Raw genomic sequence first — 56,794 nt, forward strand, 5'->3', positions numbered from 1 at the left:
ATTAAGGAGTAACGCATGACGAAGTCTCTCTTTCGCCAATCGTTTTTAACTGACACGTTAGATGTTCATATTGATGTTGCACCAGCGGAGCAGGTGCTTTCTAGCGGTGTAAAACTTAAACTCTATCAGCGTGGTGTATTAGAAGTAATCCCTGCGAATTATACTCAGGATACGAAGAACATCATCATCTCTTGTGGGGTTCACGGAGATGAAACCGCACCGATGGAGCTGGTGGATTCCATTATTCAAGACATAGAATCTGGGTTCCAGACGGTCGATACCCGTTGTCTGTTCATTATCGCTCACCCAGAGTCCACTCTGGCGCACACGCGATTCCTCGAAGAAAACCTCAACCGTCTGTTTGACGAAAAAGAACACAAACAGACAAAAGAGCTTGTTATCGCCGATACACTTAAGCTGCTTGTTCGAGATTTTTATCAGGATACCGACCCGACAACACGCTGGCACCTTGATTTACACTGCGCGATTAGAGGCTCGAAGCACTATACGTTTGCAGTAAGTCCTAAGACTCGTCATCCTGTGCGCAGCAAGGCATTGATCGATTTCTTGGACAGTGCACACATTGAAGCTGTGCTCCTGTCAAACTCACCATCGAGCACGTTTAGCTGGTACAGTGCCGAGAACTTTGGTGCGCAGGCTCTCACGATGGAGCTTGGACGCGTGGCTCGTATTGGTGAAAATGACCTCGATAAACTGACCGCGTTTGATTTGTCTTTACGTAATTTGATTGCGGAAACGAAGCCAGAGCACCTACCAAAACCATGCATTAAGTATCGCGTAAGTCGCACAATCGTTCGTTTGAACGAAGACTTTGACTTTATGTTCGACGATAATGTTGAAAACTTCACCTCATTTGTTCACGGCGAAGTGTTTGGTCATGATGGCGACAAACCACTAATGGCGAAGAATGAAAACGAAGCGATTGTCTTCCCGAACCGCCACGTCGCAATAGGTCAACGTGCAGCTCTGATGGTTTGTGAAGTGAAAACCCGTTTTGAAGAGGGTGAGTTGGTTTACGATTAATCCAACATTGCTTTGAGAAGTTAATTGCAATTTACCGAGGCTTAACTGTAAGGTTAAGCCTCGTTTGTTTTTATCGGCCGCTATGGATTTTCAACAACTTATCCTGAACAAGGAACGACGCTGGCAACGTAACCTGATGGTTATGTCGATCGTGCTCGCTGTACTCTCTGCCATTCACTTGATGGTCGGAGAAATTTTCCTTTCTCCTTTTCAATCCTTATCTGCATTTGAACAGAAGTTATTGGTGGACTTGCGTTTACCGAGGTTAGTGTCTGCGGCAATTATTGGTGCTGCGTTAGCGGTATCTGGCGCGACGTTACAAGTGTTGCTTGGGAACGTGTTGGCTGAACCTGGCGTGCTTGGTATCTCTGGTGGCGCAAGCTTAGCAATGGTCTTAATCATGTTCGCGTCACCTGTTCTTCCCACCCCGATTGTTTTTATGTTGGCAGCGATTGCAGGCTCGATGGTATTCACGTTTGTTTTGGTGGCGATAGCAAGGGCAATGGACCTGACGACGGCTCGATTGCTTTTGGTTGGGGTCGCATTGGGTATTTTATCGAGCGCGATTGTGACGTGGGCATTTTACTTTAGTGATGATCTCAGTTTACGCCAACTGATGTATTGGTTAATGGGTAGTATTGGCGGTGCAAGTTGGTATCAACATACCGTTACTTTGGTGATGTTACCGGTGCTCATCTGGTTATGTTGTAAAGGCAAGTCGCTTGATAAATTGATGCTGGGTGAGATTCATGCGACCCAATTGGGTGTCGATGTGCATCAAATGCGTTGGAAATTGATCCTCGCCATTTCTGTTTTGGTGGGTAGTTCAGTCGCTTTGGGTGGCATCATCAGTTTTGTTGGTTTGGTGGTGCCGCACTTGTTGCGTTTGGCTTTTGGTACGGAAAACCGTTATTTATTGCCACTTTCTGCAATATCTGGTGCTGCGTTGCTTGTATTTGCTGACATCGGCGCAAGACTGTTATTGGACTCCGCAGAGTTACCTTTAGGTGTCATGACAACATCGATTGGCGCACCTATTTTCATCTGGATGCTGGTGAAGAGTCATGATGCACGTTAAACATATGTCGGTTGGTAGTCGATTATTGCCTCTTTCTTTTGAATGCAAAGCTGGCGAAATCGTACATATCGTTGGGCCTAATGGTTCCGGTAAGAGTACTTTATTGGCTGCGATTTCTGGTACGTTAAGTCACCGAGACGGTATGAGTGGTGAAGTGTACGTTGGCAACAAAAACTTGCTTACTTTACCGTTGTCAGAGCAAGCTCATGTTCGAGGTTATTTGTGTCAGCAATCGCGCCCAGCGTTTAATGTTGATGTGTTTCAGTATCTCGCTTTATCTCTGCCAAGTGGTGCTGAGATTGCGGATATCAAAGTGCGTGATGCCGTCAATATGGTGGTGGAGCTGGTACAACTGCAAGATAAGCTTCATCGCAGTATTCAAACATTATCCGGTGGTGAGTGGCAGCGTGTCCGATTAGCAGGCGTATGTTTGCAGGTGTGGCGTACCATTAATCCTTTTTCGCAGTTTTTAATTTTGGATGAGCCAGCAGCACCGTTAGATATTGCGCAAGAGGGTCTGCTCTATCAATTGATTAACGCTATGGCGGCGCAGGGAATTGGAGTATTGGTTGCTAATCACGATCTCAATCGCACATTAAAGCACGCAGATAAAGTATTGCTGCTTAACAACGGTGTGCTGCACTCATCAGGAAGTGCCGATACTGTGCTAACGGAAGAAGCTCTCGGGGAAGTGTTCAATACTCAAGTCAAAAAGGTCATCGTAGATGAGCAACCTTATTTAATCTTTGATTAGTATTTAGGGACAATAAAAAAACGACCTACTTGAGGTCGTTTTTTTAATCGAGAAAGCCAAACTCAACGCTTATTGAGTTAACGGTTTTAGATCTGCTGGGCGGTAGTAAACAGATTTGAGTACTTTGCCTTTACGAATGGTTTTACCTTCCGATACGAAATCTTCGGCGCATTTCGCGATGATGTATTCACCTTTCTGCACCGCCATCAACTTGATGCCTTGTTCCGCGTAGAATGCTTCTGTTTCTGAGTACTCTTGCTCGTTACGGCATACTTTGCTCATGTTGCTTGAATGGACTTCATCCCAGCAAGGAATAAATTCGATACCACGGTTTACCGCAACGTTTAATAGAAGATCAATTAAGTAGCTGATCGCCAGGTTGTCTTCTACTTTGCTGTGGCCAAGATGAACGAGACGGCCCATTAATACATACACGCTGTCTACGATGGCATCTGCTTGCTCAGTTTTACAATCTGCTTCTGCTAGCTCTGTTAGCTCTTCGATCGCCAAAGAGGTGTGTAGTGTGTCTGCTTGCGTATCAAGGCTTGCAGCGTCTGCGACTGGTAAGTCGAACGTACTACGGAACTCGGTGATATCACGGTATAAGTGATCAAAAATCTCTTGGGTTAGCTTTGACAGTTGCATTCTAATTTCCATTGAATCGATTGAAGCGGCAATGATACCAAACCGCACTTTGAACCCCAAGGGCATTGCATCTAACTGGTGATAAATCTGCCTTTGGGAATGGTGGTGCTTAACGAAATAGGTAAGGGAACAGCTTTTTACGTTCTTCCTCTGAAAGGGCGGAAACACGAGCGATGTTCGTATCGGGAATGGATTCAGGATCAGGATAGTGTTTTAGTACCTTTTCCATACTCTCTTCGCGAATCAAATGGAAGATCGGGTAAGGAGAACGATTGGTTAGGTTTTCGTCGTCTTCAGGCCTTGCGCCGCCAAAACAGTAATCAGGATGGAAAGTCGCTACTTGGAAAACACCTTCCCAGTTTTGCTGCTTAATTACTCCTTCAACCCAATCTATGCAAAAGTTGTAGTCCCAGAAATCTTGTAGCATGTTGGGAACCACAACCAACGTGGTCTCAAGTTGTTCGGGTTCTGTGTTACTCAGCTCAATCAGCTGCAATAAAATATCTTCTAGAAGCGCTTCTTCTTGAGTCGCTTCACTAACAAAGATTTTGATTTGTTTATTACGTTGCGGCTTGGCAGCAAATGGACAAAGGTTGAGACCGATTACTACATCGTTGAGCCATTGATCGACCTGTTGAGTGATCGCTTCGATATCTGTGTTTTGTGTTGAACGCGTTGACATACGACTTTCTGGTTTTTATTAAAGTAGCGCAAGCATAGCAGAGTTGGTTATCCAAGTAACCAGAGAGGTATTACGCAAATGAGCGTACCTTAGCTACTCTTTAAACTCGCAGCGTCAGGTGTTTGGTCAGTATGCTTTCTTTCGGCAATGTGTTTCAAATACGCAATTGCAGCAAACATCGCTAGGTAGACTGCGCTTCCTCCCATAAGAACACTCGACCAACCACCATGTTGCCAACAATAAAGAAGTAAGAATCCTCCTAAGCTACCGCCTACGTAGTAGTGTACTAAGTAGAGCGCTGTCGCGGTGGCTTTGGCGCGAGTGGCGTTCTGACCGACCCAACCGTAGGCGAGGGTATGAGTAAAGAAGGCACCAAAACTTATCAGCAACAACCCAAATAGCATTGCAGTCAAGCTTTCAACCGCCGCAATCCACATCCCCGCCATGCTCACTATCGCGCCTAAGAACATACCGAGGATTGATGAATAACGTTTACTCCAGTGGCCTGCGCAACGAGAGGAGAAAGTCCCTCCCAAGTAACAAATAAAGATCAGTGAGGCCAACCCGACGGGCACATTGTGAGGTTCACTCACCAGACGGAAACCCATGACGGAGTAAAGGTTGACGAACAAAGCAAAGTTGAGTCCTCCTATCAGCATTGCGAACCACACGCGTTGGTTTTTAAAATGACCAATAAGCGCACGATTTTGATAGCGCAAGCTGCTTGATGACGGGGTGAAGTTGCGCTGTGTTGGCAATAAATAGTGAACGCCAATGACACCAAGAAGAGTGAACACCATCATAACTTCAATGGCGACATCAACACTGAAATTGTCCGCCAATAAGCCGCCGCTAATACGCCCTGCAATACCGCCTAATGAGTTAGCCGCAATGTACGTTCCAATTGCCATCGAGAAAGCGTGCTTGTCGAGCTCTTCTGCCATGTAAGCCACGGCGACTGCAGCAAAAGCTGCGAGCGCGACACCGATCAGTGCTCGACATACCACCAAAAACAGAAATGAGTCACCAAATAGCATCAAAGCGGAAAGGGTAGGAATCGAAAACAGACCAGCCATCATGACTGGCTTTCTTCCCACTGATTCTGACAACACAGCCATTGGAACGAGGCTAAAAGAGAGAGCGAGTGTTGAGGCCGCAAATAACCAGTTCACTTGCGTTTCTGAGATCGTGAAAATTTGAGCAAAAGTGGGCAGCATTGGCTGTAGTAGGTATAAATTTGAAAAAACCAAGAAGGAACCAAGCGCTAGCGAGAGCGTAATGCGTTTGTATTCCGGTGTGCCAAAACTGACCATGAATCCTGCCTAATGTGAGCAAATGGAGAGACTGTGATCAATCTATCAGTTCGTTATAAATTAAAAAAATATATTAAAAATATGGACACCATATATTTTTGATCTAATGGAATCGAAACAACTTAAACATTTTCTGGCGGTCGCTGAACACGGAAACATTACCCATGCGGCGAAAGCCCTGCATATTGCCCAGCCCGCATTAAGCATTTCTATCAAAAAGTTTGAGCAGTCTTTGGGCGTTACCCTATTTCGCCGTGATGATAAAAAAATCAGCTTAACGAAAGAGGGCGAAACGTTATTTGTACATGCTAAGCGGGTGATTCAACAGTTGCACGACGCGCAGCTCGCGATTGATGAGTTGAAAGGTTTAGCGAAAGGCGAAGTAAGACTAGGGACGCCATCAATGATGGGCAGTTATTTCTTTCCACGAATTGTGATGGCGTTTAAAAGCCAATTCCCTGAGTTAAAATTGACCTTGGTCGAAGCTGGAACTCAATCGATTCGTCGTATGCTGCTCAATGGTCAACTCGATATTGGTGTGATCAGTTGTGATAATGTGCCTGATGATCTAGAAACTGACCATTTGTTTACTAGCCAAATGGTCGCAGTTGTTTCACCTGAGCATGAGTTAGCCCAGCGACACGCTCTTACTTTTGATGAGTTCTTTGAACACGATTTGGTTATGTTTCAGCATGGCTATTTTCACCGCGAATTTTTGGATCAGGTGAGTGAGGAGCATGGGTTTACCATGAAGTCATCATTCGAGACCAACTTACTGCCTTTGATTTTGAGTATTGTAAAACAAGAGTTTGCGATTACCGCGTTACTGGAATTGGTGACTCAACATGAGTCGGGCGTTGTTGGCTTACCGTTTGAACCACCAGTGACGCTGGATCTGGCACTTGCTTGGCGCAAGCAGGGGTATTTATCAATAGCAGATCGAACGTTTATCGACTTTATCAAGCGCTACGTTTAAACGCAGCGCAGATTCATCGTCCGAGCACTAGTCGCCTTTGTACATCTTCTCGAAGTTCTTTGGGTTCCAGCCAATCATTACCCGATCACCAATTTTTAAAACTGGCACTGAACGAGCACCAAGCGCATCAAGTTCTTTGCGACCGCGTTGCATCTTAGCATTGCACAAACGATAGTTAATATTTTTCGAATCCAGATAACGTTGAGCATCTTTGCAGTGAGGGCATTTGTCTTTGACGTAAAGGACGACACGTTTCATTGAGTTTCTCTCCATTATCATTGGGAGGCGAAGTTTAACGGCCTTTCACAATAAATGAAAGGCGAAAGCTAAGGTGAAACTGTCCTTTATCTCAGGTATATTGAGCGCCTTTATTTTGTCATAACAGACGTTAATTCTATGCATCCGTCACTTCGATACATTCAAGGCTACCCACAAAACATCGTAGAGCAGGTGAGCTCATTGATAGCGAGTGGCAAGTTTGTTCCTTGGTTCGAAAAGCGTTATTCCGATAGGCACCAAATCAAAAGCGAAAGGGCGCTCTATGAGTACGCCATGGCAATCAAAAACCGCTACATGAAGAAAGCCGCGCCAATCAGTAAAGTTGTCTACGATAAGAAAATTCACGCGGTAAACAACGCGCTTGGTTTGCACAGTGTAATCAGTAGAAACCATGGCGGTAAGCTGAAGTCGAAAAACGAGATTCGCATTGCCAATGTATTTAAAGATGCGCCCGAGCCACTATTAAGAATGCTGGTGGTACATGAGTTGGCACATACTCGTGAGAAAAACCACGACAAGGCGTTCTATCAGTTATGTTGCTATATGGAGCCTGAGTATCACCAACTCGAATTTGATGCTCGTTTGTTTATGATTTACCTCGATTTAAAAGCGAATTTGAATGAAGAACAATAATCACAACGCGAAGCAAGCAAAGCCAAAGGCTTCAATGGCGGGTCAGAAGAAAGACGCGAATAAAGACAAGCCGAAGCGTGTTAAAGACAAAGTTGCGCGCAAATCCCCTCAGCCTGCAGGAAAGAGCGAAGTCGAGTTCATAAAAATAGCGAAGAATGGTTTGCATGAGCGTAATGTTCATCGAGGTCGTTACGATTTTAAAAAACTCGTGGAAAGTGAACCACAGTTAAAGCCATTCGTTATCAAAAATCCGAAAGGGGAAGATTCCATAAACTTCTCTGATCCTAACGCGGTTAAAATGCTCAATAAAGCATTGCTTGCTGCGTATTATGGTGTCGAGTTCTGGGACATTCCCGACACCTACCTTTGCCCACCGATTCCGGGCCGCGCTGATTACATTCACCGAGTGGCAGAACTACTTGATAGTGAAGTAAAAGGTCAGTACGCGCACCAAAAAGTGAAAGCGTTGGACATTGGCGTGGGAGCAAACTGTATTTATCCGATTGTTGGTGTAACAAAATACGGTTGGCACTATACGGGCAGCGATGTCGATCCAAAATCCATCCAATCGGCTCAAACGATCGTAGAGCACAATCGTGTTTTGAAGGGAAAAATTGCACTGGTACAGCAATACAATGATGCCAATATTTATCGAGGTATCATTCAACCGAATGATCGTTATGATGTGACGACATGTAATCCGCCATTCCACCGTTCGGCGGAAGATGCCGCTATGGGCAGCCAGCGTAAAATCGATAATCTAAAAGCAAACCAGCGCAAGAAAGGGCTAAAACCTCAAACCGCACCAGTAAAGACAAGTAAGCCTGCGTTGAATTTTGGCGGTCAAAACGCTGAATTGTGGTGTGAAGGCGGAGAAGCGGCGTTTATCCGAAAAATGGCGAATGAAAGCCAAGCTTTTGCCGCGCAGGTTTTGTGGTTTACAACACTCATATCCAAAAAAGACAACGTTCGCCCGATGCGCAAGCAGCTTGAAAAATTGGGTGTGAAAGCCATTCGTGTGGTTGAAATGAGCCAAGGACAGAAAGTGAGCCGCTTTGTAGCTTGGTCATACATGGATAAGCAACAGCGCAAAGCATGGATTGAACTAAAGTAACGTTGACCGTTTCACACTGAACAATAAAGTAGGAAGCCCGCTGATATCAGCGGGCTTCTCTTTTTGGGAGATCTAAAACTTAATGATGGGCTCACAATCTAGTGAACTGAGAGTGACAAAGGTATCTGTTTTGGCGTAGTACAAGCCACAGGTTTCACCTCTTATCTGCAACGTATATTGGTCTGGAAGATCCGTATAGCTGCCATCCAGCAGTTGATTGTTGTTACCTTTTACTCGTCCTTTTTCAATCAACAAATGCGGTGAGGATTCAAATACGTTATTTGCGATTCTAGGTGCTGGTGTCCCTTGGATTTCTGCGATCGCGTTTTGAATTTCTATGACTGTTTCCGGAGAGTTCTTTTTACTCAATGCTTCAACGGGTTCTTGTGACATAGCTTGACATCCTATCAAAGAAATTGAAGTGCCTAGGAAAAGCGCAACCCGAATCAGCATTCGTAAAAAGTTAGTTGATCTCAACATGAATTGCCTCTGTTCGTAGCGGAGAGCGAAGATCGCTTAACTCCGGAGATGAAATGTTACGCGGCATGGCGTTGAAACTTGAAGGGGATACTGGCGGACAGGTTCCTGTTTCCATGTAGTTTAGCGCCGCAGAAAGCATACCTTCAGACGGATCGCCTAATGGTTTTGTTAGGTCATCATTGACCCAGCAACCTTCCACTCTATTGTTTAAGCCTAGCTCGGTATTGATTTGGCTCTTTGGAGTAGGAATAAAACCATCAGCGAAGTCGCCAAATTTTTTCTCGTTCGCCGACTTGAACTGAATAGTGTAGTACATAGTGCCGCAGTTTTGTTCTGGTGAGAACCCATACGGTTTACCTGTGGTTGTTGAACCTATTTGGATAACCTCCACATCAATGCCGCGCAAAGCGTTGATTAGCAGTTCACTTGAGGAAGCCGTGCCTCCTGAAGTCAGCACATATACGCGCTTTTTGTTCAGTGTCGGAAGCACTTGATCCGAATATTTCTGTGCTGCCCAGTCTATTGCTAGATTCGTAAAGCGATAGATGTTATCCCCATCTTTAATGGTACGCATCACTTTGTCATTATGAATCAACTCACTGAAGACTCGGTTCTGACCAGCACCGCTTAGCATGTAGCCTACTTGCGAGGACTGAAGGACTAAGCCACCGCCGTTGTAACGTAAATCAACGACGATCTCGTCAACATTCTCTGCTGAGAGCGTACTGAACGCCTCAATAAGCGGGGCTTGAGCGCTTGGTTCAAAGGAGTTGTATTGCAGATAGCCGATCCGCATACCATTTTGTGTAATCACTTTGGCATTTTTAACTGGAGAGGTCATGACATCAGAGGCGGTAAGCGTCACGGTTTTCTCTAGACCGCCAACACTCTCAAATGTGAAGGTGTAATCTTGATTGATGTCAGGGTTAAAGAGCGTTTTATTAATAAAATCAATGTCGGACTGACTACCGGTGTTAACCACATCAATATTATTGATTTTCAGAAGCTTATCACCACGAGCAATGCCGCTTCTATCAGCTGGCGAGGCTTCTTCAGTGTAGGAAATACGAACGTCTCGAGGTTGTACGCCACGTAGGAATGCCCAGTTAAAACCAAATCCAGCAACTAAACCGGATTGCGATGATTTCATATCATCCTCATAAGGGACGGTAAAATGGAAGCGATCTTTTGGTTTACCCTTCGCGGTAGTAGCAGAGGTGACCAGCGTATTGAAGTAATCAGTAACAGTTTTGTAGTTTGCTGGATTATTATCAGGAACCTCGTCATACCATAGATACGTTTCGTTAGTAAAAGCTCTTAAAAAGAGTTTTTCGTGTAATGCAGAGCCCAATTTATCTGGATAGGCGGCATAGTTGTCATATGGGTCCAGTCCGACGCGGGGCGTTTCACATTGGTTGATAAACGTTTTCGACGGTTGGCTAAAATCATGAACTTTCCACGTTGGACCGTTTGCACTGCTAGTGGACGGAGTAGGTGATGAGCTATCACCGCCACCACCGCCACAGCCTTGTAATAATGCGAGAGTGACTGCCGTTGCTAAAGAATACTTAAATTTCACTTTTCTATGTCCTTATAAATAATAGAATTATAATTATGTGTTTTGCTTTTGTTTTTATTAGCTAGGTGAATGTATTAATTTAATTTGTTCGTCTGCAAATTTATAGTTAAATATTGTGAGGTAAATAACGTAAAAAAGTTGTCTTTTATACTTAAGCTAAATTAGTCATTACTTAAGTTTTCTGTCTATTTCAAAAGAGCTAACAAGACAATTAATAAGTGTGAAATTAAGACAAGTTCTTAGTTGACTAAGCGACGCTTGCTAAATAAAAAATCAGAATTAGATTCAGGAAACGCTTTGAATCAATAGTTTGGTAGGGATATATGATGTTATCTCGGGGGTGTTTGATTTATTTATCTGATGCTTTAACTTAATTTAGTGAGTTGAGCGACGTGCTTTAATAAGCTTCCGTCAATGTTAGGTAAATCATCAGCGAAAAATATCTGAGCACCGGGAGTGCAGCGCATTAATATATTTGTTAGTTCACCTTCATTGTTGGAAGTGTTAACTGCGTTAAGTTTCGCTAATTTATTACAAAGCTCGTCCTCTATTTGCACTTTCTGCTCTTCGGTGAGCCTAATGCGACCTATACATACGCCTGGGTTGATATCATGAGAAAGCGAATCTTGTTGAAATCGCTCTTTGAATAAGGTGTCTAATGCCGTACCTTCTTCCATAATAAATCGACGACCAGAACGGTAAAACAAGCCGTCTCCGAAGTTTTCGACATATCCTAGAATTTCCGCGATACGCAAATAGAATCGTAAGCTTGTATCAGAAAGTCCGTAAGTTTGGGCTATCTCTTGCGGTTTAATATCACGAGAAGTCAGCATATAAATAAAATCAAGTAAATAAGGATGCTCAACGAAAAGGGCGCTCTCTTCATCTGTTAGCATTTGCTCGTTTTGGTGCTGAAGCTCGTTGGCTAAGGTTGCGAGTTCGATGAGATCGGTATTCAGGTAGTTCAGATAAATAAGTACTTTATCCAAACCTAAAGCTGGATTATGTAGGTGGCGTTTAATACTAGATAAAGGGATGCCACTTTTCTCTGACAAGGAATTGTAGCAAAGCCCTTCTTCTTTAATCTTTTGTCGTAGCGCTGCAAGTAAAAACTTTGGTCCAACATTCATCCTTGAATATCACCTTATTCGTTATTCCGTTTACTGGCTGATATTTTGCCTTTCAAGCAGCAGGTTTCGAATCGCTGTGCCTGCTTCTAGAATGTGCTTTTTCAGTAGGTACTTGGCGCCTTCGATATCGCGATTTTGGCACATTTCAAACAAGCTTAAGTGCTCTTCTTCTGCCTTTTTAATGCCTGTAGTAAACAATAGCTGCATGCGTATGTATCGGTCACACTTTGTGTTCAGGTTGTAAATGACGTCCATAGTTTCAGGCATGTTGGCTGGCGCATATAGGGCTTTGTGGAACTCGTAGTTGTAGTTGCTCCATTCTTCTACTTCGTCGCCACTGTTCACTACTGACTCGAAACGTTCGCGAACTTCGCGCGCGCGTTCAAGGTCAGCGTCTGTCATATTTTGAATCGCGCGCTCTAAAATGTGGCATTCCACGACAGCGCGCAGTTCAAATAGCTCATTGATTTTCTCTGGAGATAGCTCAGTGACCGTCGCACCTTTGTGAGGTTCAAAGCTAACGAGTCCTTGTGCTTCCAATTGAACTAACGCTTCACGCACAGGAATTCGGCTAACATTAAACTCTTTTGCTAACGCATCTTGACGTAAAGGTTGACCAGTTTTTAACTCGCCCTTCAAGATCTGAGTTCGAATTGCTTCCTCAACGAGCTGAGTACGCGTTTTAAAAACAGGTTTCTGTGACATTGAAGTCTCCCGTGAAATTAATATTGTATCCAATCCATTTTACTTTAGTAGTTTATTGTTTTTCTGGCACAAACCAACTAGGAAAGAAGGTTTTGAGAAGTAGAGTGAAATAAAAGGCATCAGTTGATGCCTTTTTGAGCCATTTGGTGATTTTATTGGGACACACTGCCATCTATGGCGCGTTGAATACCCAGTGGGTTCAACACTTTTAATGAATCCGGCAATAAAGATTCTGGCAAAGCTTGATAAGCGACCGGACGCAACCAACGATGAATAGCCTCCGCACCGACAGATGTTGAGGCAGAATTGGTTGAAGCAGGATATGGTCCACCATGAACCATAGCGTAACCAACCTCGACGCCAGTTGGCCAACCGTTGAATACAATGCGTCCCGCGATTTCTTCCAAACTTGGAAGCAGTTGCTTCGCTTGTTCTTCGTCTTCAGCGGTAGTGTGAAGGGTTGCGGTGAGCGAGCCAGTCAGTGAATCACTCAGTTTCAACATGTCATCGAAATCTTCACAGATTACGATTAACGATTGAGGACCAAATATTTCTTCCTCCCATTGCGGGTTTTCACGCCAGTTTTTACTGTCCGTCACGAACAGTGCTGGTGAGACATTGGTCGCTTCTGCTTGTTCAGAACGAGTGACGTTAATGCCTGTTTCGGAAGCTCGCTTATCCACTTCGGATTCATACGTTTCTCGGATTCCTTGCGTTAGCAAAGTGGCCGTTGATTGTTGTCGAATTAACCCTTGAGCGATTTCGATAAAGGCTTGCGTTTCTGGGCTATTCAAGACAAATACAACGCCTGGTTTTGTACAAAATTGTCCACAGCCCAAAGTCATAGAAGCCACAAATTCTTCAGCCAATGATGCGTTTGCCCGTATGGCTGAAGGGAGAATAAATGTTGGATTAATCGCCCCTAGTTCGCCATAGAAGGGGATTGGCTCTGGTCTTTGCTGGGCTAGATTGAACAGCGCACGGCCACCACCGACTGAACCTGTAAACCCAACCCCTTTAATTTTTGGATGGGTAACGAGTGCTTGGCCAAGTGCACGTTTGTTACCTTGCAATAGCGTGAAGATGGCTTGCGGTAAGCACTCTTTCTCAAGTGCAGCCTCAATACACTCAGCAACAAGTTGACTGGTGCCAGGGTGGGCGGTATGGCCTTTTACAATCACAGGGCAGCCAGCAGCCAGTGCCGAAGCCGTATCACCTCCTGCAGTAGAAAATGCGAGCGGAAAATTAGACGCACCAAACACGGCGACAGGGCCAATTGCTATTTGCTGACGACGAATATCTGGTTTTGGCAGTGGTTGGCGGTTTGGGTTTGGCGTATCGAAAATTGCTTGATGGTGATTACCCGATCTCACAACCTCGGCAAATAGTCTTAATTGGCTCGCGGTACGTCCTATTTCACCGCTTAAACGTGCTTCGGGAAGGGCAGTTTCTAAATGAGCACGAGCAACGATTTCTTCACTCTTTACTTCCAATTCAGAGGCGATAGAGCAAAGTAAGCTCGCTCGCTTTGCATTACTTAGTTGGCGAAACTCACGCGCAACGCTTTGGGCGGCTGAGGCGGCTTGATTAACTTCTTGCTCTCCATGTACCGGAAACGCAATAGGTAGAGGCTCACCAGTAAAGGCGTTGACTGCGTAAAAAGTGGTTGGTTCTTGTGGGTTCATCATTCTTCCTTACTATCCTTATTACTTCACTTCAAATCCGTACGCATATGGGTCTTCATCGTCTACCCATATCGTGTTGTGACCGTATACTTGTGCCCATCCTTCAATGCTTGGCAAAATAGCCGCTTTGCCATTCACTTCGGTAATGCCTTCTATACGTCCTTGAAATAGGCTGCCGATGATACTTTCGTGAACAAAGTCTTCCCCTTGATTGAGTTTGCCTCTTGCATGCCATTGCGCCATACGTGCACTTGTTCCCGTACCACATGGCGAACGATCCAACGCTTTGTCGCCGTAAAACACAGCATTTCGGGCGGTGGCGTTTTCTTGAGTGGGCTCACCGGTCCATAGCACATGAGAAACACCGCATACTGTTGGATCTTCTGGATGTACGCATTCAACCGCTCGAGATACCGCTTCGCGAACTTTTGGTGAAAGCATCAATATTTCATCTGGAGAGTAGTGTTCAAGTCCGGCGTAGTTTTCTTGAGGATCGACGATTACGTAATAGTTTCCGCCATAAGCAACATCGACAGTGAGCTCACCTAAGCCCTCTATGTCCACGGTTACGTCTTGGTGGGCAAGGTAAGCTGGTACGTTAAATATCATCACCGACGTTACCTTGTCACCTTTTATTTGGTAGTGCACTTCGATTTGTCCTGCTGGGACATCAAGTATCAAACGTCCTTCTTTTTTGGGAGTGATAAGGCGGTTCTCGATAGCGGTAGTGACGGTTCCAATGGTGCCGTGGCCACACATTGGTAAGCAGCCACTGGTTTCAATAAACAGAATTGAAGCGTCTGCGTTATCGCTGCAAGGAGGCAAGACAACTGACCCCGACATCATTGAGTGTCCGCGAGGCTCAAACATGAGTGCCTGACGAATCCAATCATAATGCTCAAGAAAGTATTGGCGCTTTTCGCTCATGGTATTGCCTTCGAGTGGAGGCACACCGCCTGCTACCAGCCTAACTGGGTTGCCGCAGGTGTGGGCATCAATACAGAAAAAAGTTCCTTGTCTCATTTTTCGCTCCTTGCTGAAAAAATGGTTGAATTAAACAATAGTGATGTTAACGTAATGTAAAATATATTGTATACAATCTACGTTTTCAAGTGTGACTCGGAGCATATTTATGTTGGTCAAGGATGAAACTAAAAAGGAAAGGATCGCTGTGATAGGTGCGGGGATTATTGGCTTATCAATTGGCTTGAAATTGCAGCAGCAAGGTTATCAAGTCACGATTTTTGATCCCAATGGCGTGGGGAATGGATGCTCTAAGGGAAATGCAGGCCATATCGCGACTGAGCAAATCTTCCCTCTTGCAACGCCAGCGCTGCTTCCACAATTACCTAAAATGCTGCTAGATCCCAAAAGTCCGGTTTCGATCCGTTGGCAAGATATTCCAAACACAATCGGGTGGATGATTCGTTTTCTATTACAAACCAAGCCATCAGCCGCGGAGCGGGCAAAAAACGCGATTAAGAGTCTTAACGAGCGGTCAGTGGAAAGTTGGCGTGGCGTGCTTGATTCAATCGGAAAAGCGCATCTAATAAAAATGAATGGTTCATTGCTCACTTTTGAAAACGAGAAACTGTTTCAGAATTATCAAAGCACGCTTAACTCACTGGCTAAAAACGGTGTGGCGTATCAAGTTTGGACACAAGAGGAGATTCGAGAGCGGATACCTGATCTCAGCCATAAGGTTCGTGTCGGCGTCTTTTTTCCCGATACAGGTCATACGCTAGACCCCTATCAGCTCTGTGTTGAGCTAAGTGAAGCTTTTGAAGTTATTGGCGGTAAGGTTTTACAAAAAGATGTATCTGCGTTGGCGAAAAATGGCGAGGTGCTGGTTGAGTCTCAAACGTATTCATTTGACCGAATCATTGTTGCTGCTGGTGTACATTCTAAGCCTTTGATACGGCAGCTAACCGGAGTCAAAGTGCCTATTCAAGCCGAGCGTGGTTATCACCTAATGGTGGATGACAAGCGTGATGTACTGCCATTTCCTATTAGCTCTGCCGATAGAAAATTCATCATGACTCCGATGTCTGGCGGGCTACGCTTGGCAGGCACTGTTGAGTATGCCGATGTAGAATCACTACCCAATATGAAACGTTCAGAAATGCTTTTTCAGTTAGGTGATGAGATGTTTGAATCGGAGTTAAATCCACTCAAGCAAGGAGAAAAGTGGATGGGTAATCGGCCTTCAACAGTCGACTCGTTACCGGTTATTGATAGCATTTGGGATGGAAATGTATTACTGGCATTTGGCCACCAACACCTTGGATTAACTCAAGCGGCGATTACGGCAGATCTCCTTTTAGAGCTTATCGAAGGAAAGCCGACATCGATTGATCTATCACCTTTTTCATTACAACGATTCGCCTGAAAAAATTTAATATTAAATATTGTATAAAATATATTAAATGCTAATGTTAACTTAATTTTAACAAAAACTGGTGTCCAACAGCCGTACTCGGATGCCTCCAGAAAAACAACCAAAAGGAGTAATACATGTCACGAATGACCAAAGCACCATTGGCACTGTTGATTTCAGGAATGCTGTTGGGGACTTCTGCTTATGCTGAAGACAAATTGACGGTCGTATCTTGGGGTGGTGCATTCACCAAGAGCCAAGTGGAGGCATATCACAAGCCTTTCATTAAAAAAACAGGTGTTGAGATCGTATCCGAGGATTTCAGTGGCGGATTAGCCGAAATTAAAGCGCAGGTGGAAGCGAACAACGTGCGCTGGGATTTGGTGTCTCTCGACAAGCCGGACATTGTTCGTGGTTGTGCCGAAGGGTTATTAGAACCAGTGAACCCAAGTATTTTGCCTCCGGGCGCAGATGGAACACCAGCACAAGAGGATTTTATTGATGGTGCGATTCACGAGTGCGCAATCAATACCATCGTTGTGTCCACTGTATTAGCGGTGAACGAAGACGCGTTTAAAGGTAAGGCTTTGCCAAGCAAGTTGACCGATCTTTTTGACCTAAAAACTTTTCCAGGTCGACGTGCATTGCAAAAACAACCTCAGGGCAATCTTGAGTGGGCACTATTGGCTGATGGTGTAAAGCCAGAAGAGGTCTACAGCCTGCTCGAAACCGAAGCGGGGCGTGAGCGTGCTTTTGCTAAGTTGGATACGATCAAATCAGAAGTACTGTGGTGGACAACAGGTGCCCAGCCACCTCAAATGCTTGCAGACAAAGAAGTGGTGATCGCCTCGGCGTTTAACGGCCGAATCCACAATGCCCGTAAAGATGAAGGTCAACCATTTCGGATTATATGGGACCGTCAAATGGGTTACATGAATGGATGGGCGATACCTAAAGGGAGTGAGAACACAAAGCTTGCATTGGACTTTATTGCTTTTTCTTCAGGAACAAAACCATTAGCTGATCAAGCTAAGTACGTTGCCTATGGGCCTACGCGTAAGTCGTCTTCGGCGGAGGTGAACCCAGACATTTTAGCGAACCTTCCTACCGCACCTCAAAACTTCCAAACCGCCTTCCTGATTAACGATGAATGGTGGTCAGACTACGCGGATGAACTCAATGAAGAGTTCAACACCTGGCTGCTTAACTAGGCGTTAGTTTTTGTATGGGGCCGAGTTTTCATCCATAAGCGAGGTTCCGTACTTTTCCTCAACCGTATTTATGTTTTCGGAGAAATAATGAAAGTCATCGAAGCACAGCAAGTCGCGCAATGTTTAACAATGGAGTCTCTTATTGAAACGATGCGTGAAATGTACTCGCGGCCAGCAACAATACCTCAACGCCGAGTCATGCCCTTAGAAGAGGGAGAATACGAGGCGTTTGCGCTACTTCCAGCTTGGAACCAGGAGTTGATTGCGGTGAAAGCCTTTACGTATTTCCCGCATAATCCCGAGCAAGGCAAAGATACGCTTGCATCTAAGCTGCTTGTTTTCAGACGAAACGATGGTGAGCCGCTCGCACTCGTGGACGGTAAAGTTTTAACGTTTTGGCGCACCGCCGCAGCTTCTGCGTTGGCAGCGGACTATTTAGCGCGTCCCTATGCTGATCGTCTGTTGATCTTCGGAACGGGCAATCTTGCGCCTTATTTTGCGTGGGCATACGCTGCGGTTCGCCCACTTAAGCAGGTTTATATTTGGGGGCGTAACTCAGACAAAGCCGAGGCGACGGTAGATGCCATTGTGTCATCTTCAGAGTATCAGTCGCTTCCTGATGAGCGTCGGTTCCGTGTTTCAGTCGTAGAAAATGTGGACCACGTTATCAAACACGTTGACATCATCAGCTGTATTACCGCATCAGCAGAGCCTTTGTTTAATGGCGCAGACGTGCAGCCGGGCACCCATATTGATTTGGTCGGTAATCATGACTTGGATAAGCGTGAATGCGACTCCGAAGCAGTGCAACGAGCACAGGTGTATGTTGATAGCCGTATTAATGTATTAGCCGAAGCGGGCGATCTTCTCATTCCAATTCAAGAGGGCGTGTTCACGTCAGACGATATCAAAGGGGAATTACCGCAGCTTTGCGCCCAACAAATCTCAGGACGTCAAAACGATGAGGTCATTACTTTATACAAATCAGTTGGCAGTGCTTTGGCTGATTTGGCCGCTGTAAAGGCGGTGTTGTTAGAAAATGGCATAGATAGCCATGTCTGAGCATTTTCGCTCGTTCATTTAAATTGCATACAATATACATATAAGGAAAGTAGTTCATGAAAATTGATTGGAAAGGTGTTTATCCGGCGGTCAGTACGCAATTTCGTCAAGATCAGTCAATCGACTTAGACGCAACGCAAACTGTTATAGATAACCAAATTAAAGATGGTGTGAATGGCATTATCTGCTTGGGTACTGTCGGTGAGAACTGTGCGTTGTACCCGGAGGAGAAACGCCAGGTCTTGCAAGCGGCAAAAGAAGTCGTAAATGGCCGTGTGCCTTTGATTGCTGGTACAGCAGAGTCTATTACCACAGCAGCTGTTGATTACATGCAGGATGCGTACAAAATTGGTATCGATGGTTGTATGGTGATGCCTGCCATGGTTTACCGCACGTCTGAGAGCGAAACGTTCGAATATTACCGCACGCTAGCAAAAGCAACGCCAGAAATGCCAATCATGATTTATAACAACCCGGTTGCTTATGGTGTCGATGTAAACCTCGATATCATGGCGAAACTGGCTGAGTTTGAAAGTATTGTAGCTATCAAAGAGTCGACCACTGATACTCGTCGTATCACCGAGCTTTACAATAAATTTGATGACCGCTTTACCGTGTTCAGTGGTGTTGATGACATCGCTCTTGAATCATTGATGTTAGGTGCGACCGGCTGGATTTCTGGTTTAACCAACGCATTCCCAGAAGAGTCCGTTGCGATTTATAAACTGGCAAGCCAAGGTCGTTATGCTGAAGCGTTAGAGATCTACCGTTGGTTCTTACCCCTACTGCGTTTAGACACCATTCCTACGCTGGTTCAGTGCATAAAATTGGCCGAGCAAGTCTGCGGACGTGGCTCTGAACAAGTTCGTGCGCCACGCCAACTCTTACAAGGTGAAGAGCGTCAACAAGTCATTCAAATGGTTGAACACGCGTTAGAAACCCGCTTAGACCTATCCAAATACAATCTGTAATTGTGCTGTTTAGTAGAGCGTTAACTGACGCTCTACTCATTCGTAATATTCAAAAAATGAGAAGAGGGAAGTCATGAGCACGGAAAACAAGGACTATGTCAGCTTTCAACACGTTAAGAAAACCTACGATGGCACGAATTTGGTGGTGAAAGACTTCAACTTAGATATTGCTCCCGGAGAGTTTGTTACTATGTTGGGGCCGTCAGGATCGGGCAAGACCACTTGCTTGATGATGCTAGCAGGCTTTGAAACTGCGACCGGTGGAGACATTTATATTGATGGCGTTCCTGTTAATCATCTCGCGCCGCACAAGCGCGATATCGGTATGGTGTTTCAAAACTATGCGTTGTTTCCACATATGACCATTGCTGAGAATCTTGCGTTTCCTTTAAAGGTGCGAAAACTCGACAGTGACACGATTCAAAGCAAAGTTCAGAGTGTATTAGAAATGGTCGAGCTTGAGCATGTTGCGACTCGATACCCGAAGCAGTTATCAGGTGGTCAACAACAGCGTGTTGCGTTAGCGCGAGCATTAGTGTTTGAGCCTAAACTCGTGTTGATGGATGAACCACTAGGCGCGTTAGATAAGCAGCTGCGTGAGCAAATGCAGATGGAAATTAAACATTTGCATGAAAAGCTTGGCATTACCATTTTGTATGTGACGCACGATCAAGACGAAGCTCTCACTATGTCCGACCGTATTGCGGTTTTTAATCACGGCGAAGTGCAACAACTCGCGACACCAACCGAGCTTTATGAATCTCCGAGTAATACGTTTGTTGCGCAGTTTATCGGAGAAAACAACCAACTCTCAGGTTTAGTCAAAGAGTGGAACGGAAAGTATTGCCAAGTGCTCGTTGGGAAAGAGTTATTTACTGCGAAACCTGTCAGAGTCTCTGAGCAAGGGCAGAGAACAACACTTTCCATTCGACCAGAAAAGATTGTTATTCAACCAGAGAAAGCGTCTTGCGAGAACCAAGTCTCGGGCGTCCTACGAGAATTGATTTATCACGGTGATCATTATCGTCTGGTCGTCGAAGTAGAGAGCGTTGGTCACTTCATCGTTAAAGTACCTAACGATAATCGTAAACACTTGCAGTTAACGCCTGGTTCAATTTGTCGTATTGGTTGGCAAAGTGACGATTGCCATGCTCTTGATGGGACACAAACTCAAAGTAGCGAGGTAGCAGCATGAGTCGAGAGCTAACCGCATTAGATTCTGTATTGGAAATCGAACGCCAAGTTCATGAGCAAGAAACCAATCTGAAAGCGCAGTTGCAAAAGGCCGAGCGCCGAAAAAAGCTTCGCTCCATTATGCTCACAACGCCATTGGTGTGTTTTATTCTGCTTACGTTTGCTTTTCCTATCCTCGACATGCTTTATCGAAGCGTGGATAACCGAGAAATATCCCTGTCACTACCACAAACTATTCAAGCCTTAGAAAGTTGGGATTATCAAGGTCAGCCTCATCAAGAAGTCATTGAGGCATTCTCTGTTGAAGTACTTGCGCTTTATCAAAGCAAAGAGCTGCCGAAAATAGCCAACCGGATGAATATTGAAGAGTCTGGTATGCGCAGTTTACTCATGAAAACCGGCAGAAAGTTGTCTCGTTTGACGTCGCTGCCGAGCTCGGTGACACAGTTGGCTAAGCTGGATAAGCGATGGACTAATCCTAAATATTGGGCGGCGTTTAAGAATCTTAGTGGCGCATTAACATTCAGTCACTATCTTGCAGCGCTAGACTTGCAAGTGAATGAGTTTGGAGACATTGAGCCCCAACCAGAAAAACGCCAAATATACGTCGACCTTTTCTTTAAAACTTTTTGGATGTCTATTTCAATCACCTTAATTTGTTTGGTGATGGCGTACCCCGTTGCTTACCTGCTTGCCAATTTACCTGATAAGCGCGCGAACTTACTTTTAATTATTGTGCTGCTGCCATTTTGGACATCATTGTTAGTCAGAACCACGTCTTGGATTGTTCTGCTGCAAAACCAAGGGGTCATTAATGATCTCCTTATTTGGTCGGGTTTTACTTCTGAGCGAATTCAGATGATTCACAATACCTTCGGAACGGTGGTGTCTATGGTTCACATTCTGTTGCCGTTTATGATCCTGCCTCTGTATAGCGTAATGAAAGGAATTAGCCCAACTTATTTCCGTGCCGCTCGTTCTCTAGGCGCGACGCCTTTCATTGCGTTCATCAAAGTTTATATGCCGCTTACGTTACCGGGGATAGGTGCGGGGGTCTTGCTTACTTTCATTCTTTCTATTGGCTTCTACATTACGCCCGCTTTGGTTGGTGGAAGAAGCGGACAGATGATCTCCAATATGATTGCCTATCATATGCAGACATCACTGAACTGGGGGATGGCTGGCGCATTGGGTGAACTGCTTTTGTTCGTTGTACTGGTTCTGTTTTATATGTTCAACCGTGTGGTTGGCATTAACAACCTTAAGGTTGGGGGATAACCATGGCATTACCAAACTATGCATCAAAAGTAGAGCGAGTTGCTTACGCAGGTTACTTAGCTTTTTGTGGGGTGGTGCTGTTCTTTTTAATCGCTCCAATTCTGACCATCATCCCGTTATCGTTTAATGCAACGCCTTACTTTACTTTTACCGAGGGGATGTTAAACCTTGACTCGGCAGCGTATTCTACTCGCTGGTATCAAGAAATGTTTACTAGTGATCAGTGGCTGTTGGCGCTGAAAAACAGCACGTTTATTGCTTTTATGGCGACACTCGTTGCAACAGGGCTAGGAACTCTGGCGGCGTTGGGTTTAGCCAGTAGTAACTTGCCTTTTCGCAATACGATTATGGCGCTGTTGATCTCACCCATGATCGTACCAGTCATTATCTCTGCTGCTGCGATGTACTTTTTCTACACACGTCTTGGCTTATCACAAACTTATCTAGGCGTCATTTTGGCACACGCCGCGTTAGGTACGCCTTTTGTTGTCATTACCGTTACTGCGACCTTAAGCGGCTTTGATCATAGCCTGGTAAAAGCGGCGGCTAGCTTAGGAGCAAACCCTGTTTATACTTTCAGACACATTACCTTTCCGCTGATTCGTCCGGGGATGATTTCTGGCGGCTTGTTTGCCTTTGGCACATCGTTCGACGAGGTTGTGGTGGCGCTATTCCTGACTGGGGCAGAACAAAAAACCGTTCCGAGGCAGATGTGGTCAGGAATTCGAGAGCAAATTAGTCCGACCATATTGGCGGTCGCTACGTTGCTGATTTTTATGTCGGTGTGTTTGCTCGTGACATTAGAACTTTTACGTAGACGTAATGTACGCATTAGAGGCATTCAAGAATAACCAGACTTTTTCTTTGTTGGTCACTTTGCACTTTTGTTTAGGGGCACCTCAATTTTTGATCAACTGCGCCTCATTGTAGGCGCTTGTCTTTTGTGTTTATCTTCAGCGATGACTGACATATCACTCTGGTAGCTTAATGCCAGCTTGCTCGAAACGTGCCAAAGGCGACTTGTTTGATCGCTGATACCAACTAGCTGGCATGTTTGGTTTAAGTCGGGCTTTCTCTTCCTTGCTAATCACAACATAGTGCAAAAACGCATTAAGTGTGGTTACCATCACGTTAAACGTCATTTCCCCATCTTTGCTGATGGATTTCAATAACCCAACGACGGTTTCCTCAGAGACTAACGGTTCAACCACCGCCTTTTTTCGCTCTTTTATTGAGGTTGAAGCGCGCAGTCTTGCACGTGCCGTCTCCCAACAAACTTTGTTGGTTTTACTGACAAGGTTGTGCTTGTAGCAGTAGTAACTGAATAAAAAGCGTGGCAGGTTTTGCCAGCGTTCGGCTTGCACTTCTAACCAAAGGTGTTGTAGCTCAATATCAGCGTCGGTCATAAATATTATGGAAGATTATTAAAGTAGTGGCATTCTAACGTTTCATCAGCGATGCCGTCTATGATTCGGTTACTTCCCATCTTTATGTTGACACTTTGATTTTCAATGAAACAGTGACTTCTTATTACTGTAAATAGTGAGTGATTTGTCCAGTTTCTGACATTAGTGTTTGACTTGGGTAGTAGAGTGTGGGCGTTTTTTGTTTTGAAGCGTCAATATACATCATCACATACTTACGTCTTACTCTTTCTGAAATAAATACTTTTATCAAAGTAACTGTGTGATTTTCATTCAAATAGTATGTGTTTCATGGTGATGAAAATTCTGTTTATTGCGCTACAATCGAGTGTCGTTCGTAGAATGTAGCCTAATGACGAAAACCTTGCGTCTTCTATCTGGCTTTTTGTGTGCTACTTTTTAATAAGTATCTTTTGGGTGGGTTTTTATGTTTGGAGTTAAAAGAAATGCTGCTATCTCTGGCTTGTACCAAGCGAGTGAACTTAAAGCAAAGCTGTTCTCCAAGGATTTGGAAATCTTAAGACTTAGAGCTGAAACTGAGTTTAATAAAGTGCTTGATGAGCTACTAAGAATTAAAGATAACAATTCAAGGCTTCGTGAAAGTGGGCTTATTGATAAGCTTGAGCAAGAGAAGTCTAAATGGAACAGTGATCAGCTCAAAGACATCGAGCAACGTATAAGTAATGTCGAGTTCTGTATTAAGGATTGTGCTTTATATGTCAGCAACATAGAGTCCCAATTCGCTGAGGATAGCGGTTTAGGATATGGTGAACTGAGCAGTCGTTCCCTTGAAGACGAGTTGGAAACACTATCTTTTAGTAAGATCCTTAACGCATCTGCACATGAGTACTTTTATAACTCTAAAGAGTATGAAATGTACCTTGAAAACACACCAAATACCGAATTTTTGCACGCGTTAAAAGAGCAAATTACCGCACTCTTCGACCACAAAGCAGCCTAGAACCTACAAAGTATTCGCCCATTGCCCGATTCCTTCTGCAGGGGCTTTGATTCGCGAATTTTTACCGACCCACTTTGGAGTATACCTAGCCATTTAACGTGCTGGGTATACCCGTTTAACTACACGTTTCTTCTCTAGATCATCTCTATTTTTTAACAAATACGAATTTTAAAAGCTCACTCCGTGTTCCTTCTGGTACCAAAAACTGATACCGCCACATCTATTTGTTAACAAAATGTTTCTTCTTATCTTGCGAGTAGATTATATGGAGATGCTCTTGCAGTAATAAGGGCAGTGGCGATGCAAAAGACGTAATGCATCTAAGGAAAACTCAATATAGAAGAAATTAGATGGAACTGAAGACTTTGAGTGTCGCGATTGCGACAACATTAACCAGCACTGGCGTATTTGCGTTAAGCGAGCCAGTTTCTCAAGTTACAGAGCAACATGCACATTCGGCTCATACACACGGTGTTGAATCCAATCGAGTTGAATACCAACCAACCGCAACTCTCCCTATTCAGCCCTCCAAGGCAACTCGAGTACAGTCACTTGAAAGTCTTGATGAGTCGAGCACTGCTTGTGATTTGGAAGCATTGGTTACCGAAAGCAGTAACCAATTGATCGGCGAAATTTTAAGTCAGGGCGCGACGTGTGTGAACCAGCTATTCTCTGCTGAAAGTCGGATTCAAGAGTCGGTATTTAGCTCCGATCATATGTACAACATTGCGAAGCGTACTACGACATTGGCGAAGGGGTATACAGGTGGCGGGAGCGATGAACTAGAAACGTTGTTCTTATACTTACGCGCGGGTTATTACGCCGAGTTTTACAATGACAACATCTCATTTATTGAATGGGTCACACCAGCGGTGAAAGAATCCGTGGATGCGTTTGTTAATAACGCAAACTTCTATGAGAACAGCGACCGTCACGGCAAAGTGCTTAGTGAAGTCATCATCACTATGGATAGTGTGGGCTTGCAGCACGCGTACTTACCGCAAGTGACCCAGTGGCTTACACGTTGGAATGATCAATACGCCCAGCACTGGTATATGCGCAATGCGGTTAATGGTGTTTTCACTATTTTGTTTGGTGGGCAGTGGAACGAGCAATTTGTGCAAGTAATTGGTAACCAAACAGACCTTGCCAAAGCTATAGGCGATTTTGCTCTGAGGGCGTCATCAATCGGTGCTGAAGATGAGTTTATGGCCGCGAATGCGGGGCGAGAGCTCGGGCGTCTGACCAAGTATACGGGTAACGCGAGTTCTGTTGTGAAGAGTCAGCTGAGTCGAATCTTTGAACAGTATGAAATGTATGGTCGGGGTGACTCGGTTTGGCTTGCGGCGGCGGACACCGCTTCATATTACGCAGATTGTAGTGAGTTCGGAATTTGTAATTTCGAAACTGAGCTAAAAGGCTTAGTGCTATCGCAAACTTATACTTGTAGTCCAACAATTCGAATATTGTCCCAGAATATGACACAAGAGCAACACGCGGCCGCATGTTCTAAAATGGGTTACGAAGAGGGTTACTTTCATCAGTCATTAGAAACTGGTGAACAGCCAGTAAAAGATGACCACAATACTCAGCTTCAAGTCAATATCTTCGATTCAAGCACCGATTATGGTAAGTACGCAGGGCCAATTTTCGATATTAGTACTGACAATGGCGGTATGTACTTGGAGGGCGATCCTTCCCAGCCGGGGAATATTCCCAACTTTATTGCTTATGAAGCCTCTTATGCGAACGCGGATCACTTTGTCTGGAACTTAGAGCACGAATACGTGCATTACTTAGATGGTCGATTTGATCTCTATGGAGGGTTTAGTCATCCAACTGAAAAAATAGTGTGGTGGAGTGAAGGCATTGCAGAGTATGTCGCTCAAGAAAATGACAACCAAGCAGCACTTGAGACGATTCTAGACGGCTCGACATATACCTTAAGTGAGATTTTCGAGACTACTTATGATGGGTTTGATGTCGATCGAATTTATCGTTGGGGGTACTTAGCTGTACGTTTTATGTTTGAAAATCATAAAGATGACGTAAACCAAATGCTGGTGGAAACACGCCAGGGGAATTGGAGCAATTACAAAGCAACGATCACCCAATGGGCGAATTTATATCAAAGTGAGTTTGAGCAGTGGCAGCAAGCCCTTGTCTCAAATGGTGCACCTAATGCAGTCATAACCGCAAACAGTAAGGGGAAAGTCGGTGAAAGCATTACATTTAGCAGTGAAAACAGTACAGACCCAAACGGGAAGATCGTCAGCGTCTTATGGGACTTCGGTGATGGCTCGACAAGTACACAAACCAAGCCGACGCACCAATATGGGAGTGAAGGGGAGTATTCGGTCAGCCTAAGTGTGACAGACAGTGAAGGCTTGACGGCAACCGCCACTCATACTGTTGTTATCTCAGCGTTGGGCGGTAATGACACATTGCCACAAGACTGCGCGGTGCAAAGTAAAGTAAGCGGTGGACGCCTAACAGCAGGAGAGCCCGTTTGCTTGGCAAATCAACAAACCATTTGGCTGAGCGTGCCAGCGGTGAATGAGAGCTCAAATCTGGCGATAACGACGGGAAACGGTACGGGCAACCTAAAGCTTGAATACAGTAACTCTGGTTGGCCGGATGGTACTAATCTTCACGGGTGGTCAGATAATATTGGTAATGGAGAGTGTATTACGTTGTCAAATCAGAGTAACTACTGGGGCTATGTTAAAGTATCTGGTGACTTTGAGAATGCCGCCATCGTCGTTGATTTTGATGCTCAGAAGTGTCGTCAATAGGGCATTTTAACTGCATCATTTTAATTTAATTGATCGCCTCGCTAACATTGCGGGGCGTTTTTGTTTTTCACGCCGTTATCTCTATAAAAAAAACCAGCCCGAAGGCTGGCAAACAAGGAGTTTGAGATGAAAATGAAAACGTTATAAAGCTTGCTGATATCCTATTTCTCAATAAGTTGGGTTGTGCGTTGAAGCCAGTTTTTATCTTGCGTATCAAGAAAAGGGCTAAGTGCTTGATAGACTCGTGAATGGTAATGATTGAGCCAGTCTAGCTCTGCTTGATCTAGCATTGATAAATCAAGGGCGTTGGTCGCAATTGGAGCAAGAGTGATGGTCTCAAAACCGTAAAACGTGCCGAACTCATTTTGTTCTACTTCTACAACTTTAAGAATGTTCTCTATTCTTACCCCGTACTCACCTTCGCGATAAACGCCTGGTTCATTAGTAATGACCATACCCGGTTTTAGTTCAACCTCGTGGTGGCTTTGCGAGAAATTTTGTGGGCCTTCGTGAACATTCAAGCAAATGCCCACGCCGTGTCCAGTGCCGCACTTGTAATCAATACCATGTTGCCATAAGACGCCACGCGCCATGATATCAAGATTGGCACCCGTAGAGCCTTTCATGAATCGAGTCTGAGTCAGTCGGATGACCGCTTTGAGCACCAAGGTATAATCTTTGCGCTGCTTAATGGTCGGTGACCCGAAGTGGAAAGTACGGGTGATGTCTGTTGTCCCGCCAAGGTATTGGCCACCAGAATCGACGAGAAAGAAGTTGCTTTCATTGACTGCCGCATTGCTTTCTTCATCGGCGGCATAATGCATTTTTGCCCCGTGAGCCGCGAAGCCTGCGATAGTGCGGAAACTGTCACTCACATAATGTCGGGTTTGACGGCGATAGTGGTTCAGTTGTGCCTCAGCAGACAATTCTGTAACGAATCCGCTTGGAACTTGCTCTTCTAGCCAGTTCATAAACCTTACGATTGCCACACCATCATCTGTTAATGCCTGCTCTAGGCTGGTTAGTTCGGTCTCATTTTTTATGGCCTTCATTGCCGTTACAGGGCAAGCCATTGGTTTTAGATTCACATTCCGTTCAATCGAACTCACCAATAAGCTGTCTGTGTGGGTAGGGCTAAAAGCGAGCGATAATCCCTCACATTGCTGATTCAAATACTGACTTACGTAGTTGTAATGGCGAATGTGTACACTCTGCTCGGTCAGCGCTCTTTCAACGTCTTGAGGCAGTTTGACCTTATCAATAAACAGTGTCGCAAGTGATTGCTCTACGATTAGATAGGCTTCAGAAACTGGGCAGTAATTCGTATCACCACCTCGAATATTCATTGTCCACATGACATCATCTAGCGTTGACACTAATAAGCTATCTACTTGGTTCTCGGTTAACAAAGAACGGATTCTCGCTAACTTATTTTCTGTGTCAACGCCAGCAAAAGCGGTGGGGTGCTCGAATACGGGTGCACTTGGGCGAGGTGGTCTTTCAAGCCAAATCGGTGTGAGCAAATCTAGGTCGAGAATGATCTTAATGTTTTTCGCTTCAAAGGCTTGTTTGAGGCCTTGATAAAAAGCGTAACTGATGGCGCGCCCGTCAACCGCGACAATACTGTTTTCTGGGAGCGTGGTAGCCAGCCATTTGGCAATTGTCGGCGTTTCTGGTTGTTTGGCTTTAAACAGTTCAAGTCCTGTGCCGTGTAACTGTTCTTCAGCTTGAATATAGTAACGACCATCAGTCCACAGGCCACCACCTTGTTGGGTAATGACGACATCGCCTGCTGAGCCGGTAAAACCTGAAATCCAGCTTCGCGCTAACCAATGATCCGCTGAGTATTCACTGTTATGTGGGTCATTGTTGGTCACGATATATGCAGACACGTTGTGAAAGGACATTGCCTCACGCAATAACGTAAGGCGTTGGTTTACTGAGTTAGTATTGTTCATTAAATGGTTCCTAAAGTCATATTTGAGCAATAGATATGATGCTGCTCCGAGCCTGTTCTTATTGGGTTCTGTTGCCCGCATACTTCTGTTGCTTCTGGGCATCGAGTACGAAAAACGCAACCGCTCGGTGGATTAAGTGGAGAAGGAAGGTCGCCGGGCAATAGTTGTATTTCACGGTCACGTGCTAATTGCGGATTAGCTATCGGGACAGCAGATAACAGTGCTTTGGTGTAGGGGTGTTGTGCATCATCAAATACTTTATCGTAACGTCCTACTTCCATAGGTTTACCAAGATACATCACCATAACGCGGTCGCTGATGTGGCGCACCACGCTTAAGTCGTGCGCAATCATTACCAGTGTTAACCCCATTTCTTGTTTAAGATCATCTAGAAGATTGATGACCTGAGCTTGTATGGAGACATCTAGCGCACTAACGGGTTCATCACACACGACCAAATCTGGATTGAGAATTAACGCTCTAGCAATGCCCACACGCTGGCATTGACCTCCGGAAAATTCATGTGGATAGCGGTTTCGCTGGCTAGCCAAGAGACCCACTTTATCCATCATAGCGATGACACGCTTTTCTACCTCTGCCCGTTTAAGTTGCGGCTCGTGGGTGAGCAGTGGTTCGGCGATGCATTCTGAGATGGTTAACCTCGGATTCAAACAAGCGGATGGGTCTTGAAACACCATCTGAAATTCTCTGCGTCGAGAGGAAAGCTCTTTTTTACTAAACCCGAGCATGTCTTGACCTTTCCAAGTCAACTCGCCTTGTGTAGGTTCAATTAAGCGAAGTAAGGCGCGTGCAAGCGTTGATTTTCCGCAGCCTGATTCCCCCACAATGCCAAGTGTTTCGCCTCTATAAACATCTAAGTCGATACCATTGACCGCTTTCACGATTTTACGTCGACTTGGAATAAGGTGACGCGACACAGGAAAGTGGACGTTTAAATCACGAGCAGACATGAGGACTTCTTTTTTATTCATAACGCCTCCTTAAGCTTTTATTTGAATAGGAGTGATAACACTGGGTGCGTTAACGTGACAGGCAATGGACTGGCTCGTGTTTAATGGAGAAAACCGTGGGGTTTCGTATTGGCAACGCGTCTCTCGATGCTCGCACCGCTCTCTAAACGGACACCCTTGATGGTTAATCAACGCACTTGGTGGGTTACCTGGGATGGTTGGTAAACGCGGCATATCTTCAGTGATAGAAGGAATAGCCTTTAGCAGGCCTTGAGTGTAGGGGTGCGCAGGTTGAGCGAACAATGTCTCGGTATCTGATTGCTCCATTTTTTGACCACCATACATGACCAATACGCGATCACACATCTCGGCGACGACGCCCATATCGTGAGTGATCAGTAAAATAGCCGTATTGAACTCTTGTTGTAAGTCTCGTAATAGCGTCAAAATTTGAGCTTGAACGGTTACATCTAACGCGGTGGTTGGTTCGTCTGCAATTAACAACTCGGGCTTACACAACAAGGCCATCGCTATCATGATTCGCTGACGCATTCCGCCAGATAATTCGTGAGGGTATTGATTCATCCTAGTTTCGGGAGAGGGAATACGCACCGCATCCAACATGTGAATCGATTCAATTTTTGCTTGTTTTCGGGTCATTCCTTTATGAATCATGAGAACTTCACAAAGCTGTTTGCCAATTTTCATAAATGGGTTGAGTGACGTCATCGGATCTTGAAAGATCATTCCGATTTTCTCTGCACGGATGCGGTTGAGCTGCTTTTTAGACATCGCGAGTAAATCATCACCGTGGAACATTGCGCTTCCAGACACGGCGCCGTTGTCTGCGGTTAACCCCATTAATGCGAAAACAGATTGGCTTTTTCCCGAACCTGATTCCCCAACAATCCCAAGAGTTTCGCCCGTTTTAATCGAGTAGGAGAGATTACTGACCGCTTGCACTTGCCCATCTGGCGTATCGAAGCGCACGTTCATGTTTTCAATAGATAGCATGGGTTTGTCCTTATCGGTCTTTCGGGTCAAGAGCATCACGCAAGCCATCGCCGATGAAGTTAAAACAAAAGAGGGTGGCAACTAAAAACAGAGAGGGAAAAAGCAGCATCCACAATGCAACGTCAATCGTTTTTGCGCCTTCGGAAATTAGGATTCCCCAGCTCGTGTCGGGTGGTTGAACACCAAGCCCTAAGAAGCTCAAAAACGATTCGAACATAATGAATCCTGGTACCATTAATGAGGAATAAACCATCACGATCCCAAGCACATTAGGCAGAACATGGCGTCGGACAATTGTCAATTTAGAAACCCCAATAGAGTGTGCGGCTTCGATGAACTCTCTCTTTTTTAGACCGAAGGTGACACCACGTACAACACGGGCAATACCCAGCCAAGATACCATTCCGATCACGATAAAAATCAGGTAGATGTTGTTGCCAAAAAGGGTAACAAACAGGATAACCATAAACATAAATGGCACCGAATCGAGCACCTCAATAATGCGCATCATTACGCTGTCGACAACGCCACCAAGATAGCCGGAAATACTTCCCCAAATCGTACCAATAACAACGGCGACTAAGGCCCCGACAAAGCCCACCAAAATAGAGAGCCTGCCGCCTTGCATCGTGCGAGCAAAGACATCTTGCCCGAGGTCATCAGTACCAAAGTAATGGCCACTGCTCAGTGAAGGTTTCCCTAGCTCGTATGGATCGATGAGCACTTCCCAGTCAATTTCATCATGGCCAAAAGCGGCAAGAGAGGGGCCGAAGGTGATGCATAAGGTAATGAACGCCAAAACATACACTGATGTCATCGCGGCTCTGTTTTTACGAAATCGAGTCCATGCATCCTGCCAAAGACTGCGACCTTCGACGGCTTCAATATTGTCGACGACTTGATCTTGAAGAGCTTGTGTATCCAGTTTTTTGATCGTTAACATGCCGGACTCCTAAACGCGTATACGAGGGTCGATAATCGTATATAGCAAGTCGACCACAAGGTTAAAGAAGATAGTGAGTGAAGCGACAATCAGAGTAATGCCCATTACTAGGCCGTAGTCGCGGTTGAGAGCCCCAGACACAAAGTGTTGTCCCATGCCACCTGTACCAAAGAAAATGTCGATAATTACCGAGCCTGTCACGACAGACACAAACGCAGGGCCGAGCATCGCAACGACGGGAATCAGGGATGGTCGCAAAGCGTGATGGAATAAAATGTAGGTTGTGGACAAACCTTTGGCCTTTGCCGTTCGAATGTATGGTTGGTTGAGCGTTTCAATCATTGCGCCACGCATGACGCGTGCAATACTCGCAATGGAGCCAATCGCCAGGCTGAGCACGGGAAGAACAAGAAAAGCCAGCTTTCCTCCTTCCCAACCACCAGCAGGGAACCAGCCGAGCTGAATAGCGAAAATCATGACTAAAACCGGAGCAAGCACGAAAGCCGGAACCACAACTCCAGTCATCGAAAGTGTCATCAGGCCGTAATCTAGGCGGCTATTTCGGTTCAATGCCGCAATGGTGCCAAGCAACATGCCAAGTGGAACGGAAATACAAAAAGAGAGTACGCCTAATACTGCTGAAACAGGCCATGATTGTGCGACGAGCTGTGTAACACTGAAGTCTTGATAAACGAAGCTCGGACCGAGATCTCCTTGTATGAAATTACCAATGTAAATCCAAAACTGAGTAAGGAAGGGCTGGTCCAAATGGAATTTTGCTTCGATATTCGCACGTACCACCTCTGGCATAGGCCGTTCCATATCAAATGGCCCCCCTGGTGCAATGTGCATCAGCCAAAATGATACGAGTGCGATGAATAGAAGCGTGGGGATAGCGATAGCTAATCGCTTAACAATGTACCAAATCATGATCCATCATCCTTTGGTCATCCGAAATCACTTCGAACGGTTATGAATAAAAAATGGTCTGAGCTCAGGTTGCCTTCTCCACCGAGAGATATGAGGAACGGCAAGTAAACATTGAACTTGCCGACTCAGACCGAAAACATGCTTTTAGTGGGCTTTCACATAGACATTCTTGCGGTAGTACGACGACTCAGGGTTTGTCAGTTCGTAGCCGCCCACGTAAGGCTTGATGAGGTATTGATCGTTACCCGGACGATAAATAGGAATAATGGCCATGTCTTCAATCAGCATGCTTTCTGCTTGTAGATACAGTTCTGATGGGTTGCTCATGGTCTTTGAGCGAGCCATTAACTCGTCGTATTGCGGGTTGTTATAACGAGAATCGTTGTACTCGCCACTAGAAACGAAGATATCCAACCATGTAGAGGCTTCATTGTAGTCGGCCGTCCAGCCGCCGCGAGTAATGTCGGTCGGCTCTTTAAGTGCGTAGAACACTTTCGGTTCTAGCTGTTTTATTGTGACTTGCGCACCCAAACGGCTTTTCCACATACCTGCCATGGTCGTTGCCATTTTTACGTCCATCGAGAAAGTTGGTACGGTAAACGTCAACTTAAGCGGATTGCTTTTATCGTATCCAGCTTCTGACAGTAATTGCTGCGCTTTTTCGATACGTTTATGACGGTTCCAAGTTGCGAACTCAGGAGTGTGAGATTTAAAACCATCTGTTTGAGGTGGCACAAGGGTATACATTGGAACCCCACCGTTTCTCAAGATAGCACTCGTTAACAGTTGACGGTCAATGGCATATGAGAGGGCTTTACGGACCCGCACGTCTTTTGTTGGTCCTTGTTGAGTGTTGAGGTAATAGAATGTGGAGCCAAGAGACGCACTGGTGCTTGCCACTTCTTGTGGGCGTTGTTGAATTAACTTTTTCTTCTGAGCGGCAGGAATGGAAACCGCTTGGTCTATCTCACCGGCTAGGTAGCGGTTTAGCACTACGTTTGCATCACCAATTGGTAGCCAGGTGACTTTTTCCAGCACTACATTGCTTGCGTCCCAGTAATGTGGGTTTTTAACCATCACCAGTTTTTCGTTAACTTTCCATTCAGAGACAGTAAACGCACCATTTGTAACGATATGCTCAGGCTGGGTCCAACGGTTGCCATGTTTTTCAACGGTCGCTTTGTGAACGGGGGCAAGCACTGGATGACTTAATAGTTTCGTAAAGAAGGGAATAGGCTCTTCGAGTGTTACCTGGAATGTTTTTTCATCCAGCGCCTTCACGCCCAAGGACTCGGGTTCGGCTTCGCCCTTCATAATCGCTTGCGAGTTTTCGATATTTGGAATGGCCGCAAACCAAGCGTAGGGTGAAGCAGTGCTTGGATTCAGTAAGCGTTGCCAGCTGTAGACAAAATCTTGTGCAGTGACCGTTTCGCCATTTGACCATTTTGCATCACGTAAGTGGAAGGTATAAACCGTATTGTTGTCATTGACTGACCAAGACTCAGCAACACCAGGAATGGTTTTACCTTGCTTATCTTGAATGACCAGACCTTCAAACAGGTCTCGACCGAGATTAAAAGCGGGCTCTGCGGCTTGCTTGGCTGGGTCAATAGAAGTAACTTCAGCCCCATTGTTTAGCGTAATTTCTTGTGTCTCATCGAGGGTCACACCCGAGGGATACGGCACGGCATAGCTTGATGTTGCCAGTATTGGACTCATCATCGACGCTAATAAAAGCAACTTAGGTAATTTCATCCTTGTCTCACTCTTTTCATCCTGAAAGATGCCAAAAATGTATATTGTATAAATTGTCTACACAATCGAGTTTTAACATTACTGTAACAGGGTGTCAGGTGTTGAGCTGTCTAGTCTCAAAAAGTGAGCTAGGGGAATTTCTTTGAAGATCTGATATCAAGTTGGCATGACGGGAAGTAATTTTGCTTCGATACAAATTAAAATCCCCTTCAAGCACAGGCTAGAAGGGGAAGATAGTCAGTCTGCTCTTCAAAAGGCATGACGTTAACTGACTAGGAAATGTTTCACGAACTCAGTGATTTTGACCATATCACTTACCGCGATAAACTCTTCTGTCGTGTGTACTTTTGCCATGCCAGTTGAAAGGTTGACCGTTGTGAGACCTTTCTTGTTAAAGTTGTTGGCATCGCTACCGCCGCCAGTGCCTTTTGTGAAGGCGTCAATTCCCAACTCTGAAAACGCTGCTTTTATAGCGTTTACGTGTGGGTGGTTTTCTTCAATAACAAAAGCGTCGTAGGCTCGGCTAGATTCAATTTCGACTTCTGCACCGTGCTTTTCACAGACAGACTCTAATGTTGAGATCATATGATTGACCTGAGCATCTAGTTTATCGCCATTCAGGGAGCGTGCTTCTGCCACGATTTTTAATTCAGGCATAACAATGTTTGTGGCCTGACCGCCATTCACTACACCGATGTTGGCTGTCGTTTCTTCGTCGATGCGAAGTAGCTTCATTTGGTTGATAGCATCAGCCGCCACCATGATCGCACTGATGCCTTCTTCTGGCGCAAGCCCTGCGTGTGCTGGTCGACCTTTGATTTTTGCCATGATTTTTTGCTGGCCTGGGGCTGCGGTCACAATGGTGCCAATAGGGCCACCCGTATCTAACACGATTGCTTCCGTTGAAGTGACGTGTGACATATCGAAGTATTGTGAACCGAATAAACCGCCTTCTTCATACACGGTGAAAGCAAGTTCTAACGTTTTGTGCTCACGGTTTTCCGCTTGAATACAACGAACGGCTTCCATGATGGCAGCAATACCAGATTTATCATCGCCACCGAGAATCGTATGGCCTTTTGAACGGATAATGCCGTCTTCGATGAGTGGCTCAATGCCAATACCTGGAGTGACCGTATCCATATGACAGCTCATTAGGATAGAGCCGTCTTTTTTGCCGTCTAAACGGGCGTACACGTTAAAACCGTTAGAAATGTGCTCAGGCACTGGAAGCTTGTGCACGGTAAAGCCTAGCTCGCCTAGCTGTTCTGCCAGTGTTTCTGCAATTTGTTTTTCGTTTTTTGATTCGCTGTCGATACGTACTAGTTGGCAAAAGTGTTTAACTAGGCGTTCTTGATTAATGTGTGTCATTAGATGTCTCTTTTTCTGATCGAGCGTGAAGCCTTGTGGCTCGGCTCGATAGGGAGCAGAGCACCACTTATGGCACAGTTACTTTTGAATAAAACTGAGGTGAATCAATAAAGGGGTATCCATGACACGATTCTGACCGATGAGTCTTTCGAACTGTATGAAGCGTCACGAAACATTACTTTTGATGTTTTGCAGGATCAAATGAATAAATCGGATAGAGATAGGGTGCAATAGACTTTCCATCCCCTTTTACTTTTTGAGCTACGTTGCCAAGATAAAATGCCAAGGTAACAACTTGTTTACATTTTGTGTGTTGGCGTAAAGCCGAAAATATCAAACTAATATATTGAAAATAAGCAGTTTGTTTGATGTTTACGAAAGTGGGTTCGACGCGCCTCCTGTGTGTAACATATATTTTACAATTATGCGTAAAAATCGCCAAGATAAAGATTTCTCCCCACGTATTCCAATTTCTCAAGACCTGCGCCAAGTTAGAAAAATAAGTCCAAACAAAAGCTACTGAGACAAGGAGAAAGTCATGGTTGATGCATATAACCCACTAGGAACAGACGGATTTGAGTTTGTTGAATATACCGCTGCTGACAACAAAGGCATTCAACAGCTTAAAGATCTGTTTATATCGTTAGGTTTTGCGGAGATTGCAAAGCATCGCTCAAAAGAAGCGTGGTTATATCGACAAGGTGACATTAGCTTTATTGTGAATGCGCAGCCGCATAGCCAAGCTGAGGGATTCGCCAAAGTTCACGGTCCGTCGGTTTGTGGCATGGCATTTCGTGTGAAAGACGCCACCGTTGCTCTGGCGCATGCGTTAGAGAATGGCGGTAAAGAATATAAAACGGAAATTGGGCCGATGGAGCTTAGCATTCCTGCTATTTATGGCATCGGTGAAAGCTTGCTTTATTTTGTCGACCGTTATGGAAAGCAGAGTATTTATGATGTCGATTTTCGTTTTTATGATGATGCTGATGAGCGTTTATCAAAAGCGAATGTTGGTCTTTACGAAATCGACCACTTAACGCACAACGTTAAGCAGGGCAACATGGATGTCTGGTCAGGTTTCTATGAGCGCATTGGTAACTTCCGCGAAATTCGTTATTTCGATATCGAAGGTAAGCTGACTGGTCTTGTCAGCCGAGCGATGACCGCACCTTGCGGCAAAATCCGAATTCCTATCAATGAGTCGTCAGATGATAAATCGCAGATTGAAGAGTTTATCCGTGAATACAATGGCGAAGGTATTCAACACATCGCATTGACCACAGACGACATCTACGAAACGGTCAAAACATTGCGTGAGCGCGGCATGGACTTTATGCCAACGCCAGATACTTACTACGAGAAAGTCGATCAGCGTGTTGAAGGCCATGGTGAAGATGTAAGCAAGCTTCGTGATTTGCAGATTCTTATTGATGGTGCGCCAACGAAAGATGGCATCTTGCTACAAATCTTTACTCAAACCGTTATCGGCCCTGTGTTCTTCGAAATCATCCAACGTAAAGGCAATGAAGGCTTTGGCGAGGGTAACTTTAAAGCGTTGTTTGAATCGATAGAAGAAGACCAAATTCGACGAGGAGTATTGAGCGATGCATAAATGGATCACATTCCCTCACCGGGAGGGAGTGTGCTCTAAACAAGCGCATGCTGACTTCCCGGAAGAGGCAATTTATGAACGTGAGGCAGGTCGAAGTGGCTTCTTCGGCCCCGCAACACATTTTCATCATCAACATGCCCCAACGGGGTGGTCTGAGTGGGAGGGCGAGCTACGTCCACGAGCGTTCGATTTTAATCTAGTTGAGAAAGCCAGCCATATTACCCCGTGGGCAGTCCCGCATCTATTACACAACGCGAATTGTAAAGTTCGTGTTTGGCGTATGGATGAAAAAATGGACTTCTTGGTGAGAAATGCAGATGGCGACGAACTGCTATTCATCCACCAAGGTACGGCAGATCTCTACTGTGATTATGGTCATTTGAAAGTGAGCGAAGGGGATTATGTCATGATCCCGCGCTCAACGAGCTGGCGTTTAGAGCCAAGCGAGCCGATGTTCATTCTGATGATCGAAAACACCGATGCGGCTTATACATTGCCCGAAAAAGGCATGGTTGGAAACCACGCGGTGTTTGATCCGGCGGTTCTAGAAACGCCGTCGATCAACGATCAGTTCCGTGCTCAATATTCTGAGAATCAAACACAGGTTCAGGTGAAACGCCACGATAAAGTCAGTGTTATCACTTACCCATTCAACCCGTTGGATGCGATTGGGTGGCATGGTGATTTGGCGGTAGTAAAAGTGAACTGGCGTGATATTCGTCCACTTATGTCACATCGTTACCATTTACCGCCTTCTGCACATACTACATTTGTAGGAGCAGGATTTGTGGTGTGTACCTTCGTTCCTCGTCCAATGGAAAGTGATCCTGGAGCGCTCAAAGTACCGTTCTACCACAACAATGACGATTATGACGAAGTCTTGTTCTACCATGCAGGTGATTTTTTCAGCCGTGACAACATTGAAGCAGGCATGGTGACATTCCATCCAGCAGGATTTACGCATGGTCCTCACCCGAAAGCATTCAAAGCAGGGCGAGAGCATAAGAAGACTTTCACCGACGAAGTTGCGGTCATGATCGATACGCGTCACGCACTTCAGTTTGCGGATGAGCTGGAAAAAGTAGAAAACAAAGAATACGTCTATAGCTGGCAAGAGAAGTAAGAGGCAAGGATGAAATTAGCAACCAAGAAAAATGGCACTCGTGACGGTTTGTTGATGGTCGTGAGCAAAGACTTAACGCGCTGCGTACCTGCGACAGAAATTTTCCACCCCATGAACTTAGCTCCGACGATGCAGGTGGCGCTTGATAACTGGGATACGCTAGCACCACAACTGGAAGAGCTATACGTTGCACTGAACAATGGCACGGTTGCAGGGTATGAAGAGTTTGAAGCGCACTACTGTGAGTCGCCGCTTCCTCGCGCTTATCAGTGGGCTGATGGCAGTGCTTACGTAAACCACGTTGAGTTGGTTCGAAAAGCTCGCGGCGCTGAAATGCCAGAGAGTTTTTGGACGGATCCGTTGATGTACCAAGGAGGCTCTGATGCCTTTATTGGACCTTGTGACAACATCGAGTTTGCGAGTGATGAATGGGGTATTGATTTCGAAGGTGAAGTTGCTGTGGTAACTGGTGACGTACCAATGGGCGCGAGTGTTGCAGAGGCTCAGGAGTCGATTCGTTTGATCATGCTGGTGAATGATGTCTCACTGCGTGGCCTAATTCCCGCAGAATTAGCTAAAGGGTTTGGTTTTTTCCAATCTAAACCTTCTTCTGCGTTTTCTCCTGTGGCAGTAACACCTGACGAACTAGGCGATGCGTGGTACGAAAACAAAGTGCATTTACCACTGGTCTCGACCTACAACCACAAGCCGTTTGGTCGCCCAAATGCGGGTATCGATATGACGTTTGATTTTGCAGACTTAATTGTTCATGCGACTAAAACGCGCCCGCTATCTGCTGGGGCAATTATAGGTTCTGGCACGGTATCTAATAAGCAAGGCACCGAACATGGCACTTCGATTGAGGAGGGTGGTGTTGGTTATTCATGTATCGCGGAAGTTCGCATGATTGAAACCATTCGTGATGGTAAGCCGTCGACTAACTTCATGTCGTTTGGAGATTCTATTAGATTGGAAATGTTCGATGCGGATGGCAACAACATATTCGGTTCGATTGACCAACAAGTTAGCCAATATCTCAAGCACTAATAGTGCTGGTTGGGAGACGATATGAGCGATAGCATGATTTTATACGGATACTGGCGATCATCGGCGGCGTATCGTGTGCGTATTTGCTTGAATCTTAAAGAGTTATCGTATGATTCAAAATCGGTACACTTGGTGCGCAATGGTGGCGAACAACATAGTGACGAGTACCATGAGTTAAACGCTTCTGAACTGGTTCCTTTGCTGGTGGATGGGGAGGTTCAGTTAACCCAGTCACTGGCGATCATTCAATACTTAGAAGAACACTACCCGGATGTCACTGTGATCCCCGAGCAAACGCCGCTTCGATACCAAGCGCTAGCTTTGGCTCAGGATATTGCAATGGAGATTCATCCCCTGAATAACTTAAGAGTTCTACAGTATTTAGAGGGGGAGTTAGCTTGCGAGCCAGAGCGCAAAGTCGCTTGGATTCATCACTGGATCCACAAAGGTTTTACAGCATTAGAAGAGAAACTTCAGAAGCATCGTAAACTAAATGGTGATTGCAAGTTTAGCCTGACAAGCTCGCCATCTATTGTCGATATTTGTCTGGTACCACAATTTTATAACGCACAACGCTTTGGTGTAGATACTTCTCTTTATCCAACCATTAACGCTGTTGTGCAGTCATGCAATCAACTGCCAGCTTTTATTGATGCGATGCCAGAGAATCAGCCAGACGCTAATAGTTGATTCTTAGCATACATAATGTATTAACAAAATTTAAACGAGCCAATCCAAGTGTGTGATTGGCTCGTTTTTATTGGTGAGCAAAATTTTCTGTTTCTCGCTATCGTCGTGGCGCCTCAAAATTGCGAGGTTTTGTTGCTCTGCATAACATTTCCATTTACGCTTTGAGCAACGAGTTGTTTTGGATGCACTTTATTTATGACCAACATTTTTATCATTGTTGTTCTTCTGGTTTTATTCTTCTTTGTTATTCAAAAGTACGTGATTAAGCACGATGACACGCGTGATTATCCTTATCGTTCGAAAGGCCCTCTGCTCAGAGGTCAAGAGGGTGCGTTCTATAATGCGTTAAGAGCGGCGGTCGGGGAGCATGCCGTAGTATTCGCGAAAGTAAACATGTCCAGTTTGGTTACGCCAAAAGAAATCAAAAATAAGAAGCAGTTTTTTGTCGCGAACAATCGTATATCTCGAAGCTATTTTGATTACGTTATTTGTGATCCAAGGACACTAGAGCCGCGCGTTATCGTTGAATTGGATAATGGGCAGGAGCTAAACAAGGGTAAGATAGAAAGACAAAAGTTATTGATTCATGTTTGTAAGACGGCCAACCTGCCTTTAATCGGCGCTTCGATAAAGCACAGTTATCAAGTTGGGCGATTACGTCGTTTGCTTGCGGCACACATTGATTTGATTGAGCCCGATAAAGAAGTGCGCTTTTGCAAAAAATGCGGCAGTCCGATGATCATTAAAACCGCAAGCCAAGGTGAGTTCAAAGGGAGACGTTTCTTTACTTGTAGCCGTCAGCCGAATTGTACATACACCGAAAATTATAACGTTGTGTTTGAGGCGGACGACTAAACACGACAATTAACCAGCAGAAACAAGGGGCTTTGATTAGAGATGATCAAAGCCTTTTTTGTATCAGTCATCAAGGCAGGGCCTATACTTTGAAAAAGAGGGCAGAATAGGGCAGCCATATGCGATACGGATGGATTTTATCGGCGTTGTTCATCGCATCGAATGTTAGTGCGATACCTAATTTGAAACCACTGGAGTGTGAATTGACAGAGACACCCCAAGATCATTTCTTGTTTTACCGAGAGCAAATGGTTTACCACAGTGAGCAGTTTGTCATATTTCAAAACTTCAAAGGCAGGGTGAGCACTCAAGTAGACGTCAAAACAGGAGAGTTGATCCGTACAACCTATATCGGCGAACCATTTAAACCTAAATATCAGATTTTGTTCGGCACTTGCCCTAAGGTATCGCAAACCTTACAGATTTGGATGCTCAGTGAAGTGCCTTACGACAATTAAGTGAGATAATAAAAGTTATATAGATCACACTTTTAATCCATGAAGGATTCAGCTTTGCTGATAAAATCATCTGAAAACGCGTGTTGAGTTTACATTTTCGCCAAACGGTTCAAAGTTGGTAAATTTGTGCTTGCACCACCGTTCGCTTATAGCTAATATCCTCGTCGTTCCAGAGAAATGCGTCCGTAGCTCAGCTGGTTAGAGTATCGCCTTGACATGGCGGGGGTCGGTGGTTCGAGTCCACTCGGACGCACCATTCTGAATTGAATGGTTAGGAACATAAAAATTTGGGTCCGTAGCTCAGTTGGTTAGAGTACTACCTTGACATGGTAGGGGTCGGCGATTCGAGTTCGCCCGGACCCACCAAATTTTAAAAAAGCCCACCTTTTGGTGGGCTTTTTTGTGTCTGTAATTCATTGATACTCAAGTAAAACTACTTCTTTTCTTGTCCCTTGTTTTTGCCCTGCTTTAGCCCCTTGTTAGAGATAAAAGCGCACTACTTGATCCGCAACACAACCTCAAAACCCTAAATGCAATGCATAAGGTGTATACGCTTCAAACCCACTAGAGCCGTCTATAAATCATGTTGCGTGCCACTAGCCGTGGTATTAGAGACAATGACTATTAATCTAAATTATCTGGCGTGTGAAGATTGGTGCCGCATATTGTACATTTGTAGTCACCAGTCGCTTCGCCTTCCATTAATGAGCTAATTATTGCTGCAAATAGACCAGAGAAGAAACCTTTAGCTTTTTTCTCGGTCTTTTCCTGCGCTTTAGAGAAGCTTTCGTACCGATGTAGCGTTACTTCTTTACAATTACAGCAAAACGCTCTTGTCTCTTCAGAACCGTACATTTTTACCAATTGATTTACTCCCTGTAAGTTAATTTCCCCAAGTGGCGTTATGTTCAAGGGTAAGTCACACAAGACTGATGTGTGACTTACCCTAAACACTAAAACGAACGTAATGTAAAACACCACATGTTATGAATGATTATTTAACGCCTTGTGATCCGAGCTTGCTAACTCTGCTGATTGAATAGTTGTGGCAATAAGCTCTTCAAACAGCTCTAATTGCCCAGCAGGTATCAATTGATTTTGTATAGCTTTTCGTTTGTTTGAGTCAAATAGCCGCTCTGTTAACCAACCAATTAGATACATCAGTGAAAGGCAGCCACCGGCCGTCGCTACATTACCGTCTATCACGAGAGGCAGATCCTGAACATCTCCTCCCATACTTTGTAGAACATCCTTTGCATCTGGGTTTGTTGTTAATCGCTTGCCTTTTAGTAAACCGAGTTCATGGAGGATGAATGATCCCGCACAAATCGAACCTATTAGCTGCCTATTTGGATCAAGATTCAACGCTGACATAAATTCAGCATCTTTTAAAGCGGCTGGAATACCCCGTTTGCCGCTTGTAATAAGAACGACATCTTGATTCGTCACCTCAGAAAGGTGTCCGTCTGTTTTAACTTTCATACCGAGGTGGGAATGATGTTCAGATTTAGTTCCAAGTATACTTACCGTCCAACTGTCGGTTGTGCGCCCTAGCAAGTCATACATAAGAAAGAAATCGACATCCGTGAAATCATCAAATAAAACAACGCCGATTTTATACATAACATTTATCCTTTTGGACTTACTCGTAAGTCGCAAAATGTGTAGTAGGAGGGGAGGGGCATTCAATACGCAAGCTTCTGCTGAGCACCTTAAATACCAAAGGCGGTGCAAACTAACAATGCCATGTGTACCAAATCCCTATTATAAAATTTTGTTATGTTTGTTTTACGAGCCCGCCCAGAAAAACTCAACCCTAATACCACTTGGGTCGTAACACATTAAATGTTTTGCGGGTTCTGTCTTAACAAGCTCGGGACCAAACTCAATTTCGATTCCCGACGCCATAAATTGATCACGCAACTCATAGAGTTGCTTCTCAGTCTCTACGAGTAAAGCTAAGTGATGCAAACCAATATTCGTTTTTCTGTCAAATGGAGTGGCGGCATCAGCCTTAGCCGCCCATAGTGTAAGCATGATATGCCCATCACTCACAAATATTGCCGGGTAGTCTGGATTTCTTTTTACTTCACTCCAACCTAATTGTTCAGTGAAAAACTTCGCGCTTGCTTCTAGGTTAGATACGGTTAAACCTACGTGGTGTATGCCTTTTGTTAACACAGTCACTTTGTTTCCTTACTCGTTTTAATGGCTATCAAACAAAGATAACTCGATAAAAAGTAAGCATCAATACACATATATTGATTAACTTCGTCAATCTATTCGAATACGGTAATCCAACTGGAAACATAACATTGTAAACACGAAACCCAACCTTGAACTAAAAATTAAACTTTGAGTTCATTCTTAAGGGCTTTATTAATCAAATGCATTAATAGCCATAATATTTAAGCCAGCCTATAGGGCATATCATTCCATTAAACGTTTGAATGTTCTTATTCAAGCTAACGTCTTCCAATTTGTAACAGTGAACAACATTACTAGTCGAAGTAGATGCTGGTGTTGAATAGGTCACAGGTTTAGAAGCGTTTGCTTTATGTATTTCATGTGCTCGCTGCTGGTTTATCGCCACTTGATTCTTGTGATTGTTAACTTCTCGCAATCCAGATTCTAAGGGTAGGTGCCAATCCTTACATGTTGTTCCTAAACCATCATTCTGAGACTGATATTCTGATAACGCTACACGAGCTTCATTTACCGACTGATCGATATCGGACTGATCGACTAGCCAAGTAGAAAAAGAATAGTTAATGGCCTCTCGATAGTTTACCGATTGCTCTAAGCTATAAGCATCGGAATGAAAACAGGCCTCTACCACTGCCCATTGAGTCGATAGGTTTGATAATACGTTTTCAGGTATAGGCTGTAGCTGGCTTTGCGTAGACTGGCAACCGGTTAGAAGAAAAGGGACAGGGAGTAGTTTTAGAAAAAATTTTTGGTTCATTTTAATTTTAAAATTAGTGCAATCTTTTTCATTATCATAATACAGGACGATTGAAGAAAGTAGCATTTCTATCAGTAAGGGAATGTGGCTAACGCACTGATAAGGTGTGAGTAAAGCGATATCAAAGCCCTCAACACACCTTAACTACGAATACTACCGCATAACAAAGATGCTATGCGGTAACGGTAGTATTCAGGCTTGAACAGTTTGTCGCACGTTGCTCTCGCCTGACAGCACGGAAATTCTCTCAAAATCTCGACTCGGGAAGTCAGGATCTACGTACACAAACATACGACTTATCATTTTTCCTTCAAACTCAAATACACTACAAAAACGCCCTGTGGAAACTTTGTTGTCCGGCCAAGAGGTACCATCACTCATTACGCCGCCTTCCTGTCCTTCAACAATGACCTTGTTTCCAGCAGTCGTTATTTGAAAGCCGTCTATGTCGTGCCAGATACTAATCAACGAGCTACCAATCCTATTGCCAAACTCCACTAAGGCACTCTTTCCTTTCGCTTGCCCAAATTTAGGAAAGAAAAAATCAACATCCTCTGAGAATAGATCCAGATAGCTAGGATCACCGGCATCTATTTTCTCGAAATACTTAACTACTAGCCCAACTAAATCGTCTTTTTCCATAATTATTTCACACCCATATTAGCTTTACGCACAACGCAGGGTTAAGTAGTAAGCGGAGCGACCACTCAACCTGAACGTTTGCATCTTAAACACCGAGTACATTTAAACTGAAATTGCCAAGAGTTGCGAATCTTATTGAAGTGCTTTGTTAGATGTAATCCGTTTAGCCTGCGTATACTCCATTGAAGTACTCGACGCGTTCTAACGTCATTCTTAACTTACACTCTTCAATCTGGACACCTTGCCAGGGTGAGGGTGTGGAAGACAGGCCCGTAAATTCACATTCGGCGTCTCTGTATTTTAGCCAAGCTCTTTGGGCCTTTCGAAATGGCTCTACCAGTTCGGTCTGAGACCATGTTTCCCTTAGTGCTTTTTCTTCCTCACCTATTCTAGCGATTGCTTCCTTGTAACTTTCGTTAAGCTCTTTATCTGCAGATTCCATCTTCTTTTCTACACACTGATAACCAGCCATAACGCCACCGCCTTTTACTTTGCAGGGATCTTCAACATCATCAGAGGCCAAGCAAGGTAAAGAAACCAACGCAAATATCATAAGTAATTTGTTCAAAATTGCCTCCAAGCTCCGAGTGCTTGTTAAACCGTTATCCGCTATTTTTCCTTTTTAATCATGCAGCTTTTTGTCTGTGCCTTCAAAGATAAAATAGAAGGTTAGTGATTCTAGTGCCTAAACAGAAGGTCAAAGAAGATTGATACACGGGTTAAATGACGCCTTAATCTGACTTACTTTTAGTGGGCGTTTTGTGTCAATCTTTTCTGTGGAATCATTAGTTTGATGGCGTCTGAGGATGTTAATATGACTCCCATTGAATTTATTATCGCCCTGAAACACCTAGGTTGAATTAAGTGGTGACTATTCCCCTCCAATCATGAAGTTGGTTCAAAGGTAGGGCGATAAATGTTGCGATTCGTAATAAAAATTTATGCCAAGTGCAGTTCGCTATCGCGGCTTATATTGAGTCGGGCAATAACCTCTAATGATGTCTGAGTTTCGTAGCTTGTTGTGTTTTGTATTGCGCCCCGAAACCCTTTTACGCCACAATTTAAAGCTACTTGATTTGAGCCGGCTACGCATAAACTGAATCACGTCGGATTCATTCAAACCAAATTGAAATTCGATAGCCTCAAATGGGGTGCGGTCTTCCCATGCCATTTCTATTATTCTTGACTCAGTTTCCGAGGTCAGTTTCATTTCAAATAACCTATTTAAGAAAAGACATTGTTACGACGGAAATTGAGTCTTGGTTCAAATGTTCTTATATGCGTGCTTAGTGTTTAGCGACTTAACACCTACAAAAACTTCTCAATGAGGACTTCGTCTACGTATTTCCCACGAACTTTTGCATGCTTCTTCGCGGTCCCTACGATTTCGAAGCCTTGTTTGAGATAGGCTGATAACGCTCGGTCATTATCGCTGCGGACGTACGCAAATAGTTTTTCGTAACCCTTTTGTTTGGCTACTTCGAATGTCGATTTGAAAAGCTGTTTAGACACACCTTGGCCACGAGCACCGTCACTAACAAACGTACCAATTATGCCAACATGGTCAAAAGCTTTTGTATATTGTGCAAAGGGCTCGATATTTTGGAAACCAATGACTTGTGAGCTATTTTCGGATAAAGCGACTGTAAACACGCCCCGTTCTGGGAAATGAGTAATGAACTCTTTTTCTTCTTCAGGTGTGAAAGGCGTATCTAATACAGTGTATAAACCTTCAATAATGATGGGATTGAGGACGTTTGTAATGCCTTCAGCATCACCTAAAGTTACCTGACGTACAATTAAATTCATGCCACTTAGCTCCTATTAAAATTAGGGCTGTTTTGTACATGAGTTGGAGACTTGCGGCAACAAGTAACGTCATTAAGTCGTAAAGAATATACCTATTACACTTAAGCGGCGGTTAATAGTGCTGATTGTTACTTTAGTATTTCTGATATATCACTTTTTAAGTGACGGCTTAACTTCTATAGAATATTTCCACATCACGACCCCGTTTTCTACAAGATCATAACTCGCGCTTTGACCCTCGGAGTTGAGTACAAATACCGGCATTTCCATCCTTGACGTAGCGCCATCTCGGTTGCATGACATGGTAGCTTCAAGCTGTATGCTATTTTTGCTCGGTTCTGAAAGGGTTCCTAAGTACGCGCAGCCGTCGACAAAACTGGTTTTGCTTTTTCCTTTAGAGGATATTTCAAAAGTCGGAAAAATGAATGTTGATTGAGGCTCTGTTACTACCACATTGACTTGATAGTTCGTCGCTGAAAAAGCATTGAAATGAGCTCCAAGCATAAGTAAGAACAAGATTTTTGATTTCATAAACTCTTCTTTATTTCGATATTACTAGTTTGGTAACGGCGCTATTAACGTGACCACTTAATCTAAAACTTTACTGCGTAAGCATTAAAAAGGATACAAAGGTAGAGTAGTTGAATATGGTTAATCGGCCGTAAATAGTTTTATTAAGAGATCTTACATACCTAAAAGAGGTAAGTTCTTTCGCTTTTGATAGGTTAATGCTAATTCTAAACAGGTCTTGATTGAAGCTTCTGGCAAAGGAGCGGATAAAGATAGAATTATTGCTCGATTACCCTGAAACTCAAGTGAGTCACTATACAGTTCGCGGAATGTGTCGACGAGCTTAGTTTGGCAATTAAAGAACAGATAATAACGACTAGGCGTTTTCTGTTTCCAATCCATCCTTACCGGGCTACCTGTTTTCACACTGTAGCTTGGCTCTCCCCATTTTAGAGATTCTTCAACTTCCCCCAGTTTTAATTCAGAAGCGATAGTTAAGACGATATTTCGTAGCTCTTCTATCCGAATACGCACATGTTTTGGATACTCATCAAATCTTGCCTTCACTGCATGGTTCATTGGTATCTCCTATAAATAGCGCTGTTTTGGGGTGAAGCCCAAGCATACTTTGGCTATGTAGCAATTACGTCATAATGTTATTAATCAATAAATCTAGCACATAGCCAAAATACTAAGCGTAAGGGTTTCCCTCGGTTACGTTTAGGATGCTCTGGGTGAAAACATGATGATTGACATGCCAAGCATAGCGACAGAAACCCCCACTATGTCCCAGAGCGTTGGTCGAACGCCGTCGATACACCACAACCATAGAATTGCGACAAAAATATAGACACCACCGTAAGCGGCATAAACTCTGCCAGTTGCGGTAGGATGTAAAGATAGAAGCCAAGCAAACATAGCAAGGCATAGCGCTGCTGGTACCAAAAGCCAAACTGACTTATCTTCCTTTAACCAGAGATAAGGTAAGTAGCAGCCTAATATTTCTGCAATGGCGGTTATAAAGAAAAGCCCAATGGTTTTGACTTCAGTCACTTAAACATTCCTATCTTTTTCTACAAATATATGAGGCTGGTTAAATGGGCAATTGCTCGGCTCATTACATTTCGCCCAGCTTAATCTTGGATTGAGCCTCACTCACGGTTTGTTTACCGAATAACAAATCCATCATCGAAATGATTCGTTTGTTGTCTTTACCCCTTTTTTCTGGATTTGCGCTGTTTGGTGCTTTAAATTCAACTTGTCCTACTTTTTCGTTATTTTTGTAGGCTTTGATCTGAGCATCAGCGATAAATGTTCTAAAATCCCAGCTCCAGCGTGATACGTAAGTAAGTGTCAGCTCAGAGCTAACAGGAGGAGTGCCATCGCTTACGACTGTGCATTTGTGGGCGGTATCCAAACACCAGTCTTGCATCGAATCTAAGAAAACATCTCGCGTGGCGTTGTCTTTTACGATGGTGATTTCCTTGCTCTGATTTTCTTTCGAGATTGTTTCTACCGTATACTTTGGTGCCGCACATGCAGCTAATAGAATAGGCAAGCTTAGAATGATGAGTTTTTTGTGCATCTTATGTCTCTTTTTTTTTTAAATTTATATATTCAAACAACTTCAAGATACTGAGTTCAACGAGAATAACTAACAAGCATGGCAACTGTTATTAACAAAACCTTTAGAGTAGAAGGGTTTGTTTCGGGAGTATGCCAATGTCTCGATGCAAAATAATTAGTAAGAGATTGCTATTGCGTTATGTTAACTCTTGAACTTATGTCCGTATCAATGTCCAGAATTCTTCGCATTGAAGTTTTTGAAGTGCAATTCTAACGGAATTTTAAATTGCTGCATAATGCTCAATTAAGAGGAATAGGGGAGCTTATCGTTAAACATAACGTGTAGTGCTGTAAATTGGTCCCTAAGACTAAGCTAAAAGGGCCTAATGTTTTAAAATAGCTTCTTGTCTATTCTGTTGTGTGAGTTTTCAATGTTGTCTCATACTAGCCACTTAAAAGAGCGCTGTAAGAACTCGTCTGCATTATCAAGGACGATTTCACCGTGAGCCATAACCAATATATTAGGTTTCCAAGACAGCAATTTATTTAAGTGTTTTCGAGCCTCTTGTTTGCTAAACATAAAACTTAGGCGCCAATCCAAAGGCATTTTTCCATTCGGAGCAAGAATACCGGCCCCTTTAGCCACAAACCGCTGCCAGTAGTTAAAGTCCTGGCCAGAAAAATTCTCGACGAGGTCAGTAACAATTAAGGTCTTTGAAAGTCGATGATAAAACACACACTCTTCCATTAATGGAGAGCCAGAAAATAGTTCTTGTTCAATCTCAGAGTTCCAAGCATTACCGCCTTGGTTAAGTGAAGCGTGAAAGTGTATATCACGGCACTTCTTAATGACTTCATCTGTGCCATAAATTTCTGCGCTAGGATAGGCAAATACCCATTCAGATAAGAACAAGTGGTGTAAATGATTAGGAGCGATTAAGTATTTCACTTGGCCTAGATTGTTGATTTGCTCTTTAATCGAATTTGATAACTGAATTGGACTATGAACCCAAAGGCCACCATCAGAAAGCCTAACAATAGTCATACGAGTGGTGTATGGGAGTCCTAAGAATTGGACGGGATCTCCGTCAAATATCCATATCTCATGGGCTAACTTTTTCATGTCTCTCCAACCGTTAACACTGTATTAAGGCGGCATTTAAGTTACTCAAAAGCTGCCTTGTTGCACAATAAACGCTTCGCTAAGCGTAAACCAAAAATATTAGGTTTACCAAACCCTTATTGAGTGCAGCTGTACATCTTTGAGTATTTTTATACTGAACGCGCGTAAAGTAGTTTTAAGAGGATCATTTGACTTGATAGAACAAAACCCCGCTATTTTTGAGCAGGGTTTTGCAATTAGATAAAGGGGCTAACCGATGATGAAGAAGAAAATCGCGGTTGCAACAATACCAATCAACGCATAAGGAAACTGTGTGGTTGCGTGTTGCATTGCTGTACAGCCTGAACCTTGTGCAGATAACACGGTTGAGTCACTAAAGAAACAAGAGTGGCTCCCTGCCGCTGATGCTGAAAGCAGCGCTGCAACGGTTAAGTGTAGAGGCACACCAAGCTGTTCGCCCAAAGGTAGAACAATTGGCATCGCTACTGCAAACGTTCCCCAAGACGATGCCGTTGCAAATACCAACGCGCCCGTAATCATAAAGATAATCGCAGGGAAGTAAGACGCTGACAGGTAAGGGCTGACGGTCTCAATGACATACTGCGTGACGCCCAATGAGTCGTTGACCGATTTCAACATGAAACCACCAATAACGGTCGCAAGCGGCAGTAGCATAACTTTAATGCCATCATAAACAGCTTCGAACATGTCGTTCATCGAGATCAGTTTTTGTGCGCCGTAAAAGCTAATAGTAAAGATTAACGCGACGAAAACACCAGCAAGTAGATCGATACCAAAATACCAACTTGCGGCAACAAGTACGATCATTGGTAACAAGAAGTTGACAAGGCCCATGGTTGGGTTGGTATGTGCAGATACATCGGGACCAAAGTCGACATCTGTTGCACCGTCTGGACGAACTTGACCATTCTTCGCACGCTTTTCTGCCTTTTTCATCGCACCTAGATCTGGGATCTTTTCCATTGCAACCAGCAAAACAATCACCAGCGTTACCCAGCCGTAAGCCATGTATGGAATAGCTTCAATGTATGCTTTGATACCATCTCCCGCTTCTGCTACTCCGTTTGCTTCTAGCAACGAACTGAAGAAAATTGCCCAAGTGGAAATCGGTACGAGGATACAGATAGGCGCGGCGGTTGAATCCACAAGATATGAGAGCTTTTCACGCGAGATTTGGTAGCCGTCCGTAACTTTTTTCATTGAGGAAGAAATTGCAATCGCATTCAAATAATCGTCGATAAAGATCAGAATACCTAAAGCAAAGGTCATCAGCATCGATTGCTTACGGCTTTTTACTTTCGTGACCAGCATGTCGGAGAAGCTTAAGATACTGCCGCCTTTCTCCAAAATAGCAATTAGGCCGCCCATCAAACCACAAACGAGGATGATCCAAGCAATAGTTTCATCCATCATTACACTCATGGAAATATCAACAATCTGTTCCACCGCTTCAGTTGGGTTAAGCAGAAGAACACCGGCAATAGCGCCGCTAAAGAGGGCTTCCACAGTTCGGTGTGTTGTCAGCGCAAAGACCAATACCAACGCCGTTGGTAAAAGACTCATCCATCCGTAGGCTTCGCCTTCCTCATGGTTCAAACCGATTGTGGTAAAAAAGACAAACGTCGCAACCGAGATTAAAGAAACAATAATGTGTTGAGAGTTGATTTTAAGAGGCGCATCCAGCGCCTTGGTCTGCGTAGTCATAAAGTTCATTTCCTTTGTTTATGCCGAGTGCAACATCCAGTCGATTTCCAATGGAGTAATCGCTCGCTCAAATTCTGCGAGTTCACTCTGTTTGCAAGCTAGATACAAATCGATAAAGTCTCTTGAGATGTATTGAGCTAGCTCACTGTGCTCCAGTCGCTCTAGAGCTTCTGACATACGCAGAGGTAACTCAATTGCATCATCACTGAGAGTCGGTGGACATTGATCTTTGGTGTAGCTTTCACTCGCTAATACTGCGGAAAGTACTACTGCAGCGAGAATGTATGGGTTAACGTCAGCGCCTGCTATACGATGCTCTATACGGCGATTTTTGCTATCGCTGATAGGCACACGCAACGCAACACCGCGGTGGTTTTCTCCCCAATCGGCTTTGGTTGGGACGTAAGCGCCAGGAACAAAGCGACGGTAAGAGTTAACGTTAGGACAGATTAGGGCCATGGCATCGGATGTTTGTGACAGCATCGCTGCCATGGTTTGATAGAAGAAGGCGCTCGCTTGACCGTCTGATTGGCTAAAGTGGTTGTTACCATCTGTATCAACCAAGCTGAGATGAATGTGCATGCCATTACCCGCTTGCTCACTAAAAGGTTTCGCCATAAATGTGGCGTCAAATCCGTGCTGATGAGCGACCTGGCGAATCAAGCGTTTTGCGATGATGATTTCATCACATGCTCGAAGTACATCTTTAGAATGGTTGAAGTTGATTTCGAACTGCCCTGGTGCCGATTCAGATAGGGCTCCGGAAGTGTTTAAACCTTGTTCTAATGCAATTCGATTAAGGTCGGCCAAGAAATCAGCGTAGTCATCTAGTCCATCAAGGTCGTAAACCTCGGTATCTTTTTCTCGAGTTTTTTTCGTGGGGTTAATTGCCGTTAATGGTTCGCCATTTTCGCCGCGGGTTTTGTCTATTAAATAGAACTCCAGCTCGAGCGCGACACAAGGATATTGGTCTTTAGCATGCAGTGTTTGCAATATAGAAGCGAGAATGTTTCGGATGAACAGTGGGTTAGGGTGCTGCCCGGTTTCATCCATCATACTAAGCAGTAGCTGACCAACTTGTTCTTTTGCCGTCGGCATTAAGGTGCCGCTGATTGGATAGCAGAGATTATCTGGTTCTCCGAGATCTTCTCCCAACCCGGCCGTTTCAACGACGTTACCTTTGGTATCTAGGGTGATGGTCGAAAGGGGGAGGGCAACACCTTTATTCAGTTTTTCTAGAGCATCTATCGGGATGCGTTTTCCTCTTGGGGTGGCATTTATATCGGTAAAGATGAGATCGATAAATTCAATATCGGGCCATTTTTGTTTAAAATTTTGTACTTCCTGTAGATACGATTCCATTTTCTTCTCCAAATAGCCTGACGAGTAGAAATTAGAAATAACCAAATTAACAAATAAATTACAGCACTCTGAACGAGTTGTTTGTTTTTCAGGTTATTTTTAATTTAAACATGCACTTACACTGTGCTTTTGATGTTTAACGGCTGGTTTTTATGTCTTTCTGTTAACTATTTTGTAACAGTTGGTTTTGTTTTGTTCAATATAATGAGCATAAATATTCAGTTTTGAAGCCTAAAAAGTGCGCCAGATCACGTTGTGACGATAATAATGGTCATCTGTGTTGATAATTTTGTACATGGTTTGTAGGGTTTGTGTTAAATAAATTGAACACGGACATATCATGGCAGATACACACAAACCCATCATTGGTGTGGTTAGCTGCGCTAAAGAGTTGGGTGGCTATCAGATACAAGCGGTCAACGACTTTTACCTTCGCGCCATAAAGGATTTTGGAGGACTACCGATTATGTTGGCTCCCGACATGTCGGGCGATGACGTAACCACCATCCTAGACATATGTGATGGTTTTCTTTTTCCTGGCAGCCACTCTAACGTTGCGCCACATCGATACAATGCAACGCACGAAGAGAGCTACAAAGATGAAGCTCGTGATGAGCTCTCATTCACGTTAATTCGTCATGCGGTTGACCAAAACATTCCGTGCCTTGGTATTTGCCGCGGCTTTCAAGAGATGAATGTCGCACTTGGTGGCTCGTTAAACCCAGCCGTTCATGACTCCGGCTTCAATGACCATCGTGAAGCGCCTGTTGAAGATTTCGAACAAAAATACGCGCCAGCACACGCTGTGCTAGTTCAAAAGCAGAGCTTATTTGAACAATGGCTGGTGCAAAATCATTGGGAAAATACCACCTTCTTTGAAGTGAACACACTACACAACCAAGGCGTCGATCAGCTTGCTCCTCTATTACAAGTAGAAGCTAAAGCCCCGGATGGCTTGGTAGAAGCATTTAGTCTTCCTAATCAAAAATTTTTCGTTGGCGTGCAGTGGCACCCAGAATGGGAAGCAAAAACCAATCATTTCTCTCAAATTTTGTTCAATGAATTTATGATGGCTACCTCTCGTTAAACGTTTGGAGCTGTATGAATGGACAATCAAGAGATTGGTAAAAATATTGTTCAGTTACGAAAAAAACATGGATTGTCACAAAGGGAACTAGCCGAGCGCGCTGGTATTACCCACAGTGCAATCTCATCCATTGAAAATGGCAAAGTGAGCCCGTCGGTCAGCTCACTACAAAAAATCGTTAATGTATTTTCTTTATCGTTATCAGAGTTTTTCACTTTTGAACAACCTTCGAACGATGAAGTGAAAGTAGTCATCAAGCCGTCAGATCTTGTGGAAATCGGGAGCGAGACGGTGTCCATGAAACTGGTAACGAATGGCGACAAAGATCAAGTCATCGGATTCTTGATCGAGGAATACGCACCTTATGGAACCACTGGTGCGGCAGAAATCAAACACGAAGGCGAAGAGATTGGCACCGTATTAGAGGGTGAAATCACTCTGGAATATAAAGGGCAATCTCATGTCATAACAGCGGGCGAGTCGTACATTATTGATACGACGAAGCCCCATCGATTTACAAATCACACAGACAAGGCTTGTCGAATGATAAGTGCGCATACGCCAACCACATTTTAGTGGGGGCTTGCCTTGTGTGATCACAAGGAGAGCGTATGAAAACCCAAGAGCAATGGATTGAACTAAAAAACAATCTAAACATCGAAAACAGGGCGTACATTAACGGTGAATACAGTGCCGCTTTAACAGGGCAAACCATCCCGGTAGTTAACCCAGCAACAGATGAGATATTCACCGAAATCGCCCGTTGCCAAAATGAAGATGTTGATCTCGCGGTTTCATACGCTCGCCAAGCATTTCAATCCGGTCAGTGGAGCGAGAGCAGCCCAGCTCATCGCAAAGCAGTGCTTAAACAGTTTGCTGACTTGATTGATCAAAACCAAGAAGAATTGGCTCTGCTAGAAACGCTTGATACCGGTAAGCCTATTTCTCACAGCTTCTCTACGGATATTCCTGGTGCGGCGAGTGCATTACGCTGGTACGCAGAAGCAATCGACAAAGTATACGGCGAAGTTGCCCCAACCGAAAAAGATGTACACGCTTTTATTTCTCATCAACCAATTGGTGTGGTTGCTGCGGTTGTACCGTGGAACTTCCCACTTTGGCTTGCGTGCTGGAAGCTTGGCCCTGCTTTAGCGGCTGGTAATAGCGTGATTCTAAAACCGTCAGAAAAATCTTCTCTCACCGCGATATTCCTAGGTCAACTTGCTTCTCAAGCGGGCTTACCAACAGGCGTTTTCCAAGTCGTTACGGGTTTTGGTCATGAAGCTGGCGACGCGCTGGCGAAACACCAAGACGTAGACTGCATCGCCTTCACAGGCTCGACGCGCATTGCAGGTCAACTGATGGTCAGATCGGGTGAGAGCAACCTAAAGCGTGTGTTTGCAGAAGCGGGCGGCAAGAACGCGAACATCGTGTTTGAAGATTGTGATGATTTAGACCGCGCAGCAGCAGACACCGCCGCAGGGTGTTTCTACAACCAAGGTGAGGTGTGCGTCGCGGCAACCCGCCTGCTTGTTCACGAAAGCATCAAAGATCAGTTCTTAGAAAAAGTTATTCAAGCGTCGAAAGCGTTCACGCCAAAAGACCCAATGGACCCAAGTTCATCCATGGGAGCGCTCATCGACCAAGATCATAAATCAAAAGTGTTGGAATACATCTCGTTAGGTGAATCAGAAGGTGCAAACGTACGTTGTGGCGGCGATGTCGATGGGCAAGGTGCATTTGTTTCCCCAACCATTTTAGACAACGTCGACAACAAGATGCGTGTCGCTCAAGAGGAAATTTTTGGTCCGGTGCTGTGTGTCATTCCATTCAAAGACGAAGCGCAAGCAATTGAGATCGCAAACGATTCGAAGTACGGCTTAGGCGCGGCACTCTGGAGTAGCAATA

At 44.4% G+C, this 56,794-nt stretch carries 57 protein-coding genes and 2 tRNA genes (1 of these 59 cut by a window edge); 26 read left to right on the plus strand and 33 right to left on the minus strand.

Translation table 11 applies throughout. The features are described from left to right. Positions 1 to 15: 15 nt before the first annotated feature. The 3 genes from R7P72_RS06085 (at position 16) to btuD (ending at position 2,876) form a co-directional block, all read left to right on the plus strand. Positions 16 to 1,044, plus strand: a complete 1,029-nt coding sequence (locus R7P72_RS06085) for a succinylglutamate desuccinylase (RefSeq protein ID WP_017820882.1) — start codon at positions 16 to 18, stop codon at positions 1,042 to 1,044. 82 nt (positions 1,045 to 1,126) lie between these two features. Further along, positions 1,127 to 2,122, plus strand: a complete 996-nt coding sequence (gene btuC, locus R7P72_RS06090; protein ID WP_054576447.1) for a vitamin B12 ABC transporter permease BtuC — start codon at positions 1,127 to 1,129, stop codon at positions 2,120 to 2,122. Next, the gene (gene btuD / locus R7P72_RS06095; RefSeq protein ID WP_017820884.1) at positions 2,109 to 2,876 is read left to right on the plus strand and encodes a vitamin B12 ABC transporter ATP-binding protein BtuD; all 768 of its coding nucleotides are present in this window, start codon (positions 2,109 to 2,111) and stop codon (positions 2,874 to 2,876) included. Before btuC ends, btuD begins: the two co-directional genes overlap by 14 nt. 69 nt (positions 2,877 to 2,945) lie before the next feature. Here the strand turns inward: btuD and R7P72_RS06100 are convergent, their stop codons facing one another. From R7P72_RS06100 to R7P72_RS06110, 3 genes are all read right to left on the minus strand, one after another. Further along, a complete protein-coding gene (locus R7P72_RS06100) occupies positions 2,946 to 3,521 on the minus strand; it encodes a nucleoside triphosphate pyrophosphohydrolase family protein (RefSeq protein WP_005377875.1) in 576 nt (191 codons plus the stop codon). 109 nt (positions 3,522 to 3,630) lie between these two features. Continuing rightward, positions 3,631 to 4,203, minus strand: a complete 573-nt coding sequence (locus R7P72_RS06105) for a DUF1415 domain-containing protein (RefSeq protein ID WP_318110390.1) — start codon at positions 4,201 to 4,203, stop codon at positions 3,631 to 3,633. Positions 4,204 to 4,292: 89 nt separating this feature from the next. Then, a complete protein-coding gene (locus R7P72_RS06110; RefSeq protein ID WP_054576448.1) occupies positions 4,293 to 5,516 on the minus strand; it encodes an MFS transporter in 1,224 nt (407 codons plus the stop codon). Positions 5,517 to 5,622: 106 nt separating this feature from the next. Between R7P72_RS06110 and R7P72_RS06115 the strand changes: the two genes are divergently transcribed. Then, positions 5,623 to 6,492: a LysR family transcriptional regulator gene (locus R7P72_RS06115; RefSeq protein WP_005389786.1), complete on the plus strand. Its 870-nt coding sequence runs from the start codon at positions 5,623 to 5,625 to the stop codon at positions 6,490 to 6,492. Positions 6,493 to 6,519: 27 nt separating this feature from the next. Here R7P72_RS06115 and R7P72_RS06120 read toward each other — a convergent pair whose 3' ends face one another. Further along, on the minus strand, positions 6,520 to 6,750 hold the full coding sequence (locus R7P72_RS06120) for a glutaredoxin family protein (protein WP_005377871.1): 231 nt from the start codon (positions 6,748 to 6,750) through the stop codon (positions 6,520 to 6,522). Between the two features lie 138 nt (positions 6,751 to 6,888). Here R7P72_RS06120 and R7P72_RS06125 point away from each other — a divergent pair, with 138 nt between their 5' ends. Beyond that, a complete protein-coding gene (locus R7P72_RS06125; protein ID WP_053350412.1) occupies positions 6,889 to 7,404 on the plus strand; it encodes a M48 family metallopeptidase in 516 nt (171 codons plus the stop codon). After that, positions 7,391 to 8,518 carry a 23S rRNA (adenine(1618)-N(6))-methyltransferase RlmF gene (rlmF, locus tag R7P72_RS06130; protein ID WP_053350411.1) on the plus strand — a complete coding sequence of 376 codons (1,128 nt, stop codon included), beginning with the start codon at positions 7,391 to 7,393 and terminating at the stop codon, positions 8,516 to 8,518. The genes R7P72_RS06125 and rlmF overlap by 14 nt, the downstream gene beginning before the upstream one ends. A 72-nt stretch (positions 8,519 to 8,590) precedes the next feature. On the opposite strand, the gene R7P72_RS06135 is transcribed toward rlmF, so the two are convergent. From R7P72_RS06135 to R7P72_RS06160, 6 genes are all read right to left on the minus strand, one after another. Then, the gene (locus tag R7P72_RS06135) at positions 8,591 to 8,911 is read right to left on the minus strand and encodes a hypothetical protein (protein ID WP_053350410.1); all 321 of its coding nucleotides are present in this window, start codon (positions 8,909 to 8,911) and stop codon (positions 8,591 to 8,593) included. 70 nt (positions 8,912 to 8,981) lie between these two features. Further along, positions 8,982 to 10,577: a S41 family peptidase gene (locus R7P72_RS06140; protein ID WP_053350409.1), complete on the minus strand. Its 1,596-nt coding sequence runs from the start codon at positions 10,575 to 10,577 to the stop codon at positions 8,982 to 8,984. Between the two features lie 365 nt (positions 10,578 to 10,942). Continuing rightward, a complete protein-coding gene (locus R7P72_RS06145; RefSeq protein ID WP_005377865.1) occupies positions 10,943 to 11,707 on the minus strand; it encodes a hypothetical protein in 765 nt (254 codons plus the stop codon). 30 nt (positions 11,708 to 11,737) lie between these two features. Next, on the minus strand, positions 11,738 to 12,412 hold the full coding sequence (locus tag R7P72_RS06150) for a GntR family transcriptional regulator (protein WP_005377862.1): 675 nt from the start codon (positions 12,410 to 12,412) through the stop codon (positions 11,738 to 11,740). A 152-nt stretch (positions 12,413 to 12,564) separates the two neighbouring features. Continuing rightward, the gene (locus R7P72_RS06155; protein ID WP_213907258.1) at positions 12,565 to 14,097 is read right to left on the minus strand and encodes an aldehyde dehydrogenase (NADP(+)); all 1,533 of its coding nucleotides are present in this window, start codon (positions 14,095 to 14,097) and stop codon (positions 12,565 to 12,567) included. A gap of 21 nt (positions 14,098 to 14,118) precedes the next feature. Beyond that, positions 14,119 to 15,120 (minus strand): 4-hydroxyproline epimerase, encoded by a 1,002-nt coding sequence (locus tag R7P72_RS06160; protein ID WP_182016180.1) that lies wholly within the window; start codon positions 15,118 to 15,120, stop codon positions 14,119 to 14,121. Positions 15,121 to 15,229: 109 nt separating this feature from the next. On the opposite strand from R7P72_RS06160, the gene R7P72_RS06165 reads away from it, so the two are divergent. The 7 genes from R7P72_RS06165 to R7P72_RS06195 all read left to right on the plus strand — a co-directional run bounded on the left by R7P72_RS06165 (position 15,230) and on the right by R7P72_RS06195 (position 23,041). Then, positions 15,230 to 16,486, plus strand: a complete 1,257-nt coding sequence (locus R7P72_RS06165; RefSeq protein WP_213907219.1) for an NAD(P)/FAD-dependent oxidoreductase — start codon at positions 15,230 to 15,232, stop codon at positions 16,484 to 16,486. 125 nt (positions 16,487 to 16,611) lie between these two features. Then, a complete protein-coding gene (locus R7P72_RS06170; RefSeq protein ID WP_054576452.1) occupies positions 16,612 to 17,685 on the plus strand; it encodes a polyamine ABC transporter substrate-binding protein in 1,074 nt (357 codons plus the stop codon). An 87-nt stretch (positions 17,686 to 17,772) separates the two neighbouring features. Continuing rightward, the gene (locus R7P72_RS06175; protein WP_213870096.1) at positions 17,773 to 18,747 is read left to right on the plus strand and encodes an ornithine cyclodeaminase family protein; all 975 of its coding nucleotides are present in this window, start codon (positions 17,773 to 17,775) and stop codon (positions 18,745 to 18,747) included. 56 nt (positions 18,748 to 18,803) lie between these two features. After that, positions 18,804 to 19,718 (plus strand): dihydrodipicolinate synthase family protein, encoded by a 915-nt coding sequence (locus tag R7P72_RS06180; protein WP_005389756.1) that lies wholly within the window; start codon positions 18,804 to 18,806, stop codon positions 19,716 to 19,718. Positions 19,719 to 19,791: 73 nt separating this feature from the next. Next, positions 19,792 to 20,913 (plus strand): ABC transporter ATP-binding protein, encoded by a 1,122-nt coding sequence (locus R7P72_RS06185; RefSeq protein WP_048626301.1) that lies wholly within the window; start codon positions 19,792 to 19,794, stop codon positions 20,911 to 20,913. Continuing rightward, positions 20,910 to 22,190 carry an ABC transporter permease gene (locus R7P72_RS06190; protein ID WP_213907220.1) on the plus strand — a complete coding sequence of 427 codons (1,281 nt, stop codon included), beginning with the start codon at positions 20,910 to 20,912 and terminating at the stop codon, positions 22,188 to 22,190. Before R7P72_RS06185 ends, R7P72_RS06190 begins: the two co-directional genes overlap by 4 nt. A 2-nt stretch (positions 22,191 to 22,192) precedes the next feature. Further along, positions 22,193 to 23,041, plus strand: a complete 849-nt coding sequence (locus R7P72_RS06195; RefSeq protein ID WP_213885352.1) for an ABC transporter permease — start codon at positions 22,193 to 22,195, stop codon at positions 23,039 to 23,041. Positions 23,042 to 23,161: 120 nt separating this feature from the next. Here R7P72_RS06195 and R7P72_RS06200 read toward each other — a convergent pair whose 3' ends face one another. Next, on the minus strand, positions 23,162 to 23,596 hold the full coding sequence (locus tag R7P72_RS06200; RefSeq protein ID WP_213870093.1) for a hypothetical protein: 435 nt from the start codon (positions 23,594 to 23,596) through the stop codon (positions 23,162 to 23,164). 445 nt (positions 23,597 to 24,041) lie between these two features. Here R7P72_RS06200 and R7P72_RS06205 point away from each other — a divergent pair, with 445 nt between their 5' ends. After that, a complete protein-coding gene (locus R7P72_RS06205) occupies positions 24,042 to 24,575 on the plus strand; it encodes a hypothetical protein (protein WP_054574080.1) in 534 nt (177 codons plus the stop codon). Between the two features lie 350 nt (positions 24,576 to 24,925). Beyond that, positions 24,926 to 27,370, plus strand: coding sequence for a collagenase (locus tag R7P72_RS06210; RefSeq protein WP_213907221.1), 2,445 nt, complete (start codon positions 24,926 to 24,928; stop codon positions 27,368 to 27,370). 161 nt (positions 27,371 to 27,531) lie between these two features. Here the strand turns inward: R7P72_RS06210 and R7P72_RS06215 are convergent, their stop codons facing one another. The 7 genes from R7P72_RS06215 to R7P72_RS06245 all read right to left on the minus strand — a co-directional run bounded on the left by R7P72_RS06215 (position 27,532) and on the right by R7P72_RS06245 (position 36,312). Next, complete coding sequence (locus tag R7P72_RS06215; RefSeq protein WP_137281919.1) at positions 27,532 to 29,328, minus strand: aminopeptidase P family protein; 1,797 nt, start codon at positions 29,326 to 29,328, stop codon at positions 27,532 to 27,534. Continuing rightward, positions 29,328 to 30,320 (minus strand): ABC transporter ATP-binding protein, encoded by a 993-nt coding sequence (locus R7P72_RS06220; RefSeq protein ID WP_005377841.1) that lies wholly within the window; start codon positions 30,318 to 30,320, stop codon positions 29,328 to 29,330. Before R7P72_RS06220 ends, R7P72_RS06215 begins: the two co-directional genes overlap by 1 nt. A gap of 9 nt (positions 30,321 to 30,329) precedes the next feature. Beyond that, positions 30,330 to 31,313, minus strand: a complete 984-nt coding sequence (locus tag R7P72_RS06225) for an ABC transporter ATP-binding protein (protein WP_213907222.1) — start codon at positions 31,311 to 31,313, stop codon at positions 30,330 to 30,332. 10 nt (positions 31,314 to 31,323) lie between these two features. Next, positions 31,324 to 32,256 (minus strand): ABC transporter permease subunit, encoded by a 933-nt coding sequence (locus R7P72_RS06230; protein WP_005377839.1) that lies wholly within the window; start codon positions 32,254 to 32,256, stop codon positions 31,324 to 31,326. A gap of 9 nt (positions 32,257 to 32,265) precedes the next feature. Beyond that, complete coding sequence (gene oppB / locus R7P72_RS06235; RefSeq protein WP_005377838.1) at positions 32,266 to 33,186, minus strand: oligopeptide ABC transporter permease OppB; 921 nt, start codon at positions 33,184 to 33,186, stop codon at positions 32,266 to 32,268. Between the two features lie 144 nt (positions 33,187 to 33,330). After that, positions 33,331 to 34,941 (minus strand): peptide ABC transporter substrate-binding protein, encoded by a 1,611-nt coding sequence (locus tag R7P72_RS06240; protein ID WP_017633966.1) that lies wholly within the window; start codon positions 34,939 to 34,941, stop codon positions 33,331 to 33,333. Between the two features lie 264 nt (positions 34,942 to 35,205). Next, entirely contained in the window at positions 35,206 to 36,312 is a 1,107-nt protein-coding gene (locus R7P72_RS06245) for a M20/M25/M40 family metallo-hydrolase (protein ID WP_285437749.1), read from the minus strand. Between the two features lie 538 nt (positions 36,313 to 36,850). Here R7P72_RS06245 and hppD point away from each other — a divergent pair. The 8 genes from hppD to R7P72_RS06285 all read left to right on the plus strand — a co-directional run bounded on the left by hppD (position 36,851) and on the right by R7P72_RS06285 (position 42,463). Beyond that, positions 36,851 to 37,924 carry a 4-hydroxyphenylpyruvate dioxygenase gene (gene hppD, locus R7P72_RS06250; RefSeq protein ID WP_005377835.1) on the plus strand — a complete coding sequence of 358 codons (1,074 nt, stop codon included), beginning with the start codon at positions 36,851 to 36,853 and terminating at the stop codon, positions 37,922 to 37,924. Continuing rightward, positions 37,917 to 39,047: a homogentisate 1,2-dioxygenase gene (locus R7P72_RS06255; RefSeq protein ID WP_213907225.1), complete on the plus strand. Its 1,131-nt coding sequence runs from the start codon at positions 37,917 to 37,919 to the stop codon at positions 39,045 to 39,047. The genes hppD and R7P72_RS06255 overlap by 8 nt, the downstream gene beginning before the upstream one ends. A 9-nt stretch (positions 39,048 to 39,056) precedes the next feature. Beyond that, positions 39,057 to 40,094, plus strand: coding sequence for a fumarylacetoacetate hydrolase family protein (locus tag R7P72_RS06260; RefSeq protein WP_025766743.1), 1,038 nt, complete (start codon positions 39,057 to 39,059; stop codon positions 40,092 to 40,094). Between the two features lie 21 nt (positions 40,095 to 40,115). Further along, entirely contained in the window at positions 40,116 to 40,784 is a 669-nt protein-coding gene (gene maiA / locus R7P72_RS06265; RefSeq protein ID WP_005377832.1) for a maleylacetoacetate isomerase, read from the plus strand. A 195-nt stretch (positions 40,785 to 40,979) separates the two neighbouring features. Beyond that, positions 40,980 to 41,639, plus strand: coding sequence for a DUF2726 domain-containing protein (locus R7P72_RS06270; RefSeq protein ID WP_005377831.1), 660 nt, complete (start codon positions 40,980 to 40,982; stop codon positions 41,637 to 41,639). 119 nt (positions 41,640 to 41,758) lie between these two features. Beyond that, positions 41,759 to 42,097, plus strand: coding sequence for a hypothetical protein (locus R7P72_RS06275; protein ID WP_005377830.1), 339 nt, complete (start codon positions 41,759 to 41,761; stop codon positions 42,095 to 42,097). 179 nt (positions 42,098 to 42,276) lie between these two features. After that, a tRNA-Val gene (locus tag R7P72_RS06280) sits at positions 42,277 to 42,353 on the plus strand. A gap of 33 nt (positions 42,354 to 42,386) precedes the next feature. Then, positions 42,387 to 42,463 (plus strand) — tRNA-Val (locus R7P72_RS06285). A gap of 258 nt (positions 42,464 to 42,721) precedes the next feature. On the opposite strand, the gene R7P72_RS06290 is transcribed toward R7P72_RS06285, so the two are convergent. The 15 genes from R7P72_RS06290 to R7P72_RS06360 form a co-directional block, all read right to left on the minus strand. After that, entirely contained in the window at positions 42,722 to 42,952 is a 231-nt protein-coding gene (locus R7P72_RS06290; protein WP_017820907.1) for a hypothetical protein, read from the minus strand. A 129-nt stretch (positions 42,953 to 43,081) separates the two neighbouring features. Beyond that, positions 43,082 to 43,720: a DJ-1/PfpI family protein gene (locus R7P72_RS06295; RefSeq protein ID WP_206959177.1), complete on the minus strand. Its 639-nt coding sequence runs from the start codon at positions 43,718 to 43,720 to the stop codon at positions 43,082 to 43,084. A 165-nt stretch (positions 43,721 to 43,885) separates the two neighbouring features. Continuing rightward, positions 43,886 to 44,284 carry a VOC family protein gene (locus tag R7P72_RS06300; protein ID WP_213907226.1) on the minus strand — a complete coding sequence of 133 codons (399 nt, stop codon included), beginning with the start codon at positions 44,282 to 44,284 and terminating at the stop codon, positions 43,886 to 43,888. A 205-nt stretch (positions 44,285 to 44,489) separates the two neighbouring features. Next, a complete protein-coding gene (locus tag R7P72_RS06305) occupies positions 44,490 to 45,128 on the minus strand; it encodes a hypothetical protein (RefSeq protein ID WP_054865570.1) in 639 nt (212 codons plus the stop codon). A gap of 126 nt (positions 45,129 to 45,254) precedes the next feature. Next, entirely contained in the window at positions 45,255 to 45,704 is a 450-nt protein-coding gene (locus R7P72_RS06310; RefSeq protein WP_005377826.1) for a nuclear transport factor 2 family protein, read from the minus strand. Between the two features lie 163 nt (positions 45,705 to 45,867). After that, the gene (locus R7P72_RS06315) at positions 45,868 to 46,257 is read right to left on the minus strand and encodes a lysozyme inhibitor LprI family protein (protein ID WP_213907259.1); all 390 of its coding nucleotides are present in this window, start codon (positions 46,255 to 46,257) and stop codon (positions 45,868 to 45,870) included. Between the two features lie 405 nt (positions 46,258 to 46,662). Next, positions 46,663 to 46,914 (minus strand): TIGR03643 family protein, encoded by a 252-nt coding sequence (locus R7P72_RS06320; protein ID WP_005377824.1) that lies wholly within the window; start codon positions 46,912 to 46,914, stop codon positions 46,663 to 46,665. Positions 46,915 to 47,012: 98 nt separating this feature from the next. Next, entirely contained in the window at positions 47,013 to 47,513 is a 501-nt protein-coding gene (locus R7P72_RS06325; protein WP_137281925.1) for a GNAT family N-acetyltransferase, read from the minus strand. 150 nt (positions 47,514 to 47,663) lie between these two features. Then, entirely contained in the window at positions 47,664 to 48,044 is a 381-nt protein-coding gene (locus tag R7P72_RS06330; protein ID WP_213907227.1) for a hypothetical protein, read from the minus strand. Positions 48,045 to 48,197: 153 nt separating this feature from the next. Beyond that, the gene (locus R7P72_RS06335; RefSeq protein WP_017633973.1) at positions 48,198 to 48,602 is read right to left on the minus strand and encodes a DUF1801 domain-containing protein; all 405 of its coding nucleotides are present in this window, start codon (positions 48,600 to 48,602) and stop codon (positions 48,198 to 48,200) included. Between the two features lie 141 nt (positions 48,603 to 48,743). Beyond that, complete coding sequence (locus R7P72_RS06340; protein WP_005377819.1) at positions 48,744 to 49,076, minus strand: YnfA family protein; 333 nt, start codon at positions 49,074 to 49,076, stop codon at positions 48,744 to 48,746. 64 nt (positions 49,077 to 49,140) lie between these two features. Then, entirely contained in the window at positions 49,141 to 49,608 is a 468-nt protein-coding gene (locus tag R7P72_RS06345; RefSeq protein ID WP_213907228.1) for an Sbal_3080 family lipoprotein, read from the minus strand. A 420-nt stretch (positions 49,609 to 50,028) separates the two neighbouring features. Beyond that, complete coding sequence (locus R7P72_RS06350; RefSeq protein WP_086046699.1) at positions 50,029 to 50,712, minus strand: DUF4336 domain-containing protein; 684 nt, start codon at positions 50,710 to 50,712, stop codon at positions 50,029 to 50,031. Positions 50,713 to 50,961: 249 nt separating this feature from the next. After that, positions 50,962 to 52,437: a Na+/H+ antiporter NhaC family protein gene (locus R7P72_RS06355; protein WP_005377816.1), complete on the minus strand. Its 1,476-nt coding sequence runs from the start codon at positions 52,435 to 52,437 to the stop codon at positions 50,962 to 50,964. Positions 52,438 to 52,455: 18 nt separating this feature from the next. Next, positions 52,456 to 53,799, minus strand: a complete 1,344-nt coding sequence (locus R7P72_RS06360) for a glutamine synthetase family protein (RefSeq protein ID WP_005377815.1) — start codon at positions 53,797 to 53,799, stop codon at positions 52,456 to 52,458. A 340-nt stretch (positions 53,800 to 54,139) separates the two neighbouring features. Here R7P72_RS06360 and R7P72_RS06365 point away from each other — a divergent pair, with 340 nt between their 5' ends. The 3 genes in view from R7P72_RS06365 to R7P72_RS06375 are tightly spaced (at most 35 nt apart) and all read left to right on the plus strand, a layout consistent with a single transcriptional unit that may run on beyond the window. Then, positions 54,140 to 54,886, plus strand: coding sequence for a gamma-glutamyl-gamma-aminobutyrate hydrolase family protein (locus R7P72_RS06365; RefSeq protein ID WP_005377814.1), 747 nt, complete (start codon positions 54,140 to 54,142; stop codon positions 54,884 to 54,886). Positions 54,887 to 54,904: 18 nt separating this feature from the next. Further along, positions 54,905 to 55,462, plus strand: a complete 558-nt coding sequence (gene puuR / locus R7P72_RS06370; RefSeq protein ID WP_005377813.1) for an HTH-type transcriptional regulator PuuR — start codon at positions 54,905 to 54,907, stop codon at positions 55,460 to 55,462. 35 nt (positions 55,463 to 55,497) lie between these two features. Beyond that, positions 55,498 to 56,794, plus strand: the 5' portion of a protein-coding gene (locus R7P72_RS06375; protein ID WP_213907229.1) for an aldehyde dehydrogenase. It continues 188 nt past the right edge of the window; the window shows 1,297 of its 1,485 coding nt (coding positions 1-1,297); the start codon lies at positions 55,498 to 55,500; its stop codon lies off the right edge, out of view.

Origin of the sequence: Vibrio sp. Vb0888 (assembly GCF_033338835.1) — a bacterium.
In the GTDB taxonomy this organism is placed as follows: Bacteria; Pseudomonadota; Gammaproteobacteria; order Enterobacterales; family Vibrionaceae; genus Vibrio; species Vibrio alginolyticus.

What these genes read in the sequence shown, in the direction of transcription:
- R7P72_RS06190 (WP_213907220.1), top strand. Translation starts at nt 20,910, where the DNA reads ATGAGTCGAGAGCTAACCGCATTAGATTCTGTATTGGAAATCGAACGC.
- R7P72_RS06180 (WP_005389756.1), top strand. Translation starts at nt 18,804, where the DNA reads ATGAAAATTGATTGGAAAGGTGTTTATCCGGCGGTCAGTACGCAATTT.
- R7P72_RS06245 (WP_285437749.1), bottom strand. Translation starts at nt 36,312, where the DNA reads ATGACACACATTAATCAAGAACGCCTAGTTAAACACTTTTGCCAACTA.
- R7P72_RS06305 (WP_054865570.1), bottom strand. Translation starts at nt 45,128, where the DNA reads ATGCTACTTTCTTCAATCGTCCTGTATTATGATAATGAAAAAGATTGC.
- R7P72_RS06135 (WP_053350410.1), bottom strand. Translation starts at nt 8,911, where the DNA reads ATGTCACAAGAACCCGTTGAAGCATTGAGTAAAAAGAACTCTCCGGAA.
- R7P72_RS06145 (WP_005377865.1), bottom strand. Translation starts at nt 11,707, where the DNA reads ATGAATGTTGGACCAAAGTTTTTACTTGCAGCGCTACGACAAAAGATT.
- R7P72_RS06255 (WP_213907225.1), top strand. Translation starts at nt 37,917, where the DNA reads ATGCATAAATGGATCACATTCCCTCACCGGGAGGGAGTGTGCTCTAAA.
- R7P72_RS06270 (WP_005377831.1), top strand. Translation starts at nt 40,980, where the DNA reads ATGACCAACATTTTTATCATTGTTGTTCTTCTGGTTTTATTCTTCTTT.
- R7P72_RS06365 (WP_005377814.1), top strand. Translation starts at nt 54,140, where the DNA reads ATGGCAGATACACACAAACCCATCATTGGTGTGGTTAGCTGCGCTAAA.
- R7P72_RS06105 (WP_318110390.1), bottom strand. Translation starts at nt 4,203, where the DNA reads ATGTCAACGCGTTCAACACAAAACACAGATATCGAAGCGATCACTCAA.
- R7P72_RS06170 (WP_054576452.1), top strand. Translation starts at nt 16,612, where the DNA reads ATGTCACGAATGACCAAAGCACCATTGGCACTGTTGATTTCAGGAATG.
- R7P72_RS06355 (WP_005377816.1), bottom strand. Translation starts at nt 52,437, where the DNA reads ATGACTACGCAGACCAAGGCGCTGGATGCGCCTCTTAAAATCAACTCT.
- R7P72_RS06335 (WP_017633973.1), bottom strand. Translation starts at nt 48,602, where the DNA reads ATGAACCATGCAGTGAAGGCAAGATTTGATGAGTATCCAAAACATGTG.
- R7P72_RS06295 (WP_206959177.1), bottom strand. Translation starts at nt 43,720, where the DNA reads ATGTATAAAATCGGCGTTGTTTTATTTGATGATTTCACGGATGTCGAT.
- R7P72_RS06125 (WP_053350412.1), top strand. Translation starts at nt 6,889, where the DNA reads ATGCATCCGTCACTTCGATACATTCAAGGCTACCCACAAAACATCGTA.
- btuD (WP_017820884.1), top strand. Translation starts at nt 2,109, where the DNA reads ATGATGCACGTTAAACATATGTCGGTTGGTAGTCGATTATTGCCTCTT.
- puuR (WP_005377813.1), top strand. Translation starts at nt 54,905, where the DNA reads ATGGACAATCAAGAGATTGGTAAAAATATTGTTCAGTTACGAAAAAAA.
- R7P72_RS06115 (WP_005389786.1), top strand. Translation starts at nt 5,623, where the DNA reads ATGGAATCGAAACAACTTAAACATTTTCTGGCGGTCGCTGAACACGGA.
- R7P72_RS06325 (WP_137281925.1), bottom strand. Translation starts at nt 47,513, where the DNA reads ATGAATTTAATTGTACGTCAGGTAACTTTAGGTGATGCTGAAGGCATT.
- R7P72_RS06320 (WP_005377824.1), bottom strand. Translation starts at nt 46,914, where the DNA reads ATGAAACTGACCTCGGAAACTGAGTCAAGAATAATAGAAATGGCATGG.
- R7P72_RS06275 (WP_005377830.1), top strand. Translation starts at nt 41,759, where the DNA reads ATGCGATACGGATGGATTTTATCGGCGTTGTTCATCGCATCGAATGTT.
- maiA (WP_005377832.1), top strand. Translation starts at nt 40,116, where the DNA reads ATGAGCGATAGCATGATTTTATACGGATACTGGCGATCATCGGCGGCG.
- R7P72_RS06160 (WP_182016180.1), bottom strand. Translation starts at nt 15,120, where the DNA reads ATGAGACAAGGAACTTTTTTCTGTATTGATGCCCACACCTGCGGCAAC.
- R7P72_RS06175 (WP_213870096.1), top strand. Translation starts at nt 17,773, where the DNA reads ATGAAAGTCATCGAAGCACAGCAAGTCGCGCAATGTTTAACAATGGAG.
- btuC (WP_054576447.1), top strand. Translation starts at nt 1,127, where the DNA reads ATGGATTTTCAACAACTTATCCTGAACAAGGAACGACGCTGGCAACGT.
- R7P72_RS06205 (WP_054574080.1), top strand. Translation starts at nt 24,042, where the DNA reads ATGTTTGGAGTTAAAAGAAATGCTGCTATCTCTGGCTTGTACCAAGCG.
- R7P72_RS06120 (WP_005377871.1), bottom strand. Translation starts at nt 6,750, where the DNA reads ATGAAACGTGTCGTCCTTTACGTCAAAGACAAATGCCCTCACTGCAAA.
- R7P72_RS06315 (WP_213907259.1), bottom strand. Translation starts at nt 46,257, where the DNA reads ATGATATTTGCGTTGGTTTCTTTACCTTGCTTGGCCTCTGATGATGTT.
- R7P72_RS06360 (WP_005377815.1), bottom strand. Translation starts at nt 53,799, where the DNA reads ATGGAATCGTATCTACAGGAAGTACAAAATTTTAAACAAAAATGGCCC.
- R7P72_RS06110 (WP_054576448.1), bottom strand. Translation starts at nt 5,516, where the DNA reads ATGGTCAGTTTTGGCACACCGGAATACAAACGCATTACGCTCTCGCTA.
- R7P72_RS06225 (WP_213907222.1), bottom strand. Translation starts at nt 31,313, where the DNA reads ATGCTATCTATTGAAAACATGAACGTGCGCTTCGATACGCCAGATGGG.
- R7P72_RS06230 (WP_005377839.1), bottom strand. Translation starts at nt 32,256, where the DNA reads ATGTTAACGATCAAAAAACTGGATACACAAGCTCTTCAAGATCAAGTC.
- R7P72_RS06210 (WP_213907221.1), top strand. Translation starts at nt 24,926, where the DNA reads ATGGAACTGAAGACTTTGAGTGTCGCGATTGCGACAACATTAACCAGC.
- R7P72_RS06195 (WP_213885352.1), top strand. Translation starts at nt 22,193, where the DNA reads ATGGCATTACCAAACTATGCATCAAAAGTAGAGCGAGTTGCTTACGCA.
- R7P72_RS06260 (WP_025766743.1), top strand. Translation starts at nt 39,057, where the DNA reads ATGAAATTAGCAACCAAGAAAAATGGCACTCGTGACGGTTTGTTGATG.
- R7P72_RS06165 (WP_213907219.1), top strand. Translation starts at nt 15,230, where the DNA reads ATGTTGGTCAAGGATGAAACTAAAAAGGAAAGGATCGCTGTGATAGGT.
- oppB (WP_005377838.1), bottom strand. Translation starts at nt 33,186, where the DNA reads ATGATTTGGTACATTGTTAAGCGATTAGCTATCGCTATCCCCACGCTT.
- R7P72_RS06345 (WP_213907228.1), bottom strand. Translation starts at nt 49,608, where the DNA reads ATGCACAAAAAACTCATCATTCTAAGCTTGCCTATTCTATTAGCTGCA.
- R7P72_RS06215 (WP_137281919.1), bottom strand. Translation starts at nt 29,328, where the DNA reads ATGAACAATACTAACTCAGTAAACCAACGCCTTACGTTATTGCGTGAG.
- R7P72_RS06185 (WP_048626301.1), top strand. Translation starts at nt 19,792, where the DNA reads ATGAGCACGGAAAACAAGGACTATGTCAGCTTTCAACACGTTAAGAAA.
- R7P72_RS06220 (WP_005377841.1), bottom strand. Translation starts at nt 30,320, where the DNA reads ATGAATAAAAAAGAAGTCCTCATGTCTGCTCGTGATTTAAACGTCCAC.
- R7P72_RS06240 (WP_017633966.1), bottom strand. Translation starts at nt 34,941, where the DNA reads ATGAAATTACCTAAGTTGCTTTTATTAGCGTCGATGATGAGTCCAATA.
- R7P72_RS06155 (WP_213907258.1), bottom strand. Translation starts at nt 14,097, where the DNA reads ATGAACCCACAAGAACCAACCACTTTTTACGCAGTCAACGCCTTTACT.
- rlmF (WP_053350411.1), top strand. Translation starts at nt 7,391, where the DNA reads ATGAAGAACAATAATCACAACGCGAAGCAAGCAAAGCCAAAGGCTTCA.
- R7P72_RS06330 (WP_213907227.1), bottom strand. Translation starts at nt 48,044, where the DNA reads ATGAAATCAAAAATCTTGTTCTTACTTATGCTTGGAGCTCATTTCAAT.
- R7P72_RS06150 (WP_005377862.1), bottom strand. Translation starts at nt 12,412, where the DNA reads ATGTCACAGAAACCTGTTTTTAAAACGCGTACTCAGCTCGTTGAGGAA.
- R7P72_RS06200 (WP_213870093.1), bottom strand. Translation starts at nt 23,596, where the DNA reads ATGACCGACGCTGATATTGAGCTACAACACCTTTGGTTAGAAGTGCAA.
- R7P72_RS06085 (WP_017820882.1), top strand. Translation starts at nt 16, where the DNA reads ATGACGAAGTCTCTCTTTCGCCAATCGTTTTTAACTGACACGTTAGAT.
- hppD (WP_005377835.1), top strand. Translation starts at nt 36,851, where the DNA reads ATGGTTGATGCATATAACCCACTAGGAACAGACGGATTTGAGTTTGTT.
- R7P72_RS06350 (WP_086046699.1), bottom strand. Translation starts at nt 50,712, where the DNA reads ATGAAAAAGTTAGCCCATGAGATATGGATATTTGACGGAGATCCCGTC.
- R7P72_RS06100 (WP_005377875.1), bottom strand. Translation starts at nt 3,521, where the DNA reads ATGCAACTGTCAAAGCTAACCCAAGAGATTTTTGATCACTTATACCGT.
- R7P72_RS06290 (WP_017820907.1), bottom strand. Translation starts at nt 42,952, where the DNA reads ATGTACGGTTCTGAAGAGACAAGAGCGTTTTGCTGTAATTGTAAAGAA.
- R7P72_RS06310 (WP_005377826.1), bottom strand. Translation starts at nt 45,704, where the DNA reads ATGGAAAAAGACGATTTAGTTGGGCTAGTAGTTAAGTATTTCGAGAAA.